Genomic DNA, 57,671 nt, shown 5'->3' on the forward strand with positions numbered 1-57,671 from the left:
CAAATCATCGCGTCCATCGGCAATTTACGCCGTCTTAACGTCGCAACGCCCTGAGAGTCTAGGCAAGATTGAATTAACTCAGGTTCTAACACATCTGCTAAGCAGGTGAATTCGGTTAGGCGGGTAATATGAGTACGGGCGAGTGCTTCTGAGAGTTGCATAAAAAAATCCGATGACATGAGGTCATCGGATTTTGATCTTTTCAGCGAGATCGTCAAGCGATCTGTCTTAACTGATCGGCATTAAGCATTTATGCTCTCTTTTTATATCCAAATCAGAGTGACAACATTAGCTCACATTCTCCCTATCGCCACGCATGAGGGATTCCAACTCTGCCTTACCCTTATTCGATAAATTGATTAACGTCGCTAAATCATTCTGATGAGCCGCACTCGCAATCACCAGTTTCTTATCATGTTCAGCAAAGATTTTTACCCGCTCGTTGGCTTGTACCTGCGATAAACCTAGGCCTTGGAGAATCTTCTCACTGGCCGATAGCGCCGAACCAAAGGTCTCACGAAACACATCCGTCACCCCAAGGCTCATCAAACGATAAGCATGGTTACGGTCCCTCGCCCGCGCGACTATGTTGATATGGGGAAAATGCGTTTTCACTTGCTGAGCAATTTCAATGGAATCCTCAACACTGTCCACGGCAAGCAATAGTAATCTAGACCGAGCAATCCCCGCCGACATCAACATGTCTAAGCGTCTGGCATCACCAAAATATACTTCACCACCGTATTTACGAATAACATCCACATGACTCGCATCCTTATCCAAGGCGACAAAAGGGATACCTGATGAGGCCAAAATACGCCCCGTGATCTGGCCTACTCGACCAAATCCAGCAATCACCACTTCAGATTCGGTGACATTAATCGTATCTGGCAGACGAGTATCCACCACTTTGGCTTTAGTTGCTCGGAACAAAGTAAACAATAGAGGTGTTACTGCCATAGACAAACCAATAGCAAGCACAAGGACTTGCGCAATTTTATCGCCGACAATACCAGATAGCTGCGCCTGAGATAACAGCACAAAGGCAAATTCGCCCCCTTCAGCAAGGATCAAACCTAGTGCAATACTAGGCCGCCATTTGTGGTGCCGAATACGACCCAACACCATAAGCACAAAGGTTTTAATCAGCAACATAGCCATTAAAATACCCAGAATAAGTAACGGATCAGATATCAATAATTTCAAATCCATACTCATACCGACAGCCATGAAAAACAGCCCAAGCAATAAGCCTTTAAAAGGTTCTATGTCAGTTTCGAGCTGGTGCCGATAACTTGAGTTAGCGAGCATAATACCCGCCAAAAATGCCCCCATACCCGCGGAAAGTCCCAACCACTCCATTAACTCAGCGCTACCCATGACCAGCAATAATGCAAAAGCGGTGAGCACTTCACGCACCCCACTGCTTGCCACTAGTTTAAGGAATTTAGGCAGTAAATATTTCCCCACTAACACAAAACCAACGAGCGCAAGACACGTCCAGTACCAAGGCACCGCATGATGTTCAATCTGAGCAGAATTGGGCGCCAAATATGCTGTCAGCAGCAACATAGGTATAACCGCAAGATCTTGCATTAACAAGACCCCAAAAGCATCACGTCCAAGTGGGGTTGTAAGCAACCTATGCTCACTCATTAACTGCACGGCAAAGGCTGTCGATGATAAAGATAGCGCGGCGCCAACCACTAAAGCCGCCTCAATAGACAAGCCAAAACCCCAAGCCAAACCTCCAATCGCAGCCCATGACAACAACAGCTGACCACTGCCTAAACCAAAGATAGCACTGCGAAGTTCCCATAATTTACTTGGATTCAATTCGAGTCCAAGTACAAACAGCATAAGTACCACACCTAACTCGGCAAAATGCAACACGGCTGCAGGATCAGAAACCAACGCCATACCACCTGGGCCTAAAATAATCCCTGCGGCCAAATAGGAAAGAATAGGGCCCGCGCCAAAACGTTTACCCAAGGGAACAAAAATAACCGCCGCCAATAAAAATAGCAGCACCGACGTGAGTAAACTCGACTGTTCCATGAAGGCTCCAACGGAAAAAGGAATGCGCATTGTTCTATGTAAGGACCCAGCAATAGCTAGGCAATTATCAGCTATGATATCCCATTTATTTATTAACAAGGTCAAGGCAATTCATTAAAAATGAGAAATTTTGATACGAAAAACACTTAAGCGTAGGGGAAATCAACTGGAGCAACAAAGCAGAGTAAAAGAGCACTTAGAGACACCTTAAACTGTTATCGCATTTTGTGAGTGACTGCAAAATAAAAAACGAGCAATAAACTAAGGAAGGATAAAACCAGTAAGGGCTTGCCAACTCTGGATGAGACTAAATGCTCACTCGACTTGCATTACACAGAGGGCGATGCGATATGAGGCCGTAAATCAGTTGCCTGCTTGTCACATTTTAATATGTCAGAATAGCGTACTACGGTGTTGCGGCCATTGGCCTTAGCGGCATAGAGCGCCATGTCGGCTCGGTGGAATAATGGATCTAAACTCAGATCATCAGCCATTAAACCGCTCACGCCAAAACTCGCCGTTATGACGAACTTATGCCCTGAATGTTGGGTATCAATGGCCTCGATACGAGCTCGACATTGCTCCGCCACTTCCATGCCTTTCGCTTCATCGGCATAGGGTAATAAAATTGCAAACTCCTCACCGCCGATACGAGCAAAAACATCACCATTTCGGATATGAGATTTAAGGGAGTCAACCACCTTTTTAAGCGCCCAATCGCCAGTTCCATGACCAAAAGAATCGTTGATGCGTTTGAAGAAATCCAAATCGAATAAAATGACACAGAAATCCCCGCTACGCGCCGTGGCTTGCACAAAAAGGTTTTCTCCCAACTCTTGCCCTGCACCACGATTCAATATGCCTGTTAAGGCATCCATTCTCGCCATACGCATAAACTTACGTTTCTGCATCTGACCTACGGCTAACAAAATCCCAAGGAAGAATAGCCCACCCACTAGAATAGTGATAAACATCAGCATATTGGTGTATTCCCGCTCTTTTACCATTTGCTGAGCGATGTAAAGTTCACGCTCTTTATTGAGTAAGTTGATTTCACGCGCCTGTTCATCGGCATTAAACTTAGCCGCCTGATAAGCGAGGGTTTTCATTCTAGATTGGTCAAAAATCAATTGATTATAATATTGTTCTTTTCTTGTGTATTCATAGGCTTGCTCAAATTGTTTATCCGCCGCCATCAGTTCGGCAAATACCTTATATGCAATATGCTTATGTTCGATGTAGCTATTATCATCGGGAAATGAAAGCACTTTAACTGCGTGACTTTTCGCTTGAACCTGCTCACCCATGGCAAAGTAATTCTCGGCAAGTAGTGCATGTACATGGCTAATTTCTAACTGAAATTGAAAAGCTTCATACCCTTTTAAAGCTAATAGCAGAATCGATCTCGCGCCTAAAAAGTCGCCCCGCTCCTGCAAAACCATAGCTTTGCCTTTTATCGACATAGTCGCCAGAAGGGGGAATTGCTTCGCATCACAGTATTGACGGCTATCTTCGAAGGCATCGAAGGCATCGGGATTTTTCACGCCGAGTAAATAAATAGCGCGCAGCAATTTGGCATGGCAAATATCGCGGACATCGGTTTTCTTTGCGAGTTGTAACACCTTATTGGCATAAAGGCCCATATCGCTATAAGCGTCCATTTCGGAATAAATATTGGCAATTCTTAGATATGAGTGCCGTTTAATCGTGACATCATCAATATTCACCACTAAGGCTAATGCTTGAGCGACTGCAGCCAAGGCTTTGTCATAGTCACGCAGACCTATATATACCGTGGCTTTGTAACTATAAACTGACGCCAATAAATCAGTATTTGGCACTAAGGTTTCGGCTTGGTGTAGATCATCTAACGCTTTAGTATATTCACCAGTGAAAAAATAACCTATCGCTCTATCTATCCTCAGTCGTCCTTGTTGTATTGTAGTTAAACGACTGAATTCTTTCTCATATTCGGCAAGCTTTTTCTGCGCAGCACTAAGATCAGATTGCAGTAATACATCAAGCTCATTGAGTGCCTGATCAAAATCGAGAGAGTTAGCCATCAAAGCTGTCGAACACAAGGCGAAGATGGCTAATAGGGCACAACGTAACCGTTTCAAGATTAGTTAATTATTACCATGATTGACTAAAACAAATGTTTGATAATTTTGGTCGCCACTCAAAACTTTTAGTTTTGTCATATCCCCTCTCATTACAGCGCTAATTTCTTCATCAGTTAACCCATGGGCGCGCATTACGGCCTCCGGGTCCTGTTGATACGCTTCCATCAGTTGTGCATCTTGACCTAACTGGGTAAAAAAATCCGATAATGCAGACATACCTTTCCTTATTTATATGATGACTCCCGAATTCAGCTCAGAAGTACAGCACTCACAATTAGCCTAAATCTTCAGGTCTAATGCCTAATTTAGTTAAAATAGCATAGTTGTATTCGAGTTTTTTTGCTGGCGGGATCAGTAAAGTACTGATCGGAGACAAGTTTGCCTCGGGCAGCTTACTCAACGGCAAATACTCAATTCTAGGGGCTTGAACTGGCAGATTAGCAGCTTCGTAGATCACCACTTGATGATCTCGCGGATACCATTGATTCAGTTGTTCAACCAAAATCTGCAGCCTGTCACTCGTAGTATGGAACTGAGTTAAGGTATGTTCACCAGCAATCGCAATTTGCCATAACAATAAATGGGTTGTCGGATCGGGCACATGATTAAAAAACATAAACTGGCTAGCTTCAAAACTTTGATGCCCAGAGCTGCCGGGGTCAATACCCAGATCAGCCCATAAACACGCCTCAGCCGAAATCCCCGGCTCCATCTTCGCTGAAAACCCTTCTGCCCTCGCCCGCTTAATCGCCATATGGGAAACACAGGCAAAGACTCCAGGATGACCATAGAGCGCACAAACGGTTTTTTTGCCAGCCTTCACGGCCTCCAATATAGAATTAACCATTTGTTCGTAGGTTTCTCGGCGATTTTTAACTTCACCATTTTGTGCATAAAACGGCTGTAAATTGATGACATTGGGATTAATGTTCTGGATCCAACGCTGCGAAAAACCATCGGGCAAGAGTGAAAACACGACATCAGCGTGCTCAATATAACTACGACTCATCACACTGACCTGTCCGGCCAGTTGTAAACCCGTACCTACGCAAACTAAAGAACCCAATGCATTTATCCCACTATTTTATTTCGAACACTGCAAACTCACGGCAAAAAGCCACAGTACAAGAACACAATAAAAACATATCGGTAACTTTAATCTGATTTTAACGAGATTACTATGTTTATCGCCACACATACTGTCTATTGACTTACTAACTAATTGCTTGGCTTTAAAGAAGAAATCGCTCACATTTACTCTTTTCCCAATCCAGCCAACAGTAAACCTGTACGGCTCTAGAAGCCGAAAATCATACTCATAGCCCCATATGACTTCAGCGAATAAATATCCTTAAAGATTGAGAACTAAAGCCAACATACTGGGTCGAAAAGTCACACAATTCGATCTATGACGGTTGCAAAGCCCGATTGCCCTTGTCATGAGGGGGAATGCTTGGGTATTATGGCCGCCAGATTTTCAGAAGTAGCGCATACAATGATCAATAAAAAGCAAAGTCTTACCCTACTGGGCGCTGTGGCGCTCTCTGTTTCACTCAGTGCCTGTAGCGTGTTCGATTGGTTGATTTATAAGCCCGATATTCCACAGGGCAACTACATGGAACCGCAACAAGTTGAAAAGTTGCGCATTGACATGACCAAAGAACAAGCCGAATACATTCTCGGCCGTCCGGTATTACGAGATAGTTTTGCTGACGATACTTGGTACTATGTGTATCACTACAAGAGTGGGCGTGATGCCAGCATTACGCATAAAGAACTCATACTGCACTTTACGGGCGATAAACTTACCTCAGTGAAAGGCGATTATGAACTGAGCAAAGAATTTAGTACGCCGCTAGAACAAAGCAGCTTGCCAACAGGTAATAAAACTGAGCTAGTGCCACAAATTCCAGCACAGCGCGCCGATGAAAAGCCATTAGTTAAAGAAAATCAAGCTGAAGCGCAAGTTCAAAAACCAATTAAGTAATATCCTAAACTTTGCTTATGCTCTTCTCAGTCAATCAAATATAAAAAAGCGCCCAAGGGCGCTTTTTTATTGAGCTATGATGTCAATATTTAAGCTCGTCCACCCGTCACTTTATTCGCGCGGCCTTCATCTTTAGCTTTATCTGCTCGGCGACGACGCACATCCTTAGGATCAGCAATCAAAGGACGATAAATCTCAACCCTTTGCCCCGGTAAAATCACTTGGTCATGCTTAACCACATTACTAAACACACCGAGCTTAACCGTATCTAAATCGATCTCAGGAAAAAAGCTTACAATGTTACTTAAACGCACCACCTCAATCGCCGACGTGCCGGGATTCACATTCACCGAAATCACTTTTTGCTGTGTAGGCAAGGCATAAACCACATCAACTACAAACTTATCTGTCTCATTTGTCACTGTAAATCACCTTAGCGCGACTCGTAAATGCCGTCACCATTGATACCATAAGATCATTAAACACTTTACCAAAGGCCATATCGGCTAACGAACTTGAAAACTCAAAACTCAGCTCGAATTCTACCTTGCAGGCCTCTTCAGTCAGCTCAGTAAAACGCCACTGCCCCAATAAATGCTTAAAGGGCCCATTTTCCAATGTTAAATCAATACTCTTACCAGGAACCACTTGGTTGCGAGTCGTAAATGTCTTACGGATCCCCGCTTTACTCACATCAACAGATGCCAGCATAGTCTTGCCATCAAATTCTAAGACTTTTCCACCCACACAACCGGGTAAAAATTCCTTATACGACTCGACATCATTCACTAAGTCATACATTTGCATCGCACTAAAACGGACTAACACACTTCGAGAAATTTGCGGCATAGGACTTAGTACTCTTCACTAACGTATTCACAGCAACCTAAGCAAACTCAAACGCACGAAAATAACGCACGTGCAATAAACAACTTAGGCCAGCAATCAAAATTTGCACGGATTTTATCACGATACGTAAAAAACGCACCCCTTGTGCACTTAGGCTGATACTCAACACTCTAATCACGTTCAAAAAACCAGCAATAACACGATAGAGGCTTGAAATTAACTAAATAAACCCTTATATCAATACCAAATTGATTCACCGTGCGTATAATGGCGCCACTATGGTAAAGAAAAATTCAAGCAAAGCCGCGCCTGCGACTATCGCACGTAATAAGCGCGCAACCTTCGAATACCGTTTCGAAGAGAAAATGGAAGCCGGCCTATCCCTTATGGGATGGGAAGTTAAATCTATCCGTATGGGTAAAGTCAACTTGTCCGACTGTTACGTATTCCTGAAAAATGGCGAAGCCTTTATGCATGGCTGCACCATTATTCCCTTGAATACGGCATCGACACACGTTGTCTGCGATCCTCTACGTTTGAAAAAACTGCTACTCAGCCGTAAAGAGCTAGATAAACTAGCGGGCTTAGTTGAGCGCCAAGGCTACTCTATTATTCCTATATCAATGTACTGGCGTAAAGGTGCATGGGTAAAAGTGGAAATTGGCTTAGGTAAAGGCAAGAAAGATCACGATAAGCGCGAAGATACTAAAGCGCGTGAATGGGAAGTTGAAAAAGCCCGCGTGATGAAAAAAGAAAAAACGCACGGATAATGAACAAACGATTGAACTTGAAGCAAATGATGCTAGGTGATCATTGTGCTACGGGTTACAATCAAATTCTTGGGGGCGATTCTGGATTCGACAGGATTCACGAAACCCTGGGAGCATGCCGAGGGGCGGTTGGCCTCGTAAAAAGCCGCACCGTTATAGTTGCAAACGACTCTAACTACTCTCTAGCAGCTTAGGCTAGCTAGCCATCTGACACAGGTCTCTCAAATGGGCAGTGTATACAGATGGTCATCCTACATTTGATAGCGAGGGAACTCCGTCCGGGGGTGAACCGCGAAATAGTACCGGACTCGCCCGATGAAATCCTGTCTTTCGGAGTTTATTCGGGTTAATTAAAAGAGAGACTAAGCATGTAGTGCCTTGGATGTAGGTGTTCTGGACGCGGGTTCAAGTCCCGCCGCCTCCACCAAATAAAACAAGGGCTTAGCGGAAACGCTAAGCCCTTTTTCTTTTCAGTGGCGACAAAATGGCGGCAGCGAAAACCTAGGCTTACTGTTTTATCTCCTTATCCCTCTGATAAATTCACCCTCTTAAATTATCAAAAATCATTTCAGTTTTTGATCGTCTTAAGTTGTTGATTATTCTTGCTTAGATCTTTTTCAATATTTTCTCATCATTCATAAAAACCCCACGAAATCCACGTAAAACCCTATTAAATCAATACTTAGATGTTTTCCACCATCACCAAATGCGCTGTATGGAACTGTAAAACAGTGAAATAAACCGCGATCATTTCAGCTCTTTGATCCTTCAAAACCCCTAGGAATGGCGCTGGCTGCGCCTATGAACTGCAATAAACTAAAACTGAAAAAAAATTAACATACAAAGCCCGCAGGAGGGTGAGGAAGAGTGCGGATTTCGTGACATGGAATCTGTGTCGCGCCAGATTCCGTGGCGTATTTCATTCTTTTAATGATTTTTTATTGCTGTTTCAGATGATTCTATGTGAGGTCTCGAAATCGTTGCGGCACGATGTAAATAGTAACTGTACCTCTTATCTAACTAGATAAGAGGTACAGTTGATAACTCAAATTAGTTTTGACTACTCATATTTAAAAACGAGTAGTTCAAAAAAACTAATTACTCCCATAAAAATAGGAAAACGAATGAACAATAGACTAATTGGGGATGCTGGCGAGTATTTAGTTGCATACCACTTATCTCGTCGTGGTATCGCTGTTGCGTTAATGAATAATGGGACTAAGGGCGTAGATTTACTAGTAACAGATGATAGTCAACATGTAGCTAGTATTCAGGTTAAAGCGTCTCAAGGTAAAACTCAACCGAGGCAGTGGATAGTCGGCAAAAACCAACCTAGAGCTTCTGAGAACTTCTTTTATATTTTTTGCAATATATGGATTGAACTCGATAAAACACCTGAAATTTTCATCGTTCCCAGTGATGATGTCAAAACAGCTGTTAAGTGGGAATCCAAAGTCCCACTATTTAAAATAACACCTGATAATGAAGGTAAGTACTTAAACAACTGGAAAGCAATCACAGATATATTCATTACATCTTAACAAAATGAAGTCCTTACTTGGTTATCGGATCAAGTCTGCCTTTCTGATTATTGGCTTGTGATGCTTGGCTGCTGAAGTCGCTAGCCTCGTTTGGTGCAGGGCTGCTGCCATGTTTATGGCTGGCACAGGTGGTGGCTAATGCGTTAACGGTTGCCATGAGTTCGGATAATAACTTCAGTACGTTTTCGCTATCGCTGCCTAACCATGTTTTAGGGCTGCGCTGGTCTTGCTCAATGCTTGCTGTCACTTTGTGGGTTTGGCATTGTAGATCGGCCAGTTTGCCGATGATGTTGGTTAATGACTCGTCTGTCTTATTCTTAAGAACCATCAACCCCTTGTCCCATGTGTCCTTCAAAAGTGTAAGTACCCAAAAACACGCTATAGCAAAAAAGAGGAACATGACCATGCCTGAGGTTCACGCGGTTAAAGATCAAGACACCGTTAAGCTTATTAGCTATCTGCTCGAAAGACAGTTTAGCCAGCAACTGGCCGATGTGTGGAATATCGGCCTTAATCTCGCCCTTAGGATATCCGACTTACTCTCAATTAAGTTCAGTGATATCCACGGCGATAGGCTCATCATTAAGGAGTCCAAAACCGACAAAATCGCCAATATCAAGCTCAACTCAAAAACGCTGGAACGGATACAGCGTATTGCGCGCGAGCATCCGAATCACATCTACCTGTTCCAGTCCTACCGTAATCAACGGGCGAAAAACATCAAACCTGCGCCTTTGTCACGGCGCTATATTTGCCGCGCACTGGCGATGATTGGTGAAAAGCTCAAAATCGCCTTAGGCACTCACTCGATGCGCAAGACCCGAGGCTATCTGCGGTATCAACAAACCAAAGATATTGGTCGAGTAATGAAGATGCTCAGGCATAGCGCCGAAGAAACTACCCTGCGCTATATCGGTATTTAGCAAGACGATATCGATAAGGACTTTGTCGAACTGGAAATCTAAAAGGTTAAGAGGGTGTCAGTTCACCCTCTACATTTTGACACTTACAGCAATCTTCAACGACTATCACCTATAAACGATCACTTGATGTTACCTCACAGTAAGGCCCACCCCATTCCCTGCCACACTGCTAGCTAGCTTTTCTAACGTCTCATTCTGCAGGTCGAATACATATAAATCGATACGTTCATGCATAAAAGTATCTGACCAAGGAACCAAAGACATGCTCAAGGTTTCAAGTATAATAAATCTGCCATCATCGCTTTTGCTTACAAAATTAAAATTGCCCGAAAAGGATAATTTTTTAGTTTTCAGCACTTGCCCATCGGAAAGTCGCAACCAATAGAGTGTTCTACCGTGAACAGCTAATCCCTTATCTTCATTTAAATAGATCACATCTGCATAACCTTTTAATGAAAACGTACTAAAGGATAAATCGTTCCCATTGACAAGGTAGAAATCACCTTTACTAAGATAGAAGCTCACGACTTTATCAGGATAGGTGTACACATTAGGTGGCCGCATAACTATACCGACTTTATCAATGCGATGAACCTCTTTGCCTTCCTTAACAAAAATAATTTCACCCACATTGTTGATTACTGAAAAATACATATATGAGTCTTCAGTAAAAAAAACAGTACCTCGGCGCTCAGGGTAATACTCGACAGAAGAGTCCTGAAGATTAAGAATATACTCACCAGGATTTAAAACCCCATTGGAAATGGATAACTTATCGCCATAAACTCGCATAATAGGACCGTTACCAGCATTCACATGATATTCTTTTATGGTGGTGAGAGTTTTTATATCAGTAATATGGATTCTACCAATAGCATGGTCTAGCGTATTAGAAATGATGACCTGTGTAGGCATTGCTGAAGCCATAAAGGTTACTCCCAATAATAAAAATGATAATAAACTATTTTTTAGGGCCATAAGTCACCTCAATCTGTCGCCTTACACTATCGGCCTAAGAAAGAATAAACATAATTCACTGCAGTAAAATTCATTACGGTAGACATAAAGTAAAGTCCTTATCGATATCGTTAACATTGAAAAATGAGCATGGATAAGGACTTTGTTGAGCTTGAAATCTAACAACAAGGAGGGATTACCCTCCTTGTTTTTTGTTAATCTCCACCCCGTAAACTACACTCCATATCCTTAGAAAAACGGATACCAGATCCATCAACAACCCAGATCAACTCATTTCCCTCGTTTTTTTCCTTTTCAAGCAATAAATTGATTACGCTCCCATCAAAAATATGAATAATCTTTCCTTCTGCTTCGATATCAATCCGCTCTAAAGTGACATTTTCGTTCTGCTTTACACCAAAAATCCCCTCCCCCATAGCCCCCAAACCAAATACACGGCATGGTGGCCACTCATGGGAAAAAGTTTCACCATTACTGTAAGTAACGGTCAATTTAACCGGAATAGAAAACTCACTTCTGACGTTAGGGCCTGGAAATTGATCGCATGCAGCAAGAAGCATGCAAAAATAAAGCAACAGTAAATTTTTCATTGTGGCCATCATCCACCAAAACCTCGACCATAATTTTGCGCAGCATTTTCGAACACATTAAAACCTTTAGTATGCTTTAAGCTGCTGATTTGTTGGCATTACCTACAACTTTTTACGAGATAGAGCGATTCATTTTGCTTTTCACCATCCACATAAATTTTTAACTCCTGAGCACCTGTGAATACAGCTTTAAATGACGAGCTAAACAATCCATTTTGAACATACTGAGCTGGTGGCATCACAGGTTTGTACTCATAAATCTGCTCTCCAGCCCTAACCCTAAAACAATCGAGGTTATATGCAACTTGGGTTGCTTCACCTGGTTCAATTCGAGACAACTCAATATCTGAATAACCAGACAGAATGTGGATGGGAATACTGCTCTCATTCAAAACCTCAACATTAAATTGAGTAGGACACCCCACCAAACTTAAGCTAGTAAGCACTGTAGCAACCGTTTTAAGCAACACATGTAAAATTCTCATAAAACCTGCACTCAATGAGGGGCTAGCTTTCAAGATGTACTTAGGTCTTTCGTAAAATCAACAATTTAGTCCGTTTTAGTTAGATGACATCCACCTAATCAGTTTTTTATGAAAATAGATACTTTGATGATTATCCAGCGGTAGATGGGAGCCGGTAAAATCGAGAGCAAAATCCACATCTTTGACCTTTTCAGGGAATTTAAAGTACAGGTTATAACAGTTATCTACAAATTCACTGCCGAGCCGTAAACTCTCATTTTTATCGGCAATGTCTATACTGCGAGTACCCCATCCAGCACCTAAAGAATAATCAGAACCACAAAAGATAGGATCATAGTCTTTAAATTTCATCACCCTATATGGTTTGAAATGCTGTTCAACACCATTAACTTTCATGATTAGTACGATATTGTTTGCTATTAACTCAACATTCAATTTCAAGGGTTTTACCCCCAATGCGAGTATAATTTCATCATCATTAAATTGACTATCGGGCCAACGGTTCATCTCTATACCCAGTATGGCATTACCCCTGTACTTGGTTTCGTAATTGGTCAACAACAATGAGAGATGGACGCTAGAAAACTCAATGTACTTATCAAGACTCTCGTTCTGTATATACTCTCTCGTATCTGGAACAGAATCCCACGGCTTGATTGAAGGGACACTGGCCACCTCCAGAGTGGTGGAAGTGCAGCTACACAAGCAAAGACTGATAAGCAGTAACAAATACTTCATAACTCATTCCTTCCACTCTTACCCATATCATCTCAAAACTAATTTAGCCAATACATCAACCGAATCAACACCAAGCGACTTAATGGGCTTTACTGAGTAGATAAAAATACACGGTTAACGCCTTGGCTTTAGCACTCAAAAAATCCTCGGACACTATTAGCCAGAATTCCCCTTTGAGCCTGGAGTGATTATGCTGAAGTCAATATTTCTGTCTTGTAACCACTGTTCAACTTTTTTCTTCTGTTTATAGGCGTCTTCATTTTTATCCATCACCCGCTCATGCTCGGCTAACCAATCAAATAAAACAATGATGCCTCTCCGGTTAACCATTTGGAACTCGGCGCCACGATTTAATAGATCTAAAACAATATCGTATCGACGTCTACCAGCTGCTTGAGTTAATAGGGTAGCGTTTGTGTTTGTTTTTATATTAAGATCTGTGCCAGCTTCAATGAGCAGATAATAATTCCTGGGTATCGTTTTTCCGCCTAACTCAACGGTTTCCTCAATAGGTGGGGCATCAAACATTCCTCCTTTAAGATTTGGATCGCCACCATAGGCTAATGCCAACTGTAAAAAGCGACTATCTTTATTTCTGGTCGCCCAATGCATCACTGTACTAGAGCCCTCAAGTTTGACATTGGGTGTGGCGCCTTGTTTTAGTAATTCTTCAAAGCCCTCAAGGTTACCCTTATAAATTGCCCAAAACAGGGGCGTGCCTGTAGATCTACCCTGAGCATTGACATCGACTCCATTTGCCACTAACTCACGGATTTTTTTGATATCGCCTCTTCCTGCCGCTTTCGCCAATGCTCGAACTTGAGGATCAGGGAATATCTCATCCAAATCCATTAGCACTAAAGAAGTTTCTCGCTGTTTCTTATTATGTGCTTTTTCGGCGTCTTCCAAAGCCCAAAAATGCGGCTCTGAAGCACAGGCACTGAGTAAACATGCAAACATCAAATAACTGATAAATCGTTTCAACATAGGCCTGCTCATGTAACTGTGATTTTATCCTATCATTCACTGCACTTGATGATAATGCTTTCCCCTCCACCCTCATATAAATTCCTTGTGCTATTGATGATTTCCATATTTTTCTTACAATCAACAGGGATATTTGCATGTAAGCTAATTAGTTTTTCTAGTCTTGCTAAACTAGGTTGACGGTCGCCTGTCTCAGTGAAATCAACAGCTTGAAACATATAGTATCGACCTTCACCATAGTCATTTTTTAAACTATTTAAATGTTCAGAATACTCGATACGGGTATTTAAATCGAAATAACCATTTTCAATACTCGTACAACTGAATAACATTAGAGTTAATCCCCATCCCCAGATCCTATTCATAATAATTCCTTTTTGGAACGTTGATCCGAACACCGATAATTAGGGGCGAGTTACTTAATGGTGTAACGAGTCCCTACTGGATAGAAATGCACTGTGTATTCTTTGGTATTTCCCGCCTCGATAAAGGGCAGTGTAATGGTAAAATATCCTTGCTCACCAGCAAAATTAGTATCCATCGCGACCAAGTCACCACACAATACATTGGGATCAGAGCTTAATGCTCGTGTAACCAAACTTAAATCTGTTTCCCTATAAGGAATATTAATTGTCTCTTCTGGGTAATAGTCATAAAAAGCCTTTTGGCTCGATTCTGGATATGTACAAACCAATAGTCCATGCTGGTTTCTCGCCAAACTTGGATAACGTTTTTTTTCTATAAACTTAACGGGTGTTTTTTTACCAATACGATATTGGTCTAGAATGATACGCTTTGTATTCAGTTGTATCCCTTGTTTTAATGAAGTGATAAACATCTCAATTCTTGCGTTATTAAAATATTCTGAATCAGTTTTTTTGGGTGGATAATTATACGCTCCAGAAATATAAAACTTGACTTGCACACCATTATCAAAAGTGATGACAGGGCTTAAAATGGGAGAATAATATCCTATATCAATCGGCCCTAAATACTCTTCGATATCCACTTTTTGCACACCGTAAGCAGTGCGAGTACTGTAACTATAGTAGGCACATCCTTGTACTAGGCTTGTTATCAACAACACCAATAACACAATATAGGCATTTCGCATTAGCGTTTCCTCTCAAAATTGGTTAAGTAATAGTGGTAGTTACCCACGCCTAATGCGTAATATTGTCCCGCCATTGCTGGCGCAATAGTACCTGCTAAAATGAAACTGTTTCTATTTGCCAATTTACTTAACACCTAAGTACATAACTGAAGATGCTGCTTGGCACAAAGTTGCGACCAGCAATCTAACATAACACCGAACGTTTTAACTTAGCTCATATCATTCACTGCACTTGATGATAATGCTTTCCCCACCACCCTCGTATAAATTCCTTGTGCTATCGATGATTTCCATATTTTTCTTACAATCAACAGGGATGTTCGCATGTAAGCTAATCAGTTTTTTAAGTCTTGCTAAACTAGGTTGACGGTCGCCTGTTTCAGTGAAATTTACAGCGTCAAAACTATAATATCGCCCCTCTTTATAGTCATTTTTTAAACTATTTAAATATTCAGAATACTCGATACGGGTATTTAAATCGTAATAACGATTTTCAATACTCGTACAACTGAATAACATTAGAGTTAAGCCCCAGATCCTATTCATAATAATTCCTTTTCGAAAAATCATAGATATAAGGAGTGCTGGCGCTCATTGCTATACCAGTGAATGCAGCACTGGGTGCCATACCAAGCAAACTCCATGTTTGAAAGGCCGTGTTGTAGGCTTCCGTTCCTGAAAGTACCATTCCCGTTGCAGTATCATACCCCTGAAAACCAACCAACTTTGATATATCTGAGTTCCAAAAGTCATGGCTTTTAGAAATTTGGTTTAATCCCACAATAACAACTTAAAGTGGCTTCTCACGTTTTAGTTTGATGATCTCCACTTAATCAGTTTTTTATGAAAATAGATGACTTGATGATTATCCAGCGGTAGCAGGGAGCCGGAAAAATCGAGAGCAAAATCCACATCTTCGACCTTTTCAGGGAATTTAAAGTACAAGTTATAACAATTATCTGCAAATTTACTGTCGACCAGTAAACTATCTTCCTTATCGCCAACATCTACACTGCGAGTACCCCATCCACCAAAAGAGTTATCAAAACCACAAAATTTAGTATCATAGTCTTTAAATTTCAGTATCCTATATGGCTTCAAATGCTGTTCAACACCATCAACCTTCATGATTAGCACAATATTGTTTGCTATTAACTCAACATGCAATTTCAAGGGTTTTATCCCCAATGCGAGTATAATTTCATCATCATTAAATTGGCTATCGGGCCAACGTTCCATTTCAATACCCAATATGGCATTACCGCGGTACTTGGTTTCATAATTGGTCAACAACAATGAGAGATGGACGCTAGAAAACTCAATGTACTTATCAAGACTCTTGTTCTGCGTATACTCTCTCGTATCAGGAACAGAATCCCACGGCTTGATTGAAGGAACACTGGCGACCTCCAAAGTGGTGGAAGTGCAGCCATACAAGCAAAGACCTATAAGCAGTAACAAATACTTCATCACTCATATCCTTAATTCATATCCATCAGCTCAAAACTAATTTAGCCAATACATCAGCCTGACCAACACCAAGTTCCTTAATGGGCTTTACTTAGTGGATAAAAATACACGGTTAACGCCTTGGTTTTTGCAATTCAAAAAAAGCCTCTGTCTGTTGGCCAGAATTCCCCTTTAAGCCAGGAGTAATTATGCTGAAGTCAATATTTCTGTCTTGTAACCATTGTTCAACTTTTTTCTTCTTTTTATAGGCGTCTTCATTTTTATCCATCACCCGCTCATGCTCGGCTAACCAATAATAAATCACGTAACCACTTGATCTAAAATCTATTATATTCAGCCACCCAGACGCCGCACCTAAAAACCTACCTTTTCCCCTTCCCACCTAAAGCACGCTTTTTAGCACGTTGTTTTTGGGCCGCTTTGCCGTTACGTCTTGGTTCGGTGTCCATTTTATTAAAGTCGGGTTCAAAGCCGGGTAACCATTGCTGTGGTAAACGCTTGTCTAATACAACTTCGACTTCTTCCAGTAATAGGGCGTCCTCTTGGCTAAAAAGGGTGATGGCAAGCCCTGCACTGCCCGCTCGACCTGTGCGACCAATACGATGAATATAATCTTCGGCGATAAAAGGTAGCTCAAAATTAATCACGTACTTGAGCTCGACGATATCTAGGCCTCGGGCGGCGACATCCGTGGCTACCAGCACTTGAATTTTGCCTTGTTTAAATTCCTGCAAGACTTTCTCGCGCGCACCTTGGGACAAGTCACCGTGAAACGCCTGAGTGATAATATCGGCTTTATTGAGTTGCTGAACCAGTTTGTCGACGCCTTGCTTAGTGCGGCTAAAAATCAGCACTTGGTGCCAGTTTTTACTGCGCACTAGATGGCTGACGAGTTCGGTTTTACGGTCGGCGTCGACGGCATAAACCACTTGCTCAATTTCGGCAGCGGTCGTATTGCGCTTGGCAACTTCAATCAACTTGGGATCGCGCAGTAAAGTTTTACTTAAGCTGAAGATGGCGGCATCTAAGGTGGCAGAAAATAACAGTGTTTGTCTGTCACTCGGCACTTGCTTGAGCACGGCTTGAATTTCATCCATAAAGCCCATGTCGAGCATACGGTCGGCTTCATCAAACACAAGCACGCTCAATTGCTTAAGACCCAATGCGCCTTGCCTGAGGTGATCGAGTAAGCGACCCGGTGTTGCGATTAACACATCTATCCCTGCATTAAACACAGCGACCTGCGCATCGATACTCACGCCGCCGTAGGCGATGCCGACACGGATATCTGTCCCTTTAGCGTACTTAACAAAACTCTGCTGTACCTGCACCGCCAGTTCACGTGTCGGCACTAAGACTAATGCACGTACAGGTCTCACCGCGGTTAACTCTTGCGCAGGGCTGAGTGCCAACAAATGATGCAAGATTGGCAAGGCGAACGCCGCGGTTTTACCTGTACCCGTTTGGGCGCCAGCCATCACATCCCGTTTCGCCAAGATGGCAGGGATAGCTTCTAGCTGGATAGGCGTTGGCGACTCATAGCCAAGGCTCGCTAAGGTATTCACTAATGTGGAGTTTAAGGATAAGACACTAAAAGACATTGCGGTTAACCACTGAAAATAATGACCAGAATCTTAGCAGACACAAACCCAAGCGACTAGCGCCATAGCGCTAGCCCTGTGGTTCTATCGGGTGAAACTAAATCAATTTCAGGATAGTTAGCCTTACCATAAGTCAGTCTCGCAATACGCCAGCATCACGATAGAAATGCGTCGAGATCTTCTGGTAGTTGCGGACGACTAAAGAGATAACCTTGGGCTTGATCGCACTGATTTTGTTGCAGAAAATCGGCTTGTTCTTTGGTTTCCACTCCTTCGGCGATAATGTCGAGCTTCAACGCATGTCCAAGCGCAATCACAGCTTTAGCAATCGCGGTATTGTTAGTGTCGAAGGGAATATCCCGCACGAAGGATTGATCAATCTTCAACTTATGGATGGGTAGTTTTTTCAAATAATTCAGCGATGAATAACCGGTTCCAAAGTCATCGACCGATAATTCGATACCCAGATCGCCAAGTAACTTTAAGTCGCGGATAGCAAGATCGGGATTTTGCATCATCACACTTTCAGTCACTTCAAGCTCTAAGTGTTTGGCGGGTAAGCCCGTTTCAGCTAAGACACGTTTCACATCATCCACAAAGGAGCTGCGCTGTAACTGCTGTCCAGCCACGTTCACTGCAATGCGGCCAAAGTGTTTACCTTCACTAAGCCAACGCATGCCCTGACGACAGGCGGTTTCTAGCACCCATAAACCGATCTCATGGATAAGACCAATTTTTTCAGCCACGGGTATAAATACCGCGGGGGAAATTAAACCCAGTTGAGGATCGTGCCAACGCAGCAGCGCTTCAAATCCCACGGTTTTTCGAGTCACTAAGTCGAGTTTTGGCTGATACATCAAGTACAAAGCATTTTGCTCAATCGCGCCATAGAGGGCACTTTGCAGCTTAAGATGCTCAAAAGACTGTTGCGTTAAGGACTCAGTATAAAAAGCATAATTATTGCGGCCATCATTTTTAGCGCGATACATGGCCGCATCGGCGTTACGCAGTAAAGTGTCCGCATCGGCTCCATCACTTGGATACAAAGACACGCCCATGCTCGCGGTCAAACGCAAGTGGTCGCCCGTGCTCACAATAAAAGGTTGGTCAAACACTTGGCGTAATTGATTAATGGCAACCGTGGCATCTTCGCTATTATCAATCCCCGAAATTAACGCCACAAACTCATCGCCACCAATCCGCGATAACACATCCTGATCGCCTACTTGGCTGCGTAAACGCTTGGCAAGCTCGACCAGCATTTCATCACCTATGCTATGGCCAAAACTGTCGTTGATATGCTTAAACAAATCGACATCTATCATCACTGTCGCTAACTGCAAATTCAGCCGCTTAGCTTGCCGCACTTCCTGTTTGAGCTGCATCATAAACTTCATGCGATTAGGCAAATGCGTTAGCGGGTCGAAATACGCTAAGTGCGTGAGTTGCGCTTCATTCTCTTTTTGGGCAGAAATATCGGCAAACACAGCGACAAAATAACGCACATCACCGACTTCATCATAAATCGTACTTATGGTGATATTTTGCGGGAAAATAGTACCGTTTTTACGCCGATTCCAGATTTCACCATTCCACTTACCGTTAGCCAACAGGGCATTCCACAGTTTGTCGAAGAATGCTTTATCATGGCGACCCGAGCTAAAAATCCGTGGATTCTGACCGAGCAGCTCTTCCCTCACATAACCTGTGATCTCAAAAAATGCGCCATTTACGTCGGTGATATTGCCGTGTCTGTCGGTCACAACCACGCCTTCGACCGAGTTTTTAAACACATTGGTCGCCAGTGTCAGTTGTTCTTCAACCGCTTTATGCTTGGAAATATTGCGAGTCATACCGATAACGCCCACAAACTCACCTTGGGTATTTAAGGTTGGGAGTTTGAGCGTTTCTAACCAAAGATGATTTTTAGCTTCATTGCCGTCTAAACACTCAGCGACAATAATAGGCATGCCAGACTCGATAGCGAGCCTATCACCCTCTAGAAAAATATTCGCAATTTCAGCACCAAAGAGTTCGACATCGGATTTACCGACAATCTCACTTCGGGGCATTTCCCATGCTTTCTCGACGCTGCGATTACAGAGTGTGTAAATGCCAGCGGCATTTTTCATCCAAATATGTTCTTCAAAACTATCAATAAAGGTTTGTAAATCGACCGTATCGACACACGTTGGCGCACCTCGGCTTAATGCTTCGGCCGCACTGTGCTGGCTCAATATCTCGCCTAACTGGCGTTGAATGCTATCGCTGATAAGCTTTGCCAGCTGCAGCGTTTTCGAATCTACGCCGAGCGCCTCGTTGTGATAAAAACATAAAAAGCCAAAATTTGCCCCAGATGGCCAAGCGAGAGATAAACAAATCACGCTGCCGATTGCGCTACAAGTGTGCCAATCTGAGTGCTGCCGAGTATCCATAATTAACAGAGGCTCACGTACCTGCTCAGTTAGCTGTGATACAGATAATGCAGCCGTGATTTGATGACTGCCTAATCGCGGCAATGCTGAAATCGGCTCACTCAGGCTGGACAACTTAGCATTGCTTAGAGGGGAAATAGTAGATTTATCAATAATATCAAATGGATTTGGAACAACTTCTGATGGTGTGAGCATTGATGGCATCACAACGGACTGGCTTATCGCAGGCTGGGGGTTAGCCAAATGATTGCCACTTAGGTGGCTGAGTATTGCCTGTATTTCACTTTCAGCCGCAGAGTCTGAACTTAACATGCTGCTAAGTTCACCCGCAGCATTCCATGCTAATAACATTGCTTTACTGCTTGATATCTCAGCGACTAAATTTAAGTCACTCAACCAGTTATCCAGCTGTTGCTGCGTAATAGGTACATCTATCATCATCTTGCCAACTCAGATCTCGTTACTGCTCAATCGGCCTACAGCGAGAATACCGTAAGACCTTAAACACATGCCCAATATTGCTACAGAGGGAAAACGTTAACCAAGCAGTAAAATCTCATAAAATTTTACGTTTAACATCAAATCAATACATCTCAATTGGCACTAAGGTTAGATCTAAAACTTACTCCATCATATCCACCTTTTAGGGTGGTAGAGGTCAAACCATCAAAATTCACACTAACTTACTCACACTCAGCAGACTGCTTGCACGGGTAAATCCAACTAACATTGCATTTGCTACTTTAGCACAAAATTTTAGTGTCAGTATCGCGATAAGTTTATTGAGTAACAATTAGTTAGACTTAATCAATTAAGTCTTCCCCCGATAATTCAGCACTTTCTTAGCGAGAGAAAACCATCCCTAAAGACATATATCAGCAATAACAGAGTTTTGATTGACAAAAATGCTATCTTATTGTCTACAATGGAAATAATAAGGCTGAAAAACCAAGGATATTTATGCCCACTGACGTCGTATCAAGCCAAGCTACCCTGCTCAACAGTAAACAATTATATCGCATTTGCGAACTCGACCAATTAAGCACAGATTGCCAATCGACAGCAGAACTCACACCTCTCAATGATATTGTCGGCCAAGAACGCGCCCAGCAAGCGGTAGAGTTTGCAATGGGAATTAAAGAAAAGGGTTACAACATCTACGCCATAGGTCAGAACGGCCTCGGCAAACGGACCATGATGCTGCGTTACCTAAGCCGTCACGAGCCAAACGACCATACCCTGTACGATTGGTGCTATGTGGTTAATTTCGATGATACCCGTTGCCCTAAAGTACTGAAACTGAGCGCAGGGACTGGGCTTGAATTTAAAAAAGCCGTCGAAAAGTTGATGCTTAAACTTGTCAAAGCTATGCCTTTAGCCTTTGATAATGAAATGTATTATGCCCGCACCGAAAAACTCAAAAGCCAATTGGCACACAAACAAGAAGTGGCACTCTCAGAACTAACCGAAGAAGCGAAACAAAAAGGCATAAGCCTCAGTTTAACCCTGCAGGGCGACTACCAAATGGTGGCGCTAAATGGTGAAGAACCCCACGACGAAAGCTCATTTGAAGCATTGACAGAGACTGAACGTAGTCAATTTGAAAGTAATATCAATGGCCTAGAGGTTAAACTACGGGGTATTATTCGCCAAATCACTGAATGGGAAGAAGAGTTCAGCGATAAACAGCAAGAGCATGACGAACAAGTTGCCAAAGAAGTGTTAATTCATTTTATTAAGCCACTCAAAGATAAGTTTAAACATCAGCCTGAGGCGCGCACTTTCTTAACGGGTATGCAGGCAGATATCTTAGATAATCTGGACATTTTTTTAGAAGAAAGCGAAGAACAACTGGGCTTAGCTTACGCATCACTTGAAAAGAAAATGCCCCGCCGCTACCAAGTTAACGTTTTGGTCGGCCAAGGCACTCAAAAATTCCCCATAGTCGTTGAAGAAAGCCCGAGTTATCACAGCCTATTTGGCTATGTGGAGAACGCCACATTTAGAGGCACAGTGTTCACCGACTTTTCGCTTATTCGCTCAGGTAGCCTGCACAAAGCTAACGGCGGTGTACTGTTGATGGACGCCGTAAAAGTATTAGAGCGCCCTTATGTGTGGGACGGACTCAAGCGTGCCCTGCGTTCACGCAAACTGGATTTAAGCTCACTCGAACGGGAAGTTTCGCTGTCCGGTACGATTTCACTGGCACCAGAACCTATCCCCTTAGATGTGAAAATTATTCTGTTTGGCGATCATGAAACCTATCAGCTGTTACAGCATTATGATCCTGACTTTAGTGAGTTATTTCGTGTTACCGCCGATTTTGAAGATGTGATGGACAGAACTCCAACCTCTGAGGCGCATTATGCTCGTTTTATTTCTAGCATAGTACACGACAACAATATGTTGCACTGCGATCGTGCCGCCATAGCGCGCATCATTGAATACAGCTCACGGGAAGCTGAGGATCAGCAAAAGCTGTCGCTGCATTCAGCTAATGTAGCTAACCTGCTGCGAGAATCTAACTACTGTGCAAAATCGGCAGGCAGTGAACAAATTTTAGTACCACACGTTGAGCAAGCGCTGCGTAATCAAGAGCAACGAGTCTCGCGCCTACACGACAACATAATGCAAAGCTTTAGTAACGGCACAACCTTGATCAGCACTCAAGGTAAAATGGTCGGGCAAATCAATGCTTTATCTGTGATATCGACCTCAGATCACCAGTTTGGTATGCCTAATCGCATCACAGCAACCACGGCCTTTGGTAAGGGTGAAGTGATGGATATCGAGCACAGAGTCAAACTTGGAGGGCAAATTCATTCTAAGGGCGTACTGATCTTAACAGCTTACTTGGCCTCGGTTTTAGGCAAAACGGCGCAAATCCCGCTCACCACTTACCTCACCTTTGAGCAATCTTACAGTGGTGTGGACGGTGACAGCGCCTCAATGGCCGAATGTTGCGCGATTATCTCGGCTATAAGCGAGCAAGCAATTAGGCAAGATATTGCCATCACAGGTTCGATGAACCAATTTGGTGAGGCTCAGCCCATTGGCGGCGTGAATGAAAAAATTGAAGGCTTCTTCGATGTCTGCAAAATAAAAGGCCGTACGCCGGAGCAAGGGGTGATTATTCCTGCCTCGAACATGGCCAACCTTATGCTGCGCAAAGACATTGTCGATGCAGTGGCACAGGGGGAATTCCATATTTGGGCTATTACCCATGTGACTCAAGCCATGGAGTTACTGCTTGGTAAAACCGCGGGTAGCTTGTCGCAAACAGCCGCACCTAGCCAAGGGCAATATTCTCCCGAGAGCATTTTCGGCATCGCTCAGCAAAAGCTCACCGCACTTAGATCCTTAGTTAAAGCAGATTAAATAAAAACGCGAGAAAGACAAACAAAAAGGGTTAGCCAATGCTAACCCTTTATTTATAAAGCTATTAAGCGAAATTACACTAAGCTTGCAAGCATTTCGTCGCTGTAAGGAACAAGTTCAACGCCCTCACGCACGCGAGCAACATAGTCAGGATTGGCAATAAATGGACGACCGATAGCAATCAAATCAAACTTATTCGCCTCAATCGCTTCACTGGCGGTTTCAGCGCTGTAGCTTCCCACTCCCACTAAGGTTTTGCCATAGTGTGCACGCACATAGCTTGAAGCGTTGCCGCCAAGATAGTCGAAATGCATGCTGTCATCAAAAATACCAATATGCAAAAAGGCGATATCGCGCGACTCAAGCTCAGGTAAAAAATAATCAAACACTTCACGGTCACGGCTATCGGCTGCCATGTTGAAATAAGCGCCCGGAGAAATCCGTAAACCAGTTCTGTCTTTGCCAATACGCGCCGCGACAGCATCGACCACTTCCAGTGCAAAACGCGACATATTCGCAGGTGTACCACCATATTCATCGGTGCGGCGGTTGCTGTCATGGTGTAAAAAGGTGTCAATTAAATAACCATTAGCGCCGTGAATTTCAACACCATCAAACCCCGCTTCAATGGCATTTTCTGCCGCTTTGGCGTAATCACGTACTAAACCTTGAATATCCTCGAGCGTGGCAGCTTTTGGCGTGACATAAGTCAGTTCGCGCATTCTTGGCACACTGCCTTCAATCTTCTGTGCTGATGCCGCAAGCACATCACCACCACCGAAAAAGTGTGGATGAGCAACACGGCCCGTATGCCATAACTGCACAAAAATCTTACCGCCATTGGCATGTACCGCATCGGTCACTTTACGCCAGCCAGCAATTTGCGCTTGAGTAAAAATACCAGGGGTATTTGGGTAACCTTGAGCATCGGGACGAATAATCGTCGCCTCTGTGATGATCAAACCCGCTTCGGCGCGGCGTTCATAATAAGCAACCATATCGTCGGTTGGCACTAAGTCGGCATCGGCCATACAACGGGTCAAAGGTGCCATTAAGAAACGATTGTTTAAGGTAATAGTGTCATTAAGCGAGTAGGTTTCGAACAGATTTGCCAAGGAATTTGGTGTGGTTTGTGTGGTCATTTTCTCAGTCCCATTCTTGAATATGCATTCAAGATATTATTATTTGAACGATCATTCAAGTTAATTTTTGAATGTTCGTTCAAATTTAGGTAGAATCTGGCCTAAGCGTTTCTATACAAGTGAATTAAATTCGATGCGTAATGCAGAGTTCGACCGAGAACAGGTACTTCGCGGCGCTATGGCCGCCTTCATGCACAAGGGTTACACCAAAACGAGCATGCAAGATCTAACTCAAGCCACGGGATTACATCCGGGGTCGATTTACTGCGCTTTTACCAATAAACGCGGATTACTAATCGCGGCCATTGAGCAATATCAACTCGACAGAAACGAGCAATTCAACAATCTATTCGGCAATGGCGAGAATGTGCTGACTAATTTGAAAACCTACTTAGATCATCTCGTTATTGAATGTCTGAGTTGCGATAGCGCCCAAGCTTGCTTACTGACAAAAGCGTTAAATGAAATTGCAGAGCAAGATGTTGAGATCCGAGACATCATCAATCAGTATCTACAATCTTGGCAGCAAGCACTCACGCTACAATTTGCCACTGCAACGTTACAAGGACTCCTCCAAGGCAATCGCAGCTGCGAGCAAAGAGCCCAATATTTAATGATGGGAATTTATGGTTTAAGAACCTTCGCCCACACCCATCCTAATGCCGAAACCTTACAGTACCTTGCAGACCAATTAATGGCAGAAGTCTGCCATTAAAGTGCGTTAATTTGTGGGACAGTAAATATCTGAATGACTAACCGAATATGATTAGGCGAACAAGCGCTAACATTAATAGAAATAGATGTATTGAATAGAATTTTTGCAGAAGATGTCGGGACGATAATTTAGCAAAGCGAATTATTCGTCCCAAGAATGACGATTAGTTTAAAATGTTAACCTATATTAGCTTGAGCAAACACTCGCTCGCCTAATGAATTCAATATCTTACACTCACCTTCAAGTACAGCAATGATAGATTTTCCCTTGCGGAAACTTGCAGGTATCATCACACGCCCAGCTTCACTCACTGGCAAATTACCTAATACGGCGTTGTGCATAATTAACCCTACGGGCGCATCATAATATAAAACAGTTACAGTCGCTTGATTTGCTTGCATCACATTTAACTCACATTAAGCAGCATCTACTGCGTTATATTTACGTCGCAAGAGAGCTCCCTGTCCTCAACATTTTAAAATATCCAGAAAGATATTTTAAACATTTTAAATCAATTGCTTAAGGTCTTATTCAAATTTTATGATTTTTTATTGGATACAATACTGTCTTATACTGTACACCTTGGGCTATTTAAGCACTTCGGCAAAAAGATGCCAATCTATTTCTATTATGTTAATCGATTACCTACTATCGATCACATATAAGACACAAATAAAGATGCGTTTTTATGCATTTTTTAGAGTAAATAACCTAAATTTGAGTTATCAGTAATCTACTTAGCTTTAAATCCCACTCGAAATCCGCCCCAATGTTTACCGTTTACAAAAATGGGCACCGACAAGTCGTGCATCACTTCGCCCGTATCGCGTTTATAAGTTTGCAATAGCACAGGTTCAGTATGGGCGCCGCAACGGATCCCTGTCGGATCATTAAACAAGCGTTTGGTTCGATTGTGCACCATATCAACCTCAACTTTGCCTGTCAGCGCTTGGCTAAAGCGTTTATTATGGGTCGGAAAATAACCTTTCCTATCAACGGCTCCCGCATAAATAATTTCGCTGTGTTTTGCCAGAATGGGCTCTTGAATTGTTGGAAAATGCTGATCGGTATAACGATCGAAAGCCGTGCTGTATTTCTGCGGCTGAGTATTGGTAATAGGTTGGTATTTAGGATTAAACAAATCAGCCTCGCTAAAACTGCCACTGGCTAAACCTTGTGCTAACTTGTCACCGCACGCTTTAGCGGCAACATTCGCCAATTGCAGAACCTGCTGATCGAAGGTTTGTGTATCCCATTTAGACAACGCTTTAAAAATACCCTCAGTGGTCAAGGATAAAGTAAAGGCCTGCTCGGATACGCTATGACTCTGTTTACCCGTCGAATTTAACGAGTCACGTATTTGAGTCACCGAGCGGCTAATGTCGTTAGTAGTGTTGTTATATTGTTTGAGTGAATCTTCCATATCACCTAAGGCATGGGCCGATTGGGTCACAGAAGCCGAAATCTCAGTGAAGTGCGCGTCTAACTCGCCCATGGCGGCGACCACATCGGCGGTTTGCGTCACGACTCGCTCCATCAGCCCAGAAGTTTTATCCGTTTCACTGCGGATTTCTAATAGCATTTTGCCAATATCTTGGGTTGCACCCGCGGTTTTACCCGCAAGGCTGCGTACTTCGTCAGCTACTACCGCAAAACCTCGACCCAGCTCTCCCGCTCGAGCCGCTTCGATGGCCGCATTTAACGCCAACAGATTCGTTTGCTCGGCAACGGAGTTAATCACCTCGGTAATTTTTTGGATTTCTTCGGCTCTTGATTTAAGCGCCTGCACTTGCTCAGCGGCGGTATCAATATCCGTACTCAGTGAACGAATGGCCGCAACACCTTTCTGAGCTTGACTTCGTCCCTGCACGCTAACGCGCTCAGCCTCTTGAGCTTGGCCTAAAATATCTGCCGCATTATCGCCAAGTTGGGCCGTAGTGTGACTCAATTGCCCCGCGGCAACCGCAATGGCGCTGGCATGCTCGCCATTTGATTCAATTGATTTATTCAGTAAATCAATAAAATGCGACACCTCAGCCGAACCAATAGCCATTTTGCTGGTTTGCACACTAATGTCGTGGGCGGGGATGCTTTGCTCTTGTAATACCTTAATGTTTGCCTCATCGGTGTCGAGCTTAGCCTTAGATGCGTGCAAACACACCCATACTACTAAACCACAGGCAAGAACGCCCAAGATCACCGCCTGCACAATACTCGGAAGATGCAGTCCCTCAAGTAATAAACTCCCCAGAGTGACCAGCGTAAAACTGATGAAAATTAAAATTTTGTGCTGTATTTCCATATACTTCCCGTAACTGCGCAAGGTAAAAATGAAAGGGAAATGCTAAGAGTCGAATCATTAGCCTTCGTTCAGCTGCTATCAATTACAGCGGCTATTGCTTACAACTGACGAGGGAGGACTAACTATGATAGCGCTCAAGATTTATAGTTTTAGTCTATTTCTCTGAATAAGCTAGATAATTTATCTCGCTAAATAAACAAAGTAGAAGTTAGCTATCATCAACAGTCTCACGAGCGTATGGCATTAGACATTAGTATTAATCTATCGCGATATAGTCCTTGCCTATCTAAAAGCGGATCTTCCTTGATAAAACCAACTTTGCCCTGAAATGCGTGCCCCGTCGCCTTCTAGGTAATAAATCACATAGGGACGACTGCACTTATGCCAAGAAAACTGCTAATATCGGCGCAATTTTTTTGAGCTAACGAGATCAAGATGGGCAGAGCATATCAAAACAAGAAAGAATCCATGGCGAAAACAGCCGGTCAAAAAACCCGCATTTATTCACGCTACGGTAAAGAGATTTACGTTGTCGCTAAGCAAGGCGGCGTTGAGCCCGATGGAAACTTATCACTGCGTCGCTTAATTGAACGCGCTAAGAAAGACCAAGTGCCCGCGCATGTTATTGAACGCGCAATTGAAAAAGCTAAAGGCGGCGGTGGTGAAGATTACGATACCGCCCGTTACGAAGGTTTTGGTCCTGGCAACTGCATGGTCATTGTTGACTGCTTAACCGATAACGTAAAACGTACCTTCACCGAAGTGCGTCAAGCCTTCGTGAAAAACGATGCCAAACTCGGCGGCCCTGGTACAGTTGGCCACATGTTTGATCATCAAGCCGTGTTCGTGTTTGCGGGTGATGACGAAGATGCGATTTTAGAACTGCTGATGATGGCTGACGTTGATGTAAGCGATGTTGAGCTTGAAGATGGCTTAATCACAGTATACGCGCCACACACTGAATACTTTAAAGTCAAAACTGCGCTGACCGAAGCGATGCCAGAGGTTAACTTTGAATTTGACAATATCACCTTCGTACCGCAGGACATGACTAAAGTTGAAGGTGAAGATGTCGTTATGTTTGAAAAGTTTATTGCCGCACTTGAAGATTGTGACGACGTACAAAACGTCTATCACAATGCGGAAATTGATGACTAAACGTTTCTTTCGCCTGAAACAAAAACGCAGCCAAGAGCTGCGTTTTTTATTTATAGATCAAAATATTAAGCTTCAATAAAGCAGCCATGAAACCCTAGTGGCAATACCCTGTTCATTTGAGCCGAAGCGATGGGGCCCGCACTGATATCACTGGCACGAAACAAAGACAAACCAGACTGTGCATTATGGTAATCGAGCCAAGTCATCAGTAAATAGGCTTCGTGCTGCTCAGTGGCGGGGATATAGAGCGGCTCTTCGGCAATTTTGCCTTTGCCAAGATAAAACGCGCTATAGCTCGCGTCGCCAAGTGTATCCACACTGTGCTTGCTGCTGTCTTTTGCATTATGAATACAATACAGAGTGTTACTTAGCCCTGATTCAGAGTCAGATTCTGCTTCATATTTAAAGTTAGAGCTGGAGCCAGAGTTAACAGCTGAATCTGATCTTGCTCCAACGCCAAATAACGGAACAAACGCCGAAGCCCCGCCTGTTTTCTCTGCAAACGCTTTTTCACCGCTAGTTTGTTTTTTACCCATAATGTGCTGCGAAAACTGGGGAAACTCCATCATCACGCCGCTGCGGTTAATACGTGCAGAGGAAGACAAGGTCTCCGCAAACTGCGCTTTGCTAGTTGCTGTAAGTGCTACTGTGAGCGGTACTGTGAGCGGTACAGTGATAGTCACTAACTCTGCATGGGGTGTCTTAGTTTTACGCTCCCCCGTCAGTAACCCCTTCATCCCTTGGGTTAAAATAGATGAATTGGGATAGAGGCAAAGCTGCACAGAAAGTTCGTCATTCTTCTCAATGGCTTGACCAAAGTGAAACACAAATCCCGCAGGTAGCAGGTATAACTGGCGCACGCTAAAATCAGCTTTGTCGATGACTAGTAATTGCGATGGCAATTCGGGGCGCCATTTAAAGGCATCAACATAGGTTTCGCCCTCTTCATACACGCAGGATGAAATGTAAAACACCAGCTTATTCTCACTCTGCGCGAAGGCATGTAAGTAACTCGCCTGTGGCAATTCAATCACTTCCATTCTGGCTATGCTGTCATCGGGTGCCACTTGATACACAAGTAACTGCTTCTCACCACCGACATACCAGACGCCAAAATTCCATAGTCCACCTCGTCCATCATCGAGTGGATGGGCGGAAAAGGGTAAACCCTTAAACTTGTCGCCAAAGCTTTTAACACCAAGCGTGGTTAAGGTCTGAGCATCGAGTCGATAGGGTGACCCCGCCTCCCATAAAGCGAGCAACTCGCCGTGGCGCGGCAATAAACTGGTATTGGCCACATTCAAGTCATCGTTATTTCGAATAGGTAAAGCATTGGGGATCACTGTGCCTGCGGTCGTGTACTTAAACGCGCCAGCGGCCTCTTCGACTTTAAACTTCTTTGTTTGGATGAACTTGGCCTGATGCTGAATTTGCCCATTGCTCACACTAAACTGTTGCACCATGCCATCGCCATCGAACCAATGCTGATATGCCTTACCTGCCCGAGACATTTTCGCTGGCCCATTACGATATAGATTCCCACTCAATTGCGCTGGCCATTCACCCGAAACCTGCATAGTGAGCGGCAGATAGTCGCCTTCAGCCCCATTAAAACCTATGGCCCATGGCTCACGGGCGACCGCTTGTGCGTTATCCAGTGCCAGTAGTTTATCCACCGAACTTGCCCAAACAGCACTCGTCATTAGGGCGGCTGAGCCTGCTAGAAATTGACGTCTATCCATGGTGTAGCCCCCTCTTAGCGGATATGTATGGTGATTTGCGCATCAGCCTGCAGACTAAAACTGGCGTCTTTAAAGCTCGCAGGCCCAAAACTGCCGGCGTTATGGCTAAAGCCATAGCCTTCACTCGGCACACCTAACATATTGGTATCTAAGCTGTGATTGTTGTTTTCATCGTGAAAGACCTTGACCGCATATTGGCCATCGGCGAGATCGCTAAATACCAGCCTATGCTCTGTCTTAGTGACGGGCTTTATCATAGACGCGCTAGGATTATGGCCTGCGGCGTAATCCTCGGCATTGGCATAAAGCTCAACCATCAAGGCGCCAGTTTGTACTTGAATATTATCGATATCCACAGTCAGGGAATGTGCCTGGCTCTCTGCGGACATGGTGCCTGCCGACATACTTCCTGCAGACAAGAGTAAGCAAGCTAAGCCTGCGCCCCAAATCGCTGATAACGTCCTTTTGGTCATATTTGCTTGGCGAATCTGAGTTGTCATAGCCGAGTTCACGTGTTTCATGTCTTACTCCTGTTATTTGCGCTCATAAGTTACCGCGATGGAGTTAGCTTAAAAAATCGCAGGACGAAAAACAGGTGCCAAAAGTCATGAAACAAAAATTTAACAAGATGACTTTTGGCATAGTGACATCTGGCGCTGATACCTTAGAATGGTCGGCAGAATTGGATTAAGGAATCGTCATTCGTGCTAGAAAATCGATTAGCGAAAGAAGAAAACATGTTGATTGCTGCAGGAGTGCTCACTTGGGCATTAGTCGCTTGGGTTGGGATAAATCAAGCCGCATTGCATACATGGCAAGGCATGCTAAATGCCGTACTGTATGGGCTGTTTGTAGTGCAATTTATACTGATAGCTACCGATAAAGTTGCGCATAATAATATTCGACTTCGCCGCATAACCACGCTAGCAATGCCCTTGATCGTACTGAGCTTATTACTCACGGCAAACCATGCATTGCTGCCGATCCTCTTCGTCATTTGGGCGTCACTGTTGCCTGAGTTTTTCAATCGCCGCCAAGTTATTTCACAGCTGCTGCTAGCCAACCTTGTTTATTACGCGCTGCTGCAATGGCAATTGCATGAACAAAGCAACGTGTTCAATATTTTGATTTATCTTGGCTTTCAACTCTTTGCCTACAGCAGTAGCCAAGCAAGGCTTTCTGAACGTAAATCACGTTTGATACAAGAACAGCTAAACCAACAGCTTATTGCCACTCGCGCCCTACTGAGCCAAGCCAGCGAACAGCAAGAAAGATTAAGGATATCACGCGATTTGCACGACATTCTCGGCCACCAACTCACAGCGCTTTCCCTGCAATTGGAAGTACTAAGCCATACCGCGCCCGAGGAGCTCAAACCTCAAGTTAACCAAAGTAAATCCTTAGCTAAAGAGCTACTTGAAAGTATTCGCGCCGTCGTCAGGGCTCAAAGAGTGCAAGTGGGATTGGATTTAGTCCCACCTTTAGAGGCACTGATGACCCGCTTACCCAACGTGACTCTTAACTGCAAAGGGATGAAGCCACTGCAATCAGCCGAACTGACTCAGGCACTACTGTTAGTGCTGCAGGAAGGCATCAGCAACGCCGTACGTCACGGCAAGGCGAATCAACTGCAACTGAGCATGGAAGACTCTCAAAGCGCGCTGGTATTGCAACTAAGCGACAACGGCGTGGGGCTAACACGGGGAGCCGCGCGAAACGCATCAGTTAAAAGCGGCACAGGGCTAAACGGTACAGGACAGTTCGGTACAGGGCTCGGCGGCATGCAGGAAAGGCTACAACCCTTTAATGGCACCTTGGAGTTAAGGGCAAATGACTCGGCATCCGGCTGCCAACTCACCCTCACATTCCCAGCACTCGCTTAACTTTTTATAAAAAACGCTTTGGGATCTCTATGGATACGCAAAACAACATCATCAGTGTCGGTTTAGTGGAAGATCAGCAATTGGTTCGCCAAGGGATCGCCAGCCTACTCGCCATTTCCGACAACATTCGCGTGTTGTGGCAGGCCGAAGACGGCCAAGATGCACTCAGTCAGCTGGCCAGCAATCCCGTCGATGTACTGCTCAGTGATATCCGCATGCCAAATCTTGATGGTATCGCCATGCTCAAACAGATACGCCAGAGTGCCAATAGTTTACCTATCATCATGTTAACCACCTTCGATGACAGTGAGTTATTCCTCAATAGTTTACAGGCGGGCGCCAATGGCTTTTTACTCAAGGATGTGTCACTCGACAAGTTACTATGCGCTATAGAAACCGTCGCTAAAGGCGGCTACTTGATTGAGCCTTCGGTGCTCAAACAGATGAGTGAGCCTAAACCTGCACCTAGCGTTGGGGTAACTAGAAATGAATTATTGTCGAAACGGGAGCGGGAAATTCTCAGTTTTATGGCGGGTGGCTTCTCCAATAAGGAAATCGCCAATGCGGTATTTTTAGCCGAGGGCACAGTGAAGAATCATGTCTCTAACATACTCACTAAACTCGATTGCCGAGACCGTACCCAAGCTGTGCTCAAGGGATTGCAACTGGCATTGATTTAACCCATTAGCATTAAACCAAACCCTATTGCCAACAAAAAGGGCCATTAAAGGCCCCTTTGTGCTCATCTAAAGCGATGAGTTATGACTAAAACCTAACGAAGATCCATCTCTTGGATAATTTCATGGGCAATAGCGGGCGTTGTACAGCTCGGGGTTTCATGCAAATCCGCTTTTAGCTGACCTTTACGGTGCTTAAGTGCTGCATCTAATTTTTTCGATGCAGCTTTGATTGCTGGGTACATAACCTCATCGGTACCTGAAGCAGAAATACGGCTTCCTTCATAATTCGTACGAAGCTCAACCTGATACTCGCCATGCTCTTTCGCAATAATAATGTCCAGTGCGATCAGAGAGGGGAAATGGGTGGCGATTTTTGCAAATTTTTCGTTAACATCTTCTCTAATAGAATCAGTAACATCGACGTGGTGACCAGAAATATTTATTTTCATAGGTTGTCCCTTTTAGTGTCATTACTTTTATTTTTGCTTCACTAATAGAGCTTGGGGCATGCAGGATAAAACACAAGGGTTATTGGCAAATATTTCGGTCAACTCAGGTATTAGCATCTCCTAAATGTGACCTCCATCAAGAAGTCAAAAATAAAACAGCGAGAAAAACATGATTAAGTGATTGATTTATAAACAGGCATTAATAATAAATCAATCACAAAATGCAATACGACATAAGGTAAATACGCTTAATATTTACGTTGCACACTCTGCTGCCAAAACTGTTGGGACAAATGATGCGTCTTGGTCGATAAACGCGACACTTGATCACCCCGCGCTGCCGCATCGAGCGTCTGCTCTAAACTCTGCTGAGCCAAGTCGCTGATCACATGGATGGCTCGGCTAATTTCTGCGGCCACCGAAGTCTGCTGCGTCATCGCCGCCGCATTATCATCACTCAAAGAATTAATTCGCGAAATAGATGAAAGCAACTCGCCAAAAGCCACACTCGCATCTTGCGCTAAGCTAACCGAACGTTTTACCTGTTCCTGCCCCGCCATCATGGTCGAGGTCGCCCTTTGAGTGCTTTCTCTAAAACGGCTAACAATTAACTCAATTTGCGAGGTGGATTGGCTAGTACGGCTCGATAACTGCCTGACCTCATCGGCCACCACGGCAAAACCACGACCACTCTCCCCTGCCCGTGCCGCTTCAATTGCCGCATTTAAGGCTAATAAGTTAGTTTGGTCGGCAATGGCACGTATGACTTCGAGCACTTGGTGAATCGCACTGCTATCTTGTTCAATAGCTTGTACAACATCGGAAAAGTGGCTCACTTGTACACTTAACTGATGTATCGCATCAATAACCGTTTCTAAACGAGAATGCCCGCGTTGAGCCGCCTCATGGCTCGACACCATTTCCGAGGCAGTGCGATGAATGTTTCCCGTTACTTCAGCAAAACTGGCACTCATCTGCTCCATCGCAGTCGCAGCTTGCGTGGTTTGTTCACTCTGACTATCGGCATGCTCCCAAGTGTTTGTAATGGTTTGTTTAAGGCTGACACTTTGTGCTTGGATCTCACTGGCAGAATCAGCCATACGGCCAACAACGCCACCAATTTCAGTGATCAAAAAACGTAGGGCGAGGTCTAATTTACCGATCTCATCTTGGCGGCCGGTGTACACGCCCGTAGCGACGGGATCGTCAATAATGTTAGTTGCCATAGACACAAGCTTTTGCAGCGGCTGCATCAGGTAATACCATGCTAGGCACGCGAGACTCATTCCCACCATCGCGGCAACTATGGGGGAATAACTGGCAATTATCGCCGTAGCCGTAATCGAAACCAACATGGCCAGCAGTATTTTGCCACTGAAACCTAACCTATCTTTACGCAACACTTTAGGTTGCTTGCCCTGATTAATATCACTGTAAATACTCTCAGCGGCTTTAATCTGCTCAGGGGTAGCTTGGCGACGAACAGATTGATACTCATGAACTTTACCATCTTCATACACAGGCGCAACGTAGGCATTCACCCAATAATAGCCGCCCGTTTTGGTGCGATTTTTAACTATCCCCATCCAAGGTTTTCCCTGCTTAATTCGCTCCCAGAGGATCTTAAATGCAGCCGCAGGCATATCTTGATGGCGCACTATGTTATGTGGATTCCCTTGCAACTCAGCAACACTAAACCCACTGATCTGCGAAAAGGTCTGATTCACATATTTAATGTTTCCCTTCAGATCCGTCGTTGATAGTAAAATCGCATTATCTGACAGGTGTGTTTCACCATTTGTAGAATTTTTATGCATAGGGTTATCAGGCTAGGTCTCGGTAAAAAAGATAACGCATTCTGCCAAAACCGTCGTCTATCAAAATTGATAAAGCTCACATTGGCAGCATAAAAATTAACCTAACGCTAAACAAGCAGTAACCACTAAACACATATCAACAAATAAAAACAAACAATTGTGACAGGGCGCTCGTTACGCTACATACGTTAAACTCGTCACCCTACACTCGCTAAAGCAGATCAGCTTAAGATCACAGATTCACATTCGAATCTAAATGATATCGTTTATCATTTGAATTAACTAAGTTATACTTCTCGCGGTTAGCTATCTACTGCTATAGAAATGCATTCGTCGTTAAGCCAAAAAGCTCAAGCACACTTTGCAGAATCAACAGTAACGGATAGCCATAACAGACCCATATTGGCTCGAAATGAGAAGTGGCACTTATGTCTAATACACCCGCGTTTGAAACCTCAACGCAATCTTCTACAACTCAAATGCGCTCGAACTCGCTGATTTCGCGGGGAATTGTGCAATGGTTTAAGCAAGAGCAATCGCAGTTTGCCTTCAAAGTCTTTGCCCGTGCGAGTGCCGCTCTACTGGCGGGTTATGTTGCGGCAGCAACCTTGGCTTGCCTGCTGACATTAGTGCTACCTATGCCGCGCTTTGAAAGCACGATAACAGCCAATATGTTAGCTTTCCTGTTTTATGCCATTGCTATTATTTATGCCTTTTGTGTGCGTAAAACCTGGCATGCATGGCGAGATTTAGGCTTAGTGAGTTTGTTATGTTTTGGATTGATCAAGGTATGTGGGCAATAAGATGAAAGAGACATTTTTTAGAACTTTATCTTGGCTACATACCTGGGCAGGCTTGCTGGTATGTTGGGTATTATTGTTGATCTTTTTTGCGGGTAGCTTGAGCTATTTTCGCCATGAGATCAGCCTTTGGAATGAACCCGAATTACACAAAGGGGTTTATCAAGACTACCCAGCCGATACCCTCGAAAACCAATTAGATAAAGGTCAAAGTTACATAGAAGCGCATTCGCCGGCAACAGCGCAGCGCTGGATGATAGGTTTTCCAACTGAACGAACCCCCTTTCAAAGCGTTAGCTGGCAACTGCCACCAGAAAAAGGTCAGCGTCGTGGCAAGACTGAAGAACATGTAGCCTTAGCAGATGGCAGCGGCATGATCTCTGAAGTGCGTGAGAGTCGCGGCGGTGATTTCTTCTATCGTCTGCACTTTGACTTGCACTATATGTCCGCTATTACAGCGCGTTATATCGTCGGCGTTTGCACTATGTTTATGCTGATCGCCCTTATCAGTGGCATAGTGATCCACAAACGGATCTTCAAAGATTTGTTCAGTTTTAGACGGGATAAAGGCGCTCGCTCTTGGCTAGACGCGCACAATGTGAGCTCTGTCATCGCCCTGCCCTACCATTTGATGATCACTTATACAGGGCTTATTACCCTAATGCTTATCTATATCCCATGGACGGTTAATACCGCCTATTCGGGTGATAACCAAGCTTTTTTAAAAGAACTTAATCCCGCCAGACAAACCGAGAAAGCCGCGGGGATTAGTGCGCCACAGGTGCAACTGAGCCAATTACTACCTCAAGTGAAAGCCGCATGGGGCGATGCGCCAATTAAGCAAGTGATAGTGTCATACCCTAAAGATCAAAATAGCCAAGTGACCTTTTACCAAAACACAGGTAAAGATGTGACCGATGAAGCCAATATTTTGATATTCAACGGGGTAAATGGTGAGCTTAAATATGCCAGCCCGCACGAAGCCTCAGGAGCCTCCGCGACTTACGATACTATGATGTCGCTGCACACGGCACGTTTTGCCGCCCCGCTGCTAAGATTTTTATTCTTTTTCTGCGGTTTATTAGGCTGCGCTATGATCGCGACAGGCACTTTGATGTGGGCCATTCGTCTACGTCAAAAACAGCAAAAATTGATCGATAAAGGCGAGAAACCAAGCTTTGGATTACGTTTAGTTGAAGGGTTAAACTTCATGTTTATCTTAGGATTACCCTTAGGCACTGTAGCCTTCTTTTACGCCAATCGTCTCTTATCGACGAGTTTTGCAAGCCGCTCTGAATGGGAAGTTCACAGTTTCTTTATCGCGTTAGCGGTAATGGGTGTTTGGGCTTTCTTGGGTCGTTCACGTCGCCAGTGGCAAACCGCATTACGACTCACAGGGACTTTGTGCTGTGCGCTGCCCGTGCTCAATGCCTTCACATCACCAAGCAATATCATCGACAATATCCAATCCAATCAATGGGCTTTAGTCGGATTTGACGTGCTCGCAGTGCTACTTGGTGGCGCTATGCTATTTGCCAGTAAAAGAGTGGCTTTGATTGCTAAGGCCTCCACTAAACGCCCAGAAAAAGCAAAAAATGCACGTAGAAGCGAATCCCAAACATCCCTTGCCAACGACCTTAGCTCGTCATCTTCATTGGAGGAAGCCAAATCATGATGCCAGAATTTATTCCCCTACTTGGGATCTTAGGTTTGAGTTATCTTTCCCTCGCCCTGTTTGCCTTAGCTAAATTTGGTCACTTCAAGGATGTGTTCAATCGTCCACCAGCACAATGGCAAAGTCGTTTGCTAACCTTGTTTGCTTGGTTACTACTAGCATTTAGCTTAAGTGCCTGCGCGAGCGATCAGGGCTGGGCCTACGGGAGCATTTTGTTTATGGGAATAATTTCCCTCGCGGCAATGCTGGTCATCCTAACGTTAAGCTACAGCCCACGCCATTTACCGATAGGAATCGTCACTGGCAGCGTGCTCACTGGCACTCTATTACTGAGTGCAGGGATCTAATGTCCAGCTAACACTAGCATGGCGATCATGGCTAAGTGAGCACCGCTAGGCTATAGTGCCCTGATGTCCTTCAGATAGGAGAAAATAATGGGCTTTAACTTAACGGTTAACTGGCAAACCTCGCCCGCCGAAGAAGGCGAATTTTGTCGAGACCACAGTATTACCTTTGGCAGCGGCCAGACGATTCAAGCCTCGTCGGCACCGGAATACAAAGGCAATGGGCAAAATGTCAATCCAGAGGAAAGCCTGTTGGCTGCATTATCCTCATGCCATATGTTGACCTTTCTAGCAATTGCGCATCTTAAGCGCTTACCTGTAACCTCCTATGTGGATAATGCCACTGCAGAGCTGGGTAAAAACGACGCGGGCAAGTTGGCCGTAACTAAGATGGTGCTCAATCCTAAGGTCATTTTCGCTGAAGGGGTCGAAGTCAGCCAAGAAACCCTTGAGAAAATTCACGAGAAAGCACATGCAAATTGCTTTATCGCTAATAGTTTAGCAACAGATATTCAAATCAAGTTTTAGGATTTGAGCAGACCTTTATGGCCCGCTGATGGTTTTCCTAAGCGGGCTTTTTTATTGCCGCACCGCAACTCAATAGCAGTCTGAATCATTGCTATCACCGAATTATCCGCGCCACCTAACCATCCATAGAGCCTAACTTTTCACCATTATTCAGCTCAGGTCCAGCTTTTAAACAGTACGATAGAAGCCAATCTTAGCTTGGTATCATCTGTTGGAGTTAAAAGATGCACATTCAACCACTGCGAAATTCCCCGTCTGTCAGCCCACAAAAAAATGTCTCCACTGCTGAATTTGCACAGGTTAACAATGCCGTTCAAACCAGCGCACCAGCATCAACTGATACAGTAACGCTTTCTAGCGATGCAAAACAATTGGCGGCGAATGCGCAAAAACCAGCAGAAATGCCAGCACTGAGGGATAACATAGAAACCTTAGTCGAATTGAAACACGCGAAGATGAAGTATCAAGTGATCGCCGACATGACCAATTTAGCGACAGGAACGAGCCAAGGGATTTCAGCGCCAACGGCCTATTATCTAAGCCATAACGAAGACGCGAGAGCAATGACAGTTAATCACCTTGCCCAACAACAGCAAGTGAACACTATGCAAACCTATGCGGAAACAAGTAAAAATGGGAATAGAAGTATTAATGAATGGGCATAAAAATGGGTGTTGTCTCGGGAACCAAGAGACAACACCCTAACTTTGTACGCGGACATGCTAGCCGAGATACCTTAAATTTCGGTTAAATACTGAATTTAAATATCAATTACTTAGCTTTAATATCCTGTGCCATACCTTTTACAGGCAAAGGTTGCACTTTTAAGGCTGGGATTGGCTGTTTAACCAACTCATCCTTTAAATAACTTATTGCAGTTTCAAGCTGCGCATCTTTGCCATTAAAGGTAGCAAAAGGTAAGTTATCGACTTCAATATCCGGCGTTACGCCATGGCCTTCAAGCACCCAGCGGCCATCCATTGCATACTGTGGATACTCGGCCACCCGCGCCATCCCTTTATCGGTCAACGCATTTCGCCCAGATAACCACACACCCGCCCCTGCCGTTTGCTTACCAATTAAGGGCGCAATACCGAGCGCCTTAATCCCTGCGGAGAAGGTTTCGCCGTCGGAATAGGTCAGTTCATCGGTTAACACCACTAAATGACCGCGGAAGGTTTGCTGCATATTGGTGTTTGGCGTGCCATGGGTGGGTTGCCAAAACGCCCAAGCGCGGCGTAGTAACTTTTCGATAATCCAACTGTCAATATTGCCACCGCGGTTACGGCGAACATCGATAATCAAGCCCTCTTTATCGTAGTTGGCATAAAACTCACGGGCGAAACTTTCAATATCACCACCGCCCATGGCATATAAGTGTAAATAACCCATCTTGCCCTGACTTGCATCCTTGACCACAGCCGCATTATGGCTCACCCAATCTAAGTAACGTAATTGACTGTCCACCACAGCACTAACGGGCATGACGATGGTTTTATGGGTTTGGCTACCACGCTTAAGCTGCAGCAAGACTTGCTTGTCCTGCTGATTACGTAAAAGACGCGTGACATCAGCTACATTCGCCACTGGCGTGCCATTGATAGCCAGCAGCATATCACCTTCTTTAGCATCGACTTCGATACGATTTAACGGTGAAGCATTAGCCGGTAACTCAGGATCATTACTATAAATGTGCGCGATTTTAACGCCATCTGCAGTTTGTTGTAGGCGCGCGCCAAGGCTTGCCGCTTTAGCCGCATCGGGATCTTGAGGTATGTCACCACCGCGCACCTGTGAGTGCAAAGAATCTAACTCGCCCATCATTTGCATGAAAATATCATTCAGTTCGTTACGATCGGTCAGGCGGTCGAGCAAAGGCTGATACTTAGCCTTAGTGGCTTGCCAATCGAGGCCGCGCATTTTTTTGTCGAAGAAAGATTCTCGGTGCATCAACCACGCATCTTCAAACATTTGCTGCCATTCAAGCTGCGGAGAAATCGCTAACTGCCATTGTTCCGTTTGCACTTTGGCATTATCCGTATCGCCTAATTTATCGCCGCCATCAACAATCAGGAGTGATTTCTCATTACTGTGCTTACGTAGCATCAGCTTTTTACCATCGGCAGAAACCTCATATTGGCCAATGTCCTCGGCAAAAACCTCGGCTTTGGGGCTTAATCGGTCAAATTTGATGGTCATTAAATTAGGAGCGACATCGTCGCCAATAGCTTGATCTAACAAATAAAGTCTATCATCGACGACGCGCAGCTTACTGTAATTTCCTGAATCGACAGGCACTTGCCATAAACGCTGAGAGATCCCCGCCCAATCGATTTTCACTGGACTCGGTTTATCCTTAGCATCGTTTTTTTCAACTTGATTCGATTCGAGTTCATTGGGTTTACTAAAGGGGAATTTGGCATTTTTGACCAGTGCGATGGCAAAAATTTGGCTGCGTTTATCAAACACTGGGCCCATATTTCTATCGCCCCAAGGTGAACTTGGTGTTGCGCTGAATTGGCGATTCGATAGGAAATATAGCCACTGGCCGTCACTGCTAAAGGTTGGCGAATAGGACTCGTATTTGTCGCTGGTGAGCGTCTCGGCCTTATTTTCATCCACAGAATACAGGACGATTTGCGGACGTTGTTTACCGATTTCCGACTTAGTTAATGCAATAAAACGGCTATCGCCGGACCAACGGATATCGGCGTAAGGCTCAAGTCCCTCGCCGTTAGTGATGATTTTTTGATTGGTATTTTTCTTTAAGTCGAGCAGCCAAACGTTACCATCGTTATCGTCATGGGCGATAAATCGACCGTCACTGGACAAATTAAGACTCATTCTTAAAGTATGACCGTCTTTGGTTAACTGTTTAGCGCCACTGCTGCCATCAGCAGGGAATTGCCAAATTTCCTGCTGACCTGTCATGTCGCTAATCGCATAAACCGACTTGCCATCTTGGCTCAACACAGCTTCCCTTACGCGATAAGTCCCCGGCAGTGCAACTTGAACTAAACGCGAGCCATCAATACCCGCGATCGCCACGTGGCTGCGGGCGGTGATCACCACTTTATCGCCAGCGGGGGCCAAATTAGTCGAAGAAGCGTAATCCATAGGATCTTTTACCCAATGCTCACGGCGCTCGGCAAAATCGGAAGTGAGTTCAATATTGAGTAACGAGTCTTTAGCGGCCGCAATATCAAACACATGGATATCCGCACCTAACTGGAATACTACTTTGCCTTGGTCCATCCGCGCACCGCGGACTTGCCAATCTTTAAATTGAGTTAACTGTTTTGCATCTGAACCATCGAGCGCACTCGACCAGAGGTTGTCGTTGCCATCGCTGTCGCTAATAAAATAGAGTCTGTCCTGCCATAGCATAGGTTGGCGCACTGAGCCATCGTGTTGGCCGCTGAGCAACTGTGCTTCGGTTTTGCTGCCGAGTTTAAAGCGCCATAATTCACCTTTTGCGCCGCCACGGTACACTTTGGCATTATCGCCAGTCACTTGCAGACCAAAGCGGGTGAAGTACACGTATTCGTTGCGATCATCAATCACACCTTCAACTGCATCGGCTAAGGGTAAATCTGTGGTGGTGAGGGTTTGAGGATCGACGCTGCGCAGCATCCAATTATTAGCAGGACCAAAACCAGTGTCGGTAGAATATAAAATCTCGCCTTTGGCAGTCCAGCCCTGAACCCGCACACGGCTATTCTCAAAAGTCACCCGTTTAGCCACACCGCCCGTAATGGGGATCACATACACTTCGCTCGCGCCTTCATAGTTGGCAACATAAGCAACCCACTTACCGTCGGCTGAAATAGTCGCCCCTAGCTCTTCTGCGGGTAAACTCGTTAAGCGAGTAGCCGCTTTTTGACCTAAGGTCTGAGTCCATAAATCCCCTTCTGCAGTAAAGACTAAGGTTTGAGCGTGCAACGCTGGCGCACGGTAATACCCTTGATTGCTCACCGCATCGGCAGCGATGGTTTGGAACGCTGTTAATGTGCCAAGGGCAAGCATGCAGCAGGCGACAGAATGGCGAAGTTTCATGTATGACCTCTATCCTATTGTTATTTTAGCAATAGACTCTTTACTACGAGATTTTGCTAGCAGATTTAGCGAAGAAATTCTTGCCATGGGCTTTTGTAAAAAACCACAATCAAGTCCAAAGCATGACAATTGAGCCCAACAAGCTAGCAGAATTTGATAGAGAGTTCAGTAACTTCGAGTCAGAGAAGTTTTAGCAAATGTGTCACATCTTAAATCGCGGAGGAACAACTGAATAAAAGACAAGATTCTTTAGAGGAAAACATCAAAGATCATAGCGTTACCATATTGCACTAGGATAAAAATATACCAGAGTCGGACATGAGTGGCTAACGTGAAGGGCTAATGTTAAGGGCTGACATACAGCGTCTTTAGCGGACTGTTTAGGCGGCTCATATTAGACTGTTTCGCCAGTGTCATTTGTTGCCATTTATTGATCACTCGTGCAATTTCACCGTTATCCATCAATGCCTTAATCGCATGATTAAACTGCTCTAACTGGCTTGTCTTGATACTCGCTTTACTGAACATTAAATGAATATGATTTTGATCTAATACTAACTTAAGTGGCACTAGCTTGATGCGTTGATGCTGGCTGGCGATATAGGGCATGGCTAAGGTATCTCCGACTATCATATCTCCTCTACCGTAGATAAGCATTTGCACAGACTTATCTGAGTCGGGACTTAATACTAACAAGTGCTCCTGCTCTAATCGATATTGAGATTCTTGATAATCTGCACCATACCAACCGCTAGAAGGGACAAGTAGACGCAATTTTTGGGTAAAAATGTCCTCCCATTTATCGATATTAATCTGATCTTTTTGCTCATAAAGTACAAATAAGCGCAGCTCTTCATCTCGGTAATAGGTTGAAAAAAGAGCATAGTTTTGACGTTCATCCGTCATAGTCGCTCCCATCAACACATCTAACTGTCCTGCTCGCAACATCTGATGCGAGCGCTTAGCGGGCACATTAATAAAATGAACTTCACAACCAAGATACACTGCAAATGCCCGCATCAGATCCACATCTAAACCTTGGGCTTCTCCTTGAGGATCTTGCCAAGCATAGGGAGGCCAATCGTTGTAACCGACTTTAATCGTGTTCTTACAAGGTAAAGGGCTATTGACCTGCGACGCACTTACAGCGGGCAAGACTAAAAAAAACATAAATAAGACAGGAACGTATTTAAACCATGGCATAGGCTAAGTTACTTGCCTCTTAAGTTGATGATCCTCTCTTGATTAAGATGAAGTATAACGATTCAGTGTCAGACTTCCGCGAGGGGGTTCTACCTCAGTAAGCGTAGTTGTCACTTAGATAGCGCGCCATAAACACCGGCGAGATCACAGTAATTAGCCTAAAAAAGGACGGGGGATAATAACAAAAAAGCACAACAGCCAATAGTGAGATCTAAACGACTCACTATACTGCGATAAAGGCTAAGCCGGAACGCAGGAAATAAAATAAAGTTTTATAAATTTAAATCAGACACTTATAAATAATAGCAACAACTTTAGTGGGATCCCCCATATCGACTTGTAACCAAACTATGTGTGTCCCCCCCAATTCCTCACCCTGAGCCGTGGCGGACTCTTTAGCTTCATCAAGCTGGTTTTCATGGCGGCTCACCCCAGTGACTAAAGCAAAACTATCGCAGTGGGTGACTTCAAAATCGTAGGCCACGTTAATGCGACGATATAGTTCATGCTGCTTGGTCGCACATCCAGATATTAAAACGCAAAAACATGTACTTAACAGAAAAAATTTAGACAAATCAATTAACCCACAGATTAAACACGCGGGTGAACATAACTAATTGCAACCGATAAAATTGTGAACAATGTCACATATAAGAAACCAAGGATAATACAGAAAGTTACAAATATTAATTAAATATCATGTAGTTAACTAAGGGTTGTTTTATGTTCGCTGGTAACACAAGCTCATCAATTCCCCACCATAAAACTCACACTTGTAAAAAAAGGGAGCCAAGCTCCCTTCCTGCTTTTACGCCATGTTATTCCACTGCTAGGCAGACATCAGTAGGGCTAAAGCCCTTAAGCTAATATTTTGAATAAATGCACTTTTAATGCAGCAAAATCTGCCGCTAATTCCGCGGATAAGATGGGCTTACTCGCAACAGCTTCAAGCTCAGGCGGCAAGGGTAAGTTAAGCGTTAATTCTCTATCCACAACATCCTTAAATTTAGCGGGATGCGCCGTCCCCAAGAATATGCCCACTTCATCGGGCACTAAGGTTAAAGATAAGGCCTTAGCTGCAATCGCCGCATGGGGCTCAGACACATAACCCTGTGCATGCAACTCAGCTAATGCCTGTGACGTTTGTTCCTCCGATAAGCGAATACCCACTAAGCTACTCAGTGGCCAGCCTAATTTCTCACAAATGGCTTCCACACGCGGCCAGTTACTGGGTTCACTCACATCCATGGCATTGGACATAGTCGCTTGAGTCGGATTGGGCTGCCATTGGCCATTGTCTAAATAACGCGGCACTGTATCGTTGGCATTGGTCGCGGCAATAAAGCGTTTAACTGGTAATCCCATCGCTTTAGCGAATAAACCTGCGGTGAGGTTGCCAAAGTTACCACTTGGCACTGAAATCACAGGATCGGCTTCATGGCGCTGTTTAGACTGGGCAACCGCTTCAAAGTAATAGCAAATTTGCGCGAGTAAGCGGCTGATGTTGATAGAATTTGCCGAGTTTAAGCTCAACCCATCGCGGACTTCGGGATCATCAAAGGCGCGCTTAACCAGATCTTGGCAGGCATCGAAATCGGACGAGACGGCAACTGTATGGATATTCTTGCCCAAAGTCGTGAACATCTTTTCCTGTAGTTCACTGATCTTGCCCTTAGGATAGAGCACCACCACATTGACTTTCTCAAGTCCATAGAAGGCATCGGCAACCGCGGCGCCAGTATCGCCCGAAGTCGCAGTCAGAATGGTTAAGCGTGTGTCGCCGACAAAGGCATTGACGCATTGCGCCATAAAGCGCGCCCCAAAATCTTTAAACGCCAGTGTTGGACCGTGGAATAATTCGAGGCAGGCACGCTGCTCATCGACGGCAACCAAAGGTAAATCAAAGTTAAAGGCACGCTCAACTAATTCATCGACCGCATCTTGGCCTAACTCAGAGGCAAGCCATGCGCCGAGTACTTTTTTACTGCGCTCAACGAATGGCAACGCCAGCAGCCCTTCAATATCGTCTAGTACGGGTATTTGACTAGGAAAGAACAAACCTCTGTCTTTACCTAACCCCAGTTGTACCGCTTCTTTAAAGCTCACTTTCTGCGAAGGGTATTTTAAATTATATAGTTCCATGCTCACTCAACCTTTTGATGCTAAACCTTAAATGCTAATTTGGGGTACTTAGTCTTAGCTAAATTAACTATTAATCGACTCTACGCGTGCCTTGCTCATCGAGGCGACACACGTGGGCAAAGCCCCCAACCTCGGTTAAATAATGCTGTTCTAACCAGGCTTTAGCCGCATTTGCCGTGGCTAAATCATCGGTAATCGAAAACAGCGTTGGGCCACTGCCGGAAATCCCCGTAGTCAACATGCCTAAAGCGGCTAAAGCGGCTCTGGCCTTGTCGTAACCCGGGATCGCGGCGGCGCGATAGGGCTCGGCTAACACATCCTTTAATACGCTGATCGCAAGCTTGGCATTCTGCTGGTAAGACGCATGCACAAAGGCGCTTAAATAACGGCCAAAATCGATAGTGACACTTTTATCATATTGATCAGGCATGAGTTTGCGCATCATTGCCGTTGAGAGTGAAATCCCTGGATAGGCCACAACCCAATACCATTCTTTAAAGCTGGGTATCGCTTCACAGACATTGCCCGGCACATTGAGCATCAATTGCATGCCGCCCAAATAACAGGGGGCAACGTTGTCATAGTGCACACTACCGCTGATCTTCCCTTCAAACTCGCCCATCAGTTCCAGCAGTGCTTGCTCGTTATAGGGTCTATCAAAATGTTCATTCAGGGCATATAACGCCGCCACGACTGAGCTTGCACTCGAACCTAAACCACTGCCGACGGGCAGGTTCTTTTCCAGTGTCAGCGCTACGCCTCCATCTGCTTTACCCTGCGCAGTTAAAAACTCCTTACTCATGGCTGTTAAGAAGAATTCGGCACATTGGTACACAATATTGTCTTGCGGATTATCAGGTAGTTTATGGGCCCAAGCGCCGGTCTGTATCAGACTCACACCCGACGCTGCCGCGGCGATAGTCACTCTATCGCCCAGTAAACTGCCATCAATCGGCGCCAAAGCAGCGCCAAGTAAATCAAATCCGACTCCTACGTTACCCATAGAGGCTGGAGCGTAAACGGTCAAACTCATACACTCACCTCACGAGTCCAATTCAAGGTTCTTAATACATCGGCAAAGGCACCAGCAGCGGTCACTTCAGTCCCTGCGCCATAGCCGCGTAGCACAAAGGGAATGGGCTGATAATAGCGGCTATAGAACGCTAAGGCATTTTCACCGCCTTTAACGCTATAAAGCGGATCCTGTGTATCCACTTCGGCGATACGCACACGGCACACACCATCCTCAATTTGCCCAACATAACGCAGCACTTTACCTTGGGCTTTGGCCTGCGCCACTTTTGCGGCAATTGCGGCATCAACTTGCGGTAATCGTGCCATAAAGCTTTCAACATCACCGGAATCATCAAACTCGGCTGGCAATACAGATTCAACCTGAACGTCACTGAGCTCTAACTTTAGTCCCACTTCACGGGCAAGAATGAGCACCTTACGCGCCACATCCATACCACTCAAATCATCACGGGGATCGGGCTCAGTAAAACATTTTTCCCGTGCCAGACCGGTCGCTTCAGAAAGTGTCATGCCTTCATCGAGCATACCGAAGATAAAGGATAAAGAGCCCGATAAAATACCGTTAAACTTATGCAGTTTGTCACCGGCAAATAACAGTTTTTTCAGGTTATCGATCACAGGCAAACCCGCACCGACTGTGGTTTCGTACAAGAATTGGCGACGCTGTTTTAATGCAGTTTGGCGAAGCGCTTGGTAATAAGCATAATCGCGAGTATTGGACTTTTTATTGGGCGTGACCACATGTAAACCCGCGTTCATCACATCCAAATATAGGTTCGACACTTGCTCGCTCGAGGTGCAATCCACCAGCACTGGATTAAGCAATTGTTGCTCTTTCACCCATGCAAGTAACGCTGGGATATCGCAGGCTTGCTGGCTATCGGCAAGCAAGCTAGACCAATTGCTTAAGTCGATACCCGCACTGTCGAGTAACATCTTGTTCGAATTCACTATGCCGCAAACACGGATACTGATGTGCTGCTCTTTAAGCATGGCGGACTGTTGTTTTATCTGCTCGAGCAGGCCTGCGCCCACATTGCCGCAACCCACTAAAAACACATCTAAATACTGCTGCACATCGAAAAAGCCTTGATGACAAGCCGCCACCGCATGCTTAGTCTTACGCTGCTCGATCACAGTCGAAATCGACCGCTCAGACGAACCTTGGGCGATGGCGATAATGTTCACGCTTGCCTGTGCTAACGCTTGGAAGAAACGCGCCGCCACCCCTTTATGGGTGCGCATGCCATCACCAATCAAAGAAACGATGGCGAGCTCATGACGCATAGCGATAGGTTCAAGCAAGTCACTTTTTATTTCTAATTCAAACTCTTGCTCTAAGGCCCATTTCACTTTGGCCGAGTCAGACGTCGCCACACAGAAGCTAATACTGTATTCAGAGGAGCTTTGGGTGATTAAAGAGACTGACACGCCGCTGCGGGAAATCGCCGCGAGAGTACGGCTCGCCATGCCAACCATGCCTTTCATGCCTGGGCCTGATATATCGAACATGGTCTGGTTATCTAAATTGGAGATAGCTTTAACCTGCAAGCCAGTTTCATCGGCTTGGTTTGATACCAGAGTACCGGGCGCATCGGGGTTAAAACTGTTTTTGATATAACAGGGAATATGGAACTGGGCGATAGGCGCAATCGTCTTAGGATGCAACACCTTAGCGCCAAAATAGGAGAGCTCCATAGCCTCTTGATAACTGAGTTGTGACAGCAATTTAGCGTCGGCAACCACCCGGGGATCGGTATTATAAACACCGTCGACATCGGTCCAAATTTCACAACTTGACGCATCTAAACAGGCGGCCAGTACGGCAGCAGAATAATCCGAACCATTGCGGCCTAAGGTGACCACTTTACCCTGTTCATCGGCGGCGGTGAAACCCGGCATTACCCATACGCGTTTTTCACCTAATGCCAACGCACGAAACCTTGGCTTACTCACAGCGATATCGACCACGGATTCTAACGGCCGACCACGACCTAGAAACAAGGCGCGCGGATCGAGTTGAGCAGACGTGATCCCCTTAGATAGCATCACTTGTTCCATCAAGGCTGCAGATAAACGCTCACCTGCCACCACGATTTCAGCACGTATGCCATCAGGACACTCTTGCAACAAGGCAATCCCACGGAGTCTATCGTGCCATAACGCCAACTGACTCGCTAAACCTGCAAATAAGTGCTCACTTTGGGCGCTAGAGAGTCCAGAAGCCACCGCATCTTGGTAAAGCGAGGTAAATACTCGTTCAACATGTTGTATCACTGGGGAATAATCTTCGCCTTTAACTGCAACGTCGACCATTTCTAATAACGCATTGGTCACAGTCGCCGGGGCAGATAGCACTGTGGCTATTGGCTCAAGCTTAGATGAATTGGCAACGATATCCGCCGCCATCGAGAATCGCTGCCAATTTGCAAGCGAGGTACCACCAAATTTCATTACTTTCATCTTGTTCTCCTGTACCGCGCCCGACTTAGAAATAAGAGCTAGAAACAAAAAAGCCCGCTTCTTTGTGGGAAGCGGGCTCATCGTTAAAATTCTTTAGGGTGTATCAGCCCGCCCCCACTGTTGTTGTAGTGGTGGTTGTAATAATGGTAGTTACTACGAAACCTAGGCTATGCATGTGTTTGGGCTAATCCATGTTAATTTCTTGATAAACAGAATTGCTTTTTTTACCCGCGCTTGTCAACCCCTAAAATGGATTATTTATAGGCAAATATTAACGCTCGATAAAATACTGCATCAAGATTCGTTAATATGAAGTTTTCTAAGGGTAAAAATGCGATTTACGCAATAGATAACTGTTAACGTCAACGTAATGTGGCACGAAAACCATTAGATAATCACTTGTTTTTCATCTAATTAGTTATAATACACTTTCAAATAATGAGTTATTTGTTCTACCTCATCACTCAGGCTAAATTGACAGGCTAACGAGCAAAAATCACATTACTCATCCTTTCTACCGTAAAGCACCGACAAATTTGCCTAAAAAAAACCTGTGCGATATCTAACATAAGCCACTTCAAATTATCGCCAGCACTAAAAAAGCACGTTATTATGCGCGCACATTACGAATTGGAGGCGATATGAAGATCACTCAACACAGCGCGGTAACCATTCATTACCGTTTATCAGATCAAGAAGGCAGACTATTAGAAGACTCTTTCGACTCTGAACCTATGCTATATCTACACGGCACTGAAAACCTGATCCCAGGTTTAGAAGCCGCATTAGATGGTAAAAGCAAAGGCGAAAAACTCGATGTCACTATTAGTGCCGAAGAAGCCTATGGGCCTTATCACGATGGCCTACGTCAAGCCGTGCCATTAGAAGCCTTTGGTGATATCGAAGATATCGTCCCAGGTATGCGCTTCATCGCTGAAACTGAAATGGGTCAGCGCCCAGTTCAAGTCATGGAAGTGAAAGACGATGTGGTTATCGTCGATGGCAACCATCCTTTAGCGGGCCAATCGCTCAATTTCAGCGTCGAAATCGTTGACGTTCGTGAAGCCTCAGCCGAAGAAATCGCTCATGGCCACATTCATGCCCAAGGTGGTTGTGGAAGCCATGGACATGATCACGACCACGGTGGTGGATGCTGTGGCGGTTCAGGTAAACAAGAAGCGGGCGGCTGTTGTGGTGGTTCAGACCACGATCATGGACACCACCATGAAGAGCACGAAGCCTGTGACACACCTAAAACAGGTTGTGACGGTAATGGCGGCTGTGGTTGCCGCGGCTAAACAAAGCCTGATACCAGCAGTTGAACGAGAAGTTGTTTATCCGTAAGTGATTAAACAGCCATTGTTTAACCTTTTAAAATGCATGCCCTTAATTTAAGGTCGTGCATTTTTTATACACAAGCGTTTATAATATTCGTAATAGATAAATAACTGACTGGTAAATTGAAGTATTCAAATTTTATATGAATAGTTTCAATTAGATATTGATATCAACCTAAGTTAAGCGACGGAGTGCTTATGTTAACCAAACCCCTTTACGAAATTTTGCCTTTTGGCTACATGGCGCTCGGTAGTTCGAGTTTTATTGCACTCGACATCAACTATGCCTTGATAGCGGCAACTGTGGTATTTGTATTAGGTGCGAGGATCTACGTTATGCGTTCTCAAAACCGTCGAACAGACTCGGCCAAACGACGTAAATCGGGTTATCTTCCCGAGATAATTTATGACTTTATACCTTTTATCTATCTCTTAGCGGCGCTGGCTATCTTTAAATTCCTTCCCAAGGATCTTTACCCAATTCTGGCTATCTGTTTACTCAGCTACGGCTTATACATTCTGGTTCGTCGTTCCCTCTATCGTCGTCATAAGCTTCCCATCACGCCTTAAGACTTAGTTCTATTCACCACAATAGGAGCAGATGATATTCATAAGAGTTGTATCCACGTGAACACTAACCAATTAGTTTTTGAACTTTCGCCCTATGCTCAGAAGACATATTCTTCAAATAATTAGAACAACGTGTAATCGTTGCAATACTGACTTCATATTCCGCAGCGATATGCCTTTGACTCATTTCCCCGTCTAGCAGCAATTGAAAGACCTTCAAACGTCCGGCAACGGCACTACGTTCTTCTTCGGTTAACAGTAAATGAAACAACACAGAAAGATCTTCATAATTGCTGTGGCTCAAAATTTTTTCTAATACTAGATCCCAGTTAGCTCGCATAATCACCCTCATAAGTACTGTTCAAGCATTACATTAGCAGTCTAACAGATTTCGCCTACTTACAAATAAATTGTTACGTTTAGCAGTCTGATCCAGACAAAAACTGACAAAATTGCTTCTAGTACATCAAGTTAATTTGTGTACAATAGACGTGCAATGTCACACTTCGACGCTAATTTGTGAGAATACGATGAAAAAATTACTACTTACTCTCGTTGCCAGTACCTTATTGGCTTCAACTGCACAAGCACACAATTTCGAAGACTCTAAAGATGCAATTGAATACCGCCAATCTGCATTTGGTCTTATTGCTTATAACTTCGGCGATATGGCTGCCATGATGAAAGGCAAAAAACCTTTCGAAGCAGAAACCTTCGCAATGCGCGCAACGAATGTTGCTGCATTATCCAAAATTCCTTTCGAAGGTTTTATTGATGGCTCAGACAAAGGTGATACCGAAGCCCTAGCCAAAGTTTGGCAAGACAGAGCTGATTTTGATGCAAAAATGAAAACCTTCCAAGAGAATGCTGCCATTCTGGCTACTGTAGCTCAAAAAGGTAATCAAGCTGAAATCAAACAAGCCTTTATGGACACAGGAAAAAGCTGTAAAAGTTGTCACGACATTTATAAGAAAGATTAGTTTGACGTTGTTTTCCCATCAAAAAGCCTGCTAAATAGCAGGCTTTTTGATGTTCCCAAACTAAGTATCAATCTACAGAACTTGCACTATTGGCCACATTAAATAGCCAAAGACCACAGCAGCGCATACTGTGAACAGCACTAAAGCAAGCCACTCAGACTTGAATCGAAGCTCGCTCTTCGCACTTGATGAAAAAGCAACCTTCGAGACTTTCTTGTAACCACTGACCATAGCACCAACTAACTTATCCCCTTTCATGGCATGAATAATCACAGCCAGTATATGAATGGCACTCAGCAAGAGAATAAGGTTAAAGTTCGTTTTGTGTAACCAAGTCAAAAATCCACTGGTATCTGAACTGACATAGCTATATAGCGGACCTTCGGTAAAAATATCATCGGTCGCAAAAAGGCCTGTAACTAATTGAAGGCTAATGATCCCAATCAACGCGATGACCATATAGCCACCGATAGGATTGTGTCCAAGTACCACAGACATCCCTTTAGTTCGAATCGATCTCAAGTAATCGAGTACAACTTTGGGGTGATGAACAAAGTGGCTAAACCTTGCCGTATCGCTACCAATGAGCCCCCAGAGGATCCTAAATCCAATAAGGATCAGCAAACTATAAGCAAAAATTTGATGCCACTGCATTTCGCCCGCATCGGCACTCCACCATAAAAGTGCCAACAGACACACCATGCCCCAATGGAAAATTCGCGTGGGTAAATCCCAGACCTTAATTTTAACGTGTTCAGTATTCATAAAATGGGCAAACTCAAAGTGACCGAATGGAATAAGTAGAGGTATTTTATCGGGATTCGGGATGAAACTTAAAGTAAATATAAGTAAATAAGGGCAAAGACTGCGGAGTTATCCCATCGAATATGACCCCATTTAGCTGGCAATACAAGGCTTTTGGGCCAAGAATTATTGATATTTGTCTAAGTGATCAAATATCCAACGAACAGTATCTAATGGGCACAAAAACGTGATCTACATCTCGTTTTATAGTGCGAACCTTGGTAATCTGAAATCCAAGGAAACAACAGAAGGTTCGAAATATGCTAAAGATTACTAGCAAGCAACTTGAAGTCACATCTCCTATTCGCGAACGCATTGAAAGCCGTTTTGAAAAACTTTCAAGGCATGATGTGCAAATGATAAATCCCCATGTAATCATTACGGAGGAGAAACCTGGTTTCAAAATTGAAGCATCGGTTGGCATCCCAAATGGAGAACTCTTCGCTCAAGCAAAACATGAAAATTTATATACTGCGATTAACGCTATGGGCCAAAAATTAGAGAAGCAGCTCAATCGCATAACACACAAACCTGAAGCTCAACGCTCCACATCACTAACACCGACTAATAATGTTGTTGAAATTGACGACGAGTACGAGGAGGAAGATGCGGCATAATTTAAATCTGGTGAGTGCGAGAAACGCATCACTTTGAGAGCAATAAAGTAGAAATATTTAATCAGATCACAGTTTTTACAAAAGCTTAGTGCAATCATTTTAATGATGAAAAAAACAGTTCTTTTGACTAAATACCTACTACACTTTACAAAGTGACAGCAAGAATCGAAGTGGTGCGGATTTAAATCGTTTCAAATGTTGATTTACTTTAAATTTTGATTTACAAATATTGATTAACAGATCTTAAGTTCTAAGTAACGTTACTGGATATAACTAAGGAGCACTACTAATCTAAGCTATATAGTTTTAAGTACTAAGGTTTACTGTTAATGATTAATTTTACTTATAATTTCTACGTTTAAAAGTTCAATTTTTATTTTCAACTAGGTTCCACTTTCAATAGCAAGTTTGGAAAGGAGGCAACACAAGAGCGAACAATTTGATTTTAGAAACAATCAAGTATGTTGGCATTCACTAAAAGCAGTACTCAATTTTGTACCCAATATCAGGATGACCACCAGAAACAGGCGGCATTGCTGAATACCAGAGTTAACATAAGGAGCCGAGTACAGTACAACGAGTACATTAGCAAAATCTTTAACTATCAAATTTTTTATATCCACAATGGAGGCTCAGGTAAACATAAACAAAAATCACATTTACAAAAGCTACATGAATAAAAGCGTTTATTGTAAAATGGGCCGGCACCAATGATTGCTAAACACTGAGATAAATGAGGTAACAACTGTCACGTTTAGTTAGATGTAGAGATGTAGATTAGTTATATGAAGAGAGTCATATTTATACTGATATGTTAGTTAGCGTTTTTAGCGTGTGATTTAATGTAAGTGTTTAATGTAAGTGCAATACGTTGGTTTGATTAAAAGTCATTAGTTTACTTAGTGTTATTTGTATAGTAAAAACTGTAAATCGTATAAATGTTTATTTATGTAATGTGTTAACGTTTACCATTAGTTGAGTTTTGATATTTACAGACACCTTAAATAATGTTTACTTATCAACTAAAAAGGAGGAAATCTAGACTTGACGAAAATTGTAATAACAGTAAATGAGAGCTTTTTATACGCTCCATGTATTAACATGTTAGGTTTTAAATTAAAAAGTAATAATGGTAATAATGGTAATAATGGTAATAATGGTAATAATGGTAATAATGGTAATAATGTAAGTAGCAAGACCTAAACGCGTGACAAGGCTAAGCTGTTCTTACAGCAAAATGTACCTAGTACAACCAATGAGCCGTAAATCGTTTATTTTTAAATGTTCGTTTTGTTAGTGTTAGTTTTTAATGTTATAGCTCCATGCAAGTGTTAATTGTTAAAATATAAGTGCAAGACATGTCAACGTAAGTTCGCTGGTACTGCAAACTGCATAGTTTCAAGGTTATACGCTATGCCGCATAAAGTACTTGTTAATGTTCATTGTAAATGCAAGTCGTTATCTAGTGAGTTGTCAACGTTTTACTGTTACACGTAAATGTAAGATAAACGAATGTGTTACCTTGTCCCACACTGACCATAAGGAGGATAAACTCGCTTGACCATATATACATACTTGAACCAAACCAGCGCACCCTCGGGTGCGCTTTTTTTAGATTACCTTTAAGAAAGTTTTGATTGACAGCTAAGCCCTAGCCCTTTAGTTTTAAGACCATGAAAATGATAACAGCAGCTTTTTTTACTTTCTTTTTTACACCCCCACTCTAGGAGGCGGATTTACTGTGTAAAAACGAAAGTAAAAATCCAAAGCCTCCCAACTGGGAGGCTTTTTTGTCTTAAACGATTGATAAAATACATGGCGGCAATTGAGGTCAGAATGCATACACCACAGCCTTTAAATCAAACCCGAGAGCAGATCACCCATCTGGATAATGAACTGCTGGCATTACTCGCTGAGCGCCGTCGCTTAAGTTTAGAAGTAGCCCGTAGCAAAGAAGTAGATGTCAGACCCATCAGAGATACTCAAAGGGAAAAAGAACTGCTCGCTCGACTCGTGAAAGAAGGCAGAGAGAAAGGATTAGATGCCCACTATGTTATCTCCCTTTACCAGAGCATCATTGAAGATTCAGTATTGAATCAACAAGCTTACCTTCACGGCCGCGCCAATCCAGAGACACAAAAACAACAGTATTGTATCGCTTACCTCGGTGCTAGAGGTTCATACTCTTATCTCGCAGCTACACGCTATTGCCAACGTCGCCAAGTTGAAATGCTGGACTTAGGTTGCCAAAGTTTCGATGAAATAGTGCAAGCCGTTGAGTCTGGACATGCTGATTATGGTTTCCTGCCGATTGAGAACACATCTTCAGGTTCAATCAACGAAGTCTACGACGTGCTACAGCACACCAGTCTGTCGATTGTTGGCGAAACAACGATTGAAGTCAGCCATTGCCTACTAGGAAAAGCTGGCTGTAAATTAGCTGATATCAAAACTGTCTATGCCCACCCTCAGCCTATTAGTCAATGCAGCAGATATTTAACTCAACACAAAGACTTGAGACTGGAGTACTGCTCAAGCAGCGCAGAAGCAATGGAAAAGGTAAACCAAAGTCCAGATAACAGTGCAGCAGCGATTGGCAGCGCCGAAGGTGGTGCACTCTATCAACTTGAGTCCATAGAAGCAGGTTTAGCGAATCAAAAAATCAACCAAAGTCGCTTTATCGTTGTTGCCCGCAAAGCCGTTGCCGTACCAGAGCAGTTACCCGCTAAGACTACATTGATCATGGCAACAGGCCAAAAAGCCGGTGCTTTAGTGGAAGCCTTACTGGTTCTAAAAGCGCATCAGTTAAACATGAGTAAATTAGAGTCACGCCCGATTCCTGGGACACCTTGGGAAGAGATGTTCTATTTGGATATCGATGCGAATATCTCCAGTGAATCTATGCAGGCGGGTTTAAAGCAACTTGAGCGGATCACCCGTTTTATCAAAGTATTAGGCTGTTATCCTTGCGAAACAGTCAAGCCCACGCAGCTAAGCAACAGCCAGTTACTGATTGAACCTAGCACCTCTAAGGATCAAGTCATCAGCGAGAATGGAGCAAAGACCAGCCCAGTTAGATATAGCAAAGCCTATAAAGAGCAAGCTAGTGAGATCAACTGCGGTGCAATGACAATCGGTGCAGGGCATGTCGGTGCCATAGCCCAAATCACACTGAATAATGACATTTCACATTTAGCATTAT

The 57,671-nt window shown here is 44.1% G+C and carries 55 protein-coding genes, 1 other RNA gene and 1 other annotated feature (1 of these 57 running past the window's edge); of the genes, 20 read left to right on the plus strand and 36 right to left on the minus strand.

Annotation, left to right across the window (positions count from 1 at the left end):
• The 5 genes from L5L77_RS06415 to L5L77_RS06435 all read right to left on the minus strand — a co-directional run.
• The coding region (locus L5L77_RS06415; RefSeq protein ID WP_263185606.1) for a transposase domain-containing protein at positions 1–179 on the minus strand (179 nt) is incomplete at its 3' end.
• Between the two features lie 109 nt (positions 180–288).
• Positions 289–2,058 (minus strand): monovalent cation:proton antiporter-2 (CPA2) family protein, encoded by a 1,770-nt coding sequence (locus L5L77_RS06420; RefSeq protein ID WP_105249794.1) that lies wholly within the window; start codon positions 2,056–2,058, stop codon positions 289–291.
• 329 nt (positions 2,059–2,387) lie between these two features.
• Positions 2,388–4,121 carry a GGDEF domain-containing protein gene (locus L5L77_RS06425; protein ID WP_263193386.1) on the minus strand — a complete coding sequence of 578 codons (1,734 nt, stop codon included), beginning with the start codon at positions 4,119–4,121 and terminating at the stop codon, positions 2,388–2,390.
• A gap of 63 nt (positions 4,122–4,184) precedes the next feature.
• Entirely contained in the window at positions 4,185–4,397 is a 213-nt protein-coding gene (locus L5L77_RS06430) for a hypothetical protein (protein ID WP_131523005.1), read from the minus strand.
• A gap of 58 nt (positions 4,398–4,455) precedes the next feature.
• Positions 4,456–5,247, minus strand: a complete 792-nt coding sequence (locus L5L77_RS06435) for an SAM-dependent methyltransferase (RefSeq protein WP_263193385.1) — start codon at positions 5,245–5,247, stop codon at positions 4,456–4,458.
• 429 nt (positions 5,248–5,676) lie between these two features.
• On the opposite strand from L5L77_RS06435, the gene L5L77_RS06440 reads away from it, so the two are divergent.
• The gene (locus tag L5L77_RS06440; protein ID WP_028760727.1) at positions 5,677–6,168 is read left to right on the plus strand and encodes an outer membrane protein assembly factor BamE; all 492 of its coding nucleotides are present in this window, start codon (positions 5,677–5,679) and stop codon (positions 6,166–6,168) included.
• An 89-nt stretch (positions 6,169–6,257) separates the two neighbouring features.
• On the opposite strand, the gene L5L77_RS06445 is transcribed toward L5L77_RS06440, so the two are convergent.
• Both L5L77_RS06445 and L5L77_RS06450 read right to left on the minus strand, forming a co-directional pair.
• Positions 6,258–6,590 carry an RnfH family protein gene (locus tag L5L77_RS06445; RefSeq protein WP_006080834.1) on the minus strand — a complete coding sequence of 111 codons (333 nt, stop codon included), beginning with the start codon at positions 6,588–6,590 and terminating at the stop codon, positions 6,258–6,260.
• A complete protein-coding gene (locus tag L5L77_RS06450; RefSeq protein ID WP_028760728.1) occupies positions 6,580–7,017 on the minus strand; it encodes a type II toxin-antitoxin system RatA family toxin in 438 nt (145 codons plus the stop codon). Before L5L77_RS06450 ends, L5L77_RS06445 begins: the two co-directional genes overlap by 11 nt.
• Positions 7,018–7,295: 278 nt before the next feature.
• Here L5L77_RS06450 and smpB point away from each other — a divergent pair, with 278 nt between their 5' ends.
• From smpB to L5L77_RS06465, 3 genes are all read left to right on the plus strand, one after another.
• A complete protein-coding gene (gene smpB / locus L5L77_RS06455) occupies positions 7,296–7,787 on the plus strand; it encodes an SsrA-binding protein SmpB (protein ID WP_006080832.1) in 492 nt (163 codons plus the stop codon).
• A gap of 71 nt (positions 7,788–7,858) precedes the next feature.
• Positions 7,859–8,214, plus strand: a transfer-messenger RNA (tmRNA) gene (ssrA, locus tag L5L77_RS06460).
• 697 nt (positions 8,215–8,911) lie between these two features.
• Complete coding sequence (locus L5L77_RS06465) at positions 8,912–9,328, plus strand: hypothetical protein (protein ID WP_263222399.1); 417 nt, start codon at positions 8,912–8,914, stop codon at positions 9,326–9,328.
• 13 nt (positions 9,329–9,341) lie between these two features.
• On the opposite strand, the gene L5L77_RS06470 is transcribed toward L5L77_RS06465, so the two are convergent.
• Positions 9,342–9,656 (minus strand): hypothetical protein, encoded by a 315-nt coding sequence (locus L5L77_RS06470; RefSeq protein ID WP_263222401.1) that lies wholly within the window; start codon positions 9,654–9,656, stop codon positions 9,342–9,344.
• A gap of 76 nt (positions 9,657–9,732) precedes the next feature.
• On the opposite strand from L5L77_RS06470, the gene L5L77_RS06475 reads away from it, so the two are divergent.
• Positions 9,733–10,251, plus strand: coding sequence for a tyrosine-type recombinase/integrase (locus L5L77_RS06475; protein ID WP_263222403.1), 519 nt, complete (start codon positions 9,733–9,735; stop codon positions 10,249–10,251).
• Between the two features lie 129 nt (positions 10,252–10,380).
• Here the strand turns inward: L5L77_RS06475 and L5L77_RS06480 are convergent, their stop codons facing one another.
• The 13 genes from L5L77_RS06480 to L5L77_RS06540 form a co-directional block, all read right to left on the minus strand.
• Entirely contained in the window at positions 10,381–11,178 is a 798-nt protein-coding gene (locus L5L77_RS06480; RefSeq protein WP_263222404.1) for a hypothetical protein, read from the minus strand.
• Between the two features lie 245 nt (positions 11,179–11,423).
• Entirely contained in the window at positions 11,424–11,819 is a 396-nt protein-coding gene (locus L5L77_RS06485) for a hypothetical protein (protein WP_263222407.1), read from the minus strand.
• 98 nt (positions 11,820–11,917) lie between these two features.
• Complete coding sequence (locus L5L77_RS06490) at positions 11,918–12,304, minus strand: hypothetical protein (RefSeq protein ID WP_263222408.1); 387 nt, start codon at positions 12,302–12,304, stop codon at positions 11,918–11,920.
• A gap of 75 nt (positions 12,305–12,379) precedes the next feature.
• Positions 12,380–13,042 carry a hypothetical protein gene (locus tag L5L77_RS06495; protein WP_263222409.1) on the minus strand — a complete coding sequence of 221 codons (663 nt, stop codon included), beginning with the start codon at positions 13,040–13,042 and terminating at the stop codon, positions 12,380–12,382.
• 156 nt (positions 13,043–13,198) lie between these two features.
• Positions 13,199–14,029: an ankyrin repeat domain-containing protein gene (locus L5L77_RS06500; protein WP_263222410.1), complete on the minus strand. Its 831-nt coding sequence runs from the start codon at positions 14,027–14,029 to the stop codon at positions 13,199–13,201.
• Between the two features lie 32 nt (positions 14,030–14,061).
• Positions 14,062–14,394, minus strand: coding sequence for a hypothetical protein (locus L5L77_RS06505; RefSeq protein WP_263222411.1), 333 nt, complete (start codon positions 14,392–14,394; stop codon positions 14,062–14,064).
• A 50-nt stretch (positions 14,395–14,444) separates the two neighbouring features.
• Complete coding sequence (locus tag L5L77_RS06510) at positions 14,445–15,143, minus strand: hypothetical protein (RefSeq protein WP_263222413.1); 699 nt, start codon at positions 15,141–15,143, stop codon at positions 14,445–14,447.
• Positions 15,144–15,362: 219 nt separating this feature from the next.
• Positions 15,363–15,689, minus strand: a complete 327-nt coding sequence (locus L5L77_RS06515; protein ID WP_263191478.1) for a hypothetical protein — start codon at positions 15,687–15,689, stop codon at positions 15,363–15,365.
• Positions 15,682–15,924: a hypothetical protein gene (locus L5L77_RS06520; protein ID WP_263191479.1), complete on the minus strand. Its 243-nt coding sequence runs from the start codon at positions 15,922–15,924 to the stop codon at positions 15,682–15,684. Before L5L77_RS06520 ends, L5L77_RS06515 begins: the two co-directional genes overlap by 8 nt.
• A gap of 29 nt (positions 15,925–15,953) precedes the next feature.
• Positions 15,954–16,613, minus strand: coding sequence for a hypothetical protein (locus L5L77_RS06525; protein ID WP_263191480.1), 660 nt, complete (start codon positions 16,611–16,613; stop codon positions 15,954–15,956).
• Positions 16,614–16,725: 112 nt separating this feature from the next.
• Positions 16,726–16,881 carry a hypothetical protein gene (locus L5L77_RS06530; RefSeq protein WP_263191482.1) on the minus strand — a complete coding sequence of 52 codons (156 nt, stop codon included), beginning with the start codon at positions 16,879–16,881 and terminating at the stop codon, positions 16,726–16,728.
• Positions 16,882–16,975: 94 nt separating this feature from the next.
• A complete protein-coding gene (locus L5L77_RS06535; protein WP_263191484.1) occupies positions 16,976–18,214 on the minus strand; it encodes a DEAD/DEAH box helicase in 1,239 nt (412 codons plus the stop codon).
• Between the two features lie 155 nt (positions 18,215–18,369).
• Positions 18,370–21,090, minus strand: coding sequence for a bifunctional diguanylate cyclase/phosphodiesterase (locus L5L77_RS06540; protein WP_263191485.1), 2,721 nt, complete (start codon positions 21,088–21,090; stop codon positions 18,370–18,372).
• A gap of 519 nt (positions 21,091–21,609) precedes the next feature.
• Between L5L77_RS06540 and L5L77_RS06545 the strand changes: the two genes are divergently transcribed.
• Positions 21,610–24,027, plus strand: a complete 2,418-nt coding sequence (locus L5L77_RS06545) for a Lon protease family protein (protein ID WP_263222415.1) — start codon at positions 21,610–21,612, stop codon at positions 24,025–24,027.
• Between the two features lie 74 nt (positions 24,028–24,101).
• Here the strand turns inward: L5L77_RS06545 and L5L77_RS06550 are convergent, their stop codons facing one another.
• On the minus strand, positions 24,102–25,169 hold the full coding sequence (locus tag L5L77_RS06550) for an alkene reductase (RefSeq protein ID WP_263222417.1): 1,068 nt from the start codon (positions 25,167–25,169) through the stop codon (positions 24,102–24,104).
• Positions 25,170–25,302: 133 nt separating this feature from the next.
• Between L5L77_RS06550 and L5L77_RS06555 the strand changes: the two genes are divergently transcribed.
• Positions 25,303–25,884, plus strand: coding sequence for a TetR/AcrR family transcriptional regulator (locus L5L77_RS06555; protein ID WP_263222420.1), 582 nt, complete (start codon positions 25,303–25,305; stop codon positions 25,882–25,884).
• Positions 25,885–26,060: 176 nt separating this feature from the next.
• On the opposite strand, the gene L5L77_RS06560 is transcribed toward L5L77_RS06555, so the two are convergent.
• Positions 26,061–26,285, minus strand: a complete 225-nt coding sequence (locus L5L77_RS06560) for a TIGR02922 family protein (protein WP_028760777.1) — start codon at positions 26,283–26,285, stop codon at positions 26,061–26,063.
• 332 nt (positions 26,286–26,617) lie between these two features.
• Complete coding sequence (locus tag L5L77_RS06565) at positions 26,618–28,186, minus strand: methyl-accepting chemotaxis protein (protein WP_263222422.1); 1,569 nt, start codon at positions 28,184–28,186, stop codon at positions 26,618–26,620.
• A 435-nt stretch (positions 28,187–28,621) separates the two neighbouring features.
• Between L5L77_RS06565 and L5L77_RS06570 the strand changes: the two genes are divergently transcribed.
• Positions 28,622–29,344 carry a YebC/PmpR family DNA-binding transcriptional regulator gene (locus L5L77_RS06570; protein WP_028760779.1) on the plus strand — a complete coding sequence of 241 codons (723 nt, stop codon included), beginning with the start codon at positions 28,622–28,624 and terminating at the stop codon, positions 29,342–29,344.
• 65 nt (positions 29,345–29,409) lie between these two features.
• Here L5L77_RS06570 and L5L77_RS06575 read toward each other — a convergent pair whose 3' ends face one another.
• Together L5L77_RS06575 and L5L77_RS06580 are read right to left on the minus strand one after the other, a co-directional pair.
• The gene (locus L5L77_RS06575; protein WP_263222423.1) at positions 29,410–31,086 is read right to left on the minus strand and encodes a carotenoid oxygenase family protein; all 1,677 of its coding nucleotides are present in this window, start codon (positions 31,084–31,086) and stop codon (positions 29,410–29,412) included.
• 14 nt (positions 31,087–31,100) lie between these two features.
• The gene (locus L5L77_RS06580) at positions 31,101–31,607 is read right to left on the minus strand and encodes a DUF2141 domain-containing protein (RefSeq protein ID WP_263222424.1); all 507 of its coding nucleotides are present in this window, start codon (positions 31,605–31,607) and stop codon (positions 31,101–31,103) included.
• 183 nt (positions 31,608–31,790) lie between these two features.
• On the opposite strand from L5L77_RS06580, the gene L5L77_RS06585 reads away from it, so the two are divergent.
• Positions 31,791–32,969, plus strand: coding sequence for a sensor histidine kinase (locus L5L77_RS06585; RefSeq protein WP_263222427.1), 1,179 nt, complete (start codon positions 31,791–31,793; stop codon positions 32,967–32,969).
• 29 nt (positions 32,970–32,998) lie between these two features.
• Positions 32,999–33,649, plus strand: a complete 651-nt coding sequence (locus L5L77_RS06590) for a response regulator (RefSeq protein ID WP_263222429.1) — start codon at positions 32,999–33,001, stop codon at positions 33,647–33,649.
• 92 nt (positions 33,650–33,741) lie between these two features.
• On the opposite strand, the gene hpf (L5L77_RS06595) is transcribed toward L5L77_RS06590, so the two are convergent.
• Both hpf (L5L77_RS06595) and L5L77_RS06600 read right to left on the minus strand, forming a co-directional pair.
• On the minus strand, positions 33,742–34,098 hold the full coding sequence (gene hpf, locus L5L77_RS06595) for a ribosome hibernation-promoting factor, HPF/YfiA family (protein ID WP_028760784.1): 357 nt from the start codon (positions 34,096–34,098) through the stop codon (positions 33,742–33,744).
• A 248-nt stretch (positions 34,099–34,346) separates the two neighbouring features.
• The gene (locus L5L77_RS06600) at positions 34,347–35,915 is read right to left on the minus strand and encodes a methyl-accepting chemotaxis protein (protein WP_263146115.1); all 1,569 of its coding nucleotides are present in this window, start codon (positions 35,913–35,915) and stop codon (positions 34,347–34,349) included.
• A 428-nt stretch (positions 35,916–36,343) separates the two neighbouring features.
• Between L5L77_RS06600 and L5L77_RS06605 the strand changes: the two genes are divergently transcribed.
• The 5 genes from L5L77_RS06605 (at position 36,344) to L5L77_RS06625 (ending at position 39,927) form a co-directional block, all read left to right on the plus strand.
• Positions 36,344–36,718, plus strand: coding sequence for a DUF3649 domain-containing protein (locus L5L77_RS06605; protein WP_263222430.1), 375 nt, complete (start codon positions 36,344–36,346; stop codon positions 36,716–36,718).
• 1 nt (position 36,719) lies between these two features.
• Entirely contained in the window at positions 36,720–38,390 is a 1,671-nt protein-coding gene (locus L5L77_RS06610; RefSeq protein WP_263222433.1) for a PepSY-associated TM helix domain-containing protein, read from the plus strand.
• Positions 38,387–38,737: a DUF3325 domain-containing protein gene (locus L5L77_RS06615; RefSeq protein WP_113940646.1), complete on the plus strand. Its 351-nt coding sequence runs from the start codon at positions 38,387–38,389 to the stop codon at positions 38,735–38,737. Before L5L77_RS06610 ends, L5L77_RS06615 begins: the two co-directional genes overlap by 4 nt.
• Before the next feature lie 87 nt (positions 38,738–38,824).
• The gene (locus L5L77_RS06620; RefSeq protein ID WP_131523019.1) at positions 38,825–39,262 is read left to right on the plus strand and encodes an OsmC family protein; all 438 of its coding nucleotides are present in this window, start codon (positions 38,825–38,827) and stop codon (positions 39,260–39,262) included.
• A 224-nt stretch (positions 39,263–39,486) separates the two neighbouring features.
• On the plus strand, positions 39,487–39,927 hold the full coding sequence (locus L5L77_RS06625; protein WP_168823390.1) for a hypothetical protein: 441 nt from the start codon (positions 39,487–39,489) through the stop codon (positions 39,925–39,927).
• A 106-nt stretch (positions 39,928–40,033) separates the two neighbouring features.
• Here the strand turns inward: L5L77_RS06625 and L5L77_RS06630 are convergent, their stop codons facing one another.
• The 6 genes from L5L77_RS06630 to thrA all read right to left on the minus strand — a co-directional run bounded on the left by L5L77_RS06630 (position 40,034) and on the right by thrA (position 50,161).
• The gene (locus L5L77_RS06630) at positions 40,034–43,318 is read right to left on the minus strand and encodes a S41 family peptidase (RefSeq protein ID WP_263222435.1); all 3,285 of its coding nucleotides are present in this window, start codon (positions 43,316–43,318) and stop codon (positions 40,034–40,036) included.
• 345 nt (positions 43,319–43,663) lie between these two features.
• A complete protein-coding gene (locus tag L5L77_RS06635; protein WP_263167120.1) occupies positions 43,664–44,521 on the minus strand; it encodes a substrate-binding periplasmic protein in 858 nt (285 codons plus the stop codon).
• Positions 44,522–44,801: 280 nt separating this feature from the next.
• Positions 44,802–45,095: a hypothetical protein gene (locus L5L77_RS06640; protein WP_113940650.1), complete on the minus strand. Its 294-nt coding sequence runs from the start codon at positions 45,093–45,095 to the stop codon at positions 44,802–44,804.
• 284 nt (positions 45,096–45,379) lie between these two features.
• Entirely contained in the window at positions 45,380–46,663 is a 1,284-nt protein-coding gene (gene thrC / locus L5L77_RS06645; RefSeq protein ID WP_263180819.1) for a threonine synthase, read from the minus strand.
• A gap of 70 nt (positions 46,664–46,733) precedes the next feature.
• Positions 46,734–47,696: a homoserine kinase gene (thrB, locus tag L5L77_RS06650; protein ID WP_263184791.1), complete on the minus strand. Its 963-nt coding sequence runs from the start codon at positions 47,694–47,696 to the stop codon at positions 46,734–46,736.
• Positions 47,693–50,161 carry a bifunctional aspartate kinase/homoserine dehydrogenase I gene (gene thrA / locus L5L77_RS06655; protein WP_263184792.1) on the minus strand — a complete coding sequence of 823 codons (2,469 nt, stop codon included), beginning with the start codon at positions 50,159–50,161 and terminating at the stop codon, positions 47,693–47,695. Before thrA ends, thrB begins: the two co-directional genes overlap by 4 nt.
• A 641-nt stretch (positions 50,162–50,802) precedes the next feature.
• Between thrA and slyD the strand changes: the two genes are divergently transcribed.
• Together slyD and L5L77_RS06665 are read left to right on the plus strand one after the other, a co-directional pair.
• Positions 50,803–51,459: a peptidylprolyl isomerase gene (gene slyD / locus L5L77_RS06660; protein WP_028760797.1), complete on the plus strand. Its 657-nt coding sequence runs from the start codon at positions 50,803–50,805 to the stop codon at positions 51,457–51,459.
• Positions 51,460–51,696: 237 nt separating this feature from the next.
• Positions 51,697–52,068: a hypothetical protein gene (locus L5L77_RS06665; protein ID WP_173246097.1), complete on the plus strand. Its 372-nt coding sequence runs from the start codon at positions 51,697–51,699 to the stop codon at positions 52,066–52,068.
• A gap of 64 nt (positions 52,069–52,132) precedes the next feature.
• Here L5L77_RS06665 and trpR read toward each other — a convergent pair whose 3' ends face one another.
• Positions 52,133–52,408, minus strand: a complete 276-nt coding sequence (trpR, locus tag L5L77_RS06670) for a trp operon repressor (RefSeq protein WP_028760799.1) — start codon at positions 52,406–52,408, stop codon at positions 52,133–52,135.
• 190 nt (positions 52,409–52,598) lie between these two features.
• Between trpR and L5L77_RS06675 the strand changes: the two genes are divergently transcribed.
• Entirely contained in the window at positions 52,599–53,048 is a 450-nt protein-coding gene (locus L5L77_RS06675; RefSeq protein ID WP_028760800.1) for a c-type cytochrome, read from the plus strand.
• Between the two features lie 72 nt (positions 53,049–53,120).
• On the opposite strand, the gene L5L77_RS06680 is transcribed toward L5L77_RS06675, so the two are convergent.
• Entirely contained in the window at positions 53,121–53,813 is a 693-nt protein-coding gene (locus L5L77_RS06680) for a cytochrome b/b6 domain-containing protein (protein ID WP_263184793.1), read from the minus strand.
• A 299-nt stretch (positions 53,814–54,112) separates the two neighbouring features.
• Between L5L77_RS06680 and hpf (L5L77_RS06685) the strand changes: the two genes are divergently transcribed.
• Both hpf (L5L77_RS06685) and L5L77_RS06690 read left to right on the plus strand, forming a co-directional pair.
• On the plus strand, positions 54,113–54,469 hold the full coding sequence (gene hpf / locus L5L77_RS06685; RefSeq protein WP_105249847.1) for a ribosome hibernation-promoting factor, HPF/YfiA family: 357 nt from the start codon (positions 54,113–54,115) through the stop codon (positions 54,467–54,469).
• A gap of 1,678 nt (positions 54,470–56,147) precedes the next feature.
• Positions 56,148–56,264: a sequence feature (Phe leader region), on the plus strand.
• Positions 56,265–56,305: 41 nt separating this feature from the next.
• Positions 56,306–57,671, plus strand: partial view of a chorismate mutase gene (locus L5L77_RS06690; protein WP_263184794.1) — the 5' portion only. It continues 629 nt past the right edge of the window; the window shows 1,366 of its 1,995 coding nt (coding positions 1–1,366); it begins with the start codon at positions 56,306–56,308; its stop codon lies off the right edge, out of view.

The organism is Shewanella sp. SM29 (genome assembly GCF_025654245.1).
GTDB classification, from domain to species: Bacteria; Pseudomonadota; Gammaproteobacteria; order Enterobacterales; family Shewanellaceae; genus Shewanella; species Shewanella oncorhynchi.

Coding starts and splice junctions, on each gene's coding strand:
- L5L77_RS06440 (WP_028760727.1), top strand. CDS start 5,677: ATGATCAATAAAAAGCAAAGTCTTACCCTACTGGGCGCTGTGGCGCTC.
- L5L77_RS06530 (WP_263191482.1), bottom strand. CDS start 16,881: ATGGATAAAAATGAAGACGCCTATAAAAAGAAGAAAAAAGTTGAACAA.
- L5L77_RS06465 (WP_263222399.1), top strand. CDS start 8,912: ATGAACAATAGACTAATTGGGGATGCTGGCGAGTATTTAGTTGCATAC.
- L5L77_RS06535 (WP_263191484.1), bottom strand. CDS start 18,214: ATGTCTTTTAGTGTCTTATCCTTAAACTCCACATTAGTGAATACCTTA.
- L5L77_RS06540 (WP_263191485.1), bottom strand. CDS start 21,090: ATGATGATAGATGTACCTATTACGCAGCAACAGCTGGATAACTGGTTG.
- L5L77_RS06470 (WP_263222401.1), bottom strand. CDS start 9,656: ATGGTTCTTAAGAATAAGACAGACGAGTCATTAACCAACATCATCGGC.
- L5L77_RS06600 (WP_263146115.1), bottom strand. CDS start 35,915: ATGCATAAAAATTCTACAAATGGTGAAACACACCTGTCAGATAATGCG.
- L5L77_RS06625 (WP_168823390.1), top strand. CDS start 39,487: ATGCACATTCAACCACTGCGAAATTCCCCGTCTGTCAGCCCACAAAAA.
- L5L77_RS06430 (WP_131523005.1), bottom strand. CDS start 4,397: ATGTCTGCATTATCGGATTTTTTTACCCAGTTAGGTCAAGATGCACAA.
- L5L77_RS06680 (WP_263184793.1), bottom strand. CDS start 53,813: ATGAATACTGAACACGTTAAAATTAAGGTCTGGGATTTACCCACGCGA.
- L5L77_RS06425 (WP_263193386.1), bottom strand. CDS start 4,121: ATGGCTAACTCTCTCGATTTTGATCAGGCACTCAATGAGCTTGATGTA.
- thrB (WP_263184791.1), bottom strand. CDS start 47,696: ATGAGTTTGACCGTTTACGCTCCAGCCTCTATGGGTAACGTAGGAGTC.
- L5L77_RS06505 (WP_263222411.1), bottom strand. CDS start 14,394: ATGAATAGGATCTGGGGATGGGGATTAACTCTAATGTTATTCAGTTGT.
- L5L77_RS06565 (WP_263222422.1), bottom strand. CDS start 28,186: ATGGAAATACAGCACAAAATTTTAATTTTCATCAGTTTTACGCTGGTC.
- L5L77_RS06620 (WP_131523019.1), top strand. CDS start 38,825: ATGGGCTTTAACTTAACGGTTAACTGGCAAACCTCGCCCGCCGAAGAA.
- L5L77_RS06580 (WP_263222424.1), bottom strand. CDS start 31,607: ATGAAACACGTGAACTCGGCTATGACAACTCAGATTCGCCAAGCAAAT.
- slyD (WP_028760797.1), top strand. CDS start 50,803: ATGAAGATCACTCAACACAGCGCGGTAACCATTCATTACCGTTTATCA.
- L5L77_RS06480 (WP_263222404.1), bottom strand. CDS start 11,178: ATGGCTTCAGCAATGCCTACACAGGTCATCATTTCTAATACGCTAGAC.
- L5L77_RS06550 (WP_263222417.1), bottom strand. CDS start 25,169: ATGACCACACAAACCACACCAAATTCCTTGGCAAATCTGTTCGAAACC.
- L5L77_RS06525 (WP_263191480.1), bottom strand. CDS start 16,613: ATGAAGTATTTGTTACTGCTTATAGGTCTTTGCTTGTATGGCTGCACT.
- L5L77_RS06570 (WP_028760779.1), top strand. CDS start 28,622: ATGGGCAGAGCATATCAAAACAAGAAAGAATCCATGGCGAAAACAGCC.
- L5L77_RS06590 (WP_263222429.1), top strand. CDS start 32,999: ATGGATACGCAAAACAACATCATCAGTGTCGGTTTAGTGGAAGATCAG.
- hpf (WP_028760784.1), bottom strand. CDS start 34,098: ATGAAAATAAATATTTCTGGTCACCACGTCGATGTTACTGATTCTATT.
- L5L77_RS06630 (WP_263222435.1), bottom strand. CDS start 43,318: ATGAAACTTCGCCATTCTGTCGCCTGCTGCATGCTTGCCCTTGGCACA.
- thrC (WP_263180819.1), bottom strand. CDS start 46,663: ATGGAACTATATAATTTAAAATACCCTTCGCAGAAAGTGAGCTTTAAA.
- L5L77_RS06420 (WP_105249794.1), bottom strand. CDS start 2,058: ATGGAACAGTCGAGTTTACTCACGTCGGTGCTGCTATTTTTATTGGCG.
- L5L77_RS06545 (WP_263222415.1), top strand. CDS start 21,610: ATGCCCACTGACGTCGTATCAAGCCAAGCTACCCTGCTCAACAGTAAA.
- L5L77_RS06495 (WP_263222409.1), bottom strand. CDS start 13,042: ATGAAGTATTTGTTACTGCTTATCAGTCTTTGCTTGTGTAGCTGCACT.
- L5L77_RS06490 (WP_263222408.1), bottom strand. CDS start 12,304: ATGAGAATTTTACATGTGTTGCTTAAAACGGTTGCTACAGTGCTTACT.
- L5L77_RS06575 (WP_263222423.1), bottom strand. CDS start 31,086: ATGGATAGACGTCAATTTCTAGCAGGCTCAGCCGCCCTAATGACGAGT.
- L5L77_RS06515 (WP_263191478.1), bottom strand. CDS start 15,689: ATGAATAGGATCTGGGGCTTAACTCTAATGTTATTCAGTTGTACGAGT.
- L5L77_RS06610 (WP_263222433.1), top strand. CDS start 36,720: ATGAAAGAGACATTTTTTAGAACTTTATCTTGGCTACATACCTGGGCA.
- L5L77_RS06665 (WP_173246097.1), top strand. CDS start 51,697: ATGTTAACCAAACCCCTTTACGAAATTTTGCCTTTTGGCTACATGGCG.
- hpf (WP_105249847.1), top strand. CDS start 54,113: ATGCTAAAGATTACTAGCAAGCAACTTGAAGTCACATCTCCTATTCGC.
- thrA (WP_263184792.1), bottom strand. CDS start 50,161: ATGAAAGTAATGAAATTTGGTGGTACCTCGCTTGCAAATTGGCAGCGA.
- L5L77_RS06450 (WP_028760728.1), bottom strand. CDS start 7,017: ATGCCGCAAATTTCTCGAAGTGTGTTAGTCCGTTTTAGTGCGATGCAA.
- smpB (WP_006080832.1), top strand. CDS start 7,296: ATGGTAAAGAAAAATTCAAGCAAAGCCGCGCCTGCGACTATCGCACGT.
- L5L77_RS06615 (WP_113940646.1), top strand. CDS start 38,387: ATGATGCCAGAATTTATTCCCCTACTTGGGATCTTAGGTTTGAGTTAT.
- L5L77_RS06635 (WP_263167120.1), bottom strand. CDS start 44,521: ATGCCATGGTTTAAATACGTTCCTGTCTTATTTATGTTTTTTTTAGTC.
- L5L77_RS06475 (WP_263222403.1), top strand. CDS start 9,733: ATGCCTGAGGTTCACGCGGTTAAAGATCAAGACACCGTTAAGCTTATT.
- L5L77_RS06510 (WP_263222413.1), bottom strand. CDS start 15,143: ATGCGAAATGCCTATATTGTGTTATTGGTGTTGTTGATAACAAGCCTA.
- L5L77_RS06605 (WP_263222430.1), top strand. CDS start 36,344: ATGTCTAATACACCCGCGTTTGAAACCTCAACGCAATCTTCTACAACT.
- L5L77_RS06555 (WP_263222420.1), top strand. CDS start 25,303: ATGCGTAATGCAGAGTTCGACCGAGAACAGGTACTTCGCGGCGCTATG.
- L5L77_RS06560 (WP_028760777.1), bottom strand. CDS start 26,285: ATGCAAGCAAATCAAGCGACTGTAACTGTTTTATATTATGATGCGCCC.
- L5L77_RS06675 (WP_028760800.1), top strand. CDS start 52,599: ATGAAAAAATTACTACTTACTCTCGTTGCCAGTACCTTATTGGCTTCA.
- L5L77_RS06500 (WP_263222410.1), bottom strand. CDS start 14,029: ATGTTGAAACGATTTATCAGTTATTTGATGTTTGCATGTTTACTCAGT.
- trpR (WP_028760799.1), bottom strand. CDS start 52,408: ATGCGAGCTAACTGGGATCTAGTATTAGAAAAAATTTTGAGCCACAGC.
- L5L77_RS06485 (WP_263222407.1), bottom strand. CDS start 11,819: ATGAAAAATTTACTGTTGCTTTATTTTTGCATGCTTCTTGCTGCATGC.